Here is a 56111-nt window from a genome sequence, read left to right as displayed (position 1 = left end):
CGTCACTACCCACGTCAGGTCAGCCTGAACGGGCTGAGCGCGTCTTCGAGCGGTTGGCCTTGCGGATCGCGTCGAGCAGCTCGGACTTCGACATCCGTGACCGTCCGTCGATACCCAGCCGCTGAGCGACACCGTAGAGATGCTCTTTCGAGGCACTTTCGTCGACGCCCTCACCGCTGCGGCCGCCCCGCTGCCTGGGCTGCGCCGACTGCGGGTCCGAAGGCCCTTTGCGACCTCCCTCCTTGCGCTCCCAGTGATCACCGACCTTCTCGTACGTGTGCTTCAGCGCGCCGTACGCCACCCGGTGCGCCCGCTCACCTTCGCCGTACTGCTCGACGGCCGAGTCGTGCGCCTTGATCCACGTGCGCTGGGCGTCCTTCGAGGATCGCTCCAAGGTCGACGGCATTTCCTGGCGTCCGGGCATGTCACTCGCCTCCTCGGGTGTGGCCACCCGAGCGACCGGGTTCCCGTCGCAGAGCCGTGGTAACGGCGGCGACATCCGAGGCTTCCGCCATGACACGCCCGCCAGTCACCCGTGGACGGGATGCTGCGGGCACTCGACGGCCTGCTCATCGTCGGCGGCCAGGATCACCAGGTACTCAAGCCCTGCGCGTCGTGCCGGGAGCGACGAACCTGTTCGAAGAGCCGGGTGCTCCTGGAACAGGTCGTTGAGACGGCCCGGCAGTGGTGCGATGACCGCCTGCGGTCCGTTCCGGTGGCGGCGCGGGAGGAAGAGTGATCGCCGCGGCTGGGTCCGGACCAGACCGGGGCAAGCCCGCTCGGGACGGGCGGGCTCGCCGTACGTGCACGACGTGCTCTTCGTCGGTGTCCTGCGGCAGCGTCACCCGGTAGTCGAACCGGCCGGTACGCCGGGTGCGGCATCAGCCGACCGCGATCCATACTCCAGGCGTGGTGGGAGGTGTTCAGCCCGGCGAGGTCCGGCTTGCCGAACTGAGTGGCGAACCCGGAGGGGAGCTGGGTAAGGAGCTGGTTGAGTTCTCCGCCGGAGACGGTCTCGGCGAGGGTGGACAGCACCGCGCCGGCGTCCCACTCGGCGGTGCGGGGGCGGGCCCCGGTGCGCTCGGCGACGCGGGTGAGGAACTCTTCGACGCCATTCAGCCGCGCCGCCCGGCGATCGGCGTCTTCTCCAACGCCGTCACCGAGTGTCACACGCCGACGGGCCAGGTCTGCTCCTCCGCGCTCTCGGCCGCCATCGGGTGCAGTAGGGTGAGGGCGCGCGTGCGGTCGAGGTAGCAAAAGGCGTCGTACCGCTCGGCCAGGACGGTCGGAACGTAATTGCCCACCCGCTCATACTCCGGCCGGTAGACCACGCCGATGGCGCGGTGACCGCGCTCTTGGTGGAACCACTCGCGTCGGCCGGATGAGGGGGGCCGCTGGAACTGGACGTGGGGGAAGACGAACAGGGCCCGCTCGTCGGGCAACGCCCGGTGCAGCAGGTCCTCCATGCTGCCGGTGCGGGCGGGCGGCACGTCCATGATCCTCGGTACGTCGCCCCAGGCGTCCGCAGCGACCACGGTGCCGGAGTACGAACCGAAGCCGACCAGCACCACGCCCTTGCCCACGTGCCGTTCGCGCACCAGCTGGCCGATGTTGACCTCGCCGACGTCGGCCATGTCCGTGGCGCGGGCGTCGCCGACGTGAGTGTTGTGCGCCCACACCACCGCCTTGGCGTCCGGACCGTAGTGCTCCATGAGACGGTCCAGCGTGTCGGCCATGTGACGGTCACGGATGTTCCACGACTCCGGTCCGCTGTTCAGCATGGCCCGGTAGTAGCGATCGGCTCCGGCCAGTACCTCGGCGTTCTGCCGCGCGGCGAAGTCCGCGAGCGAGCCGTCCAGGGCGGCCGCCTCCGCCGCCCGCCGGCGCAGCTCGGTGAGCAGGCTGATCACCTGCGGCTCACAGCCCTCGGGCAGGTAGCGGGTGGCCAGCGCGTACGCCTGCGGATCCTCCGCGTACGGCTCGAAGCAGCGGTACGTCTCCAGGGCGTGCTCGACCCGGTCGGGGTCGTGCTCGCGCAGATGGTCGAGCACCGCGTGCAGGGACTCCCACAGGCTGTAGACATCGAGGCCGAAGAAGCCGACGCGCCGCTCGGGCGGCAGCTGCTCGTTGTGACGGCGCAGCCACCGGGTGAAGGCGGCCACGTCGGTGTTGGCCCACATCCATGTCGGCCAGCGACGGAAGCCCGCCAGTACTCCCTGGGGGTCCTCGGGCGCGTCCGGCGCTGCGACAGCCGAGCAGTGCACGGCCTGGCAGTCCGGCCAGTCGCCCTCCACCGCGACGAAGCAGAAGCCCTTCTCCTCGATGAGCCGACGTGTCAGCACGTCACGGACCTGGTAGTAGTCGGCAGTGCCGTGGGACGCCTCGCCCAGCAGCACATAGCGGGCGTCGCCGATACGGTCCATCAGCGGATCCAGTGACGTCTGGTCCGTCAGGGGCAGCGCAGCCGTCCGGATACGGTCCTGATCGGTGTCGGGCACGGCATGCTTCCCTTCCTCATCATGTGCCGCATCGGGTTTCCCGCCGTGCGACACCGGAAAACTGTGGGCGAAGGGCTGGGCAGCGGCACCCGTCGGCCCGGAGCTGACTTGCGTGGCCGTGCCGCGAAGCCGCGTTATGAAACGGTCATGCGCCTGCCCCGGCCAGCTCCTGCATCTCCTGGTAGCCCTCCTTGTCGTGCCGGATCTGGACCAGCGCGTCGATCAGTCGTACGAACTCCCGGTCGTCGCGCACGAGTCGGCGCAAGGACTTCGCGTCGTGGCCCAGGGCAAGCCGATCGGCCGCGTCCAGTGCCTTCTTGTCCGCGAAGGGGAGCAGTTCCTGCCAAATCAGCTGGGCCTCCCGGCAGAAGGCGTCGACGACGTCGTCGTCCACGTTGGCGAAACGGCGGAGGAATTCGCGCTCCCGGTCCGGGTCGCGCTCGGCGTCCTCTCGCAGTTCTGACAGGTCGCCGCCGTGGTCCTCCTGCAGGTGGAGCGCGGCATCGGTCATCGCGGTACTGATCCGCTTCCTGTCGCCCTCCGGATACCCGGCGTCGGCGAGGACCTGCTCGATCTGCTCACGGCCCGCCTGCAGCACCTGCCCGGCCGTCGACCACCTGCGTCCGCGCAGGGTCGTGAACGTGTCGACGGCCACCTCGGGATCGACTCCGGCGTCCGTCAGCGCCGCCAGCTGGAAGAGCTGATACAGCGCGTGCGGGTAGTTCTTCATGTGGATCTCGGCCTGTTCAGCGAGGCTACTGCGTCCGTACCGCTCCAGCAGCGCCTCGACGACCCTTTCCTTCTCCGCCCGGGCCATGGTCCTCACCTCCCGACGGTGACCGTGCCTTTGCCGGGTTCCCCGTTTGGGACTCGCACAATGGTGCCCGCAGGGTGCGGAGCACAACTCGGGCATGCACAGGACTGCGCACCGGCCTGACCGTCTCACTCCCCCGGTTGCCAGACGACCTCGTCTCGGGAGGAAAGCACCGTTGCCGCGCGGGTCGCGTCCAGTGGCAGTGGCAGCGGATAGCGGGTGCGGATCTTGCTCAGTTCCCGGTGCGAGCGGACGAAGCCGGCGAAGTCTCGGGGGTAGGCGGACGCGTCCACGCCGGTGAGAACGCCGATTTTGCGGGCGCGGGCGGCGGTGCGCCGCCAGTCGTGCGCGCCGGCCAGGCCGATGGAGTCGGTGCCGTGATTGAACAGCAGGATGCGGATCTCGTCGTAGGGATCGCAGGTGTCCAGGTATGACTCCAGGGCTGCGCGGGAGGCTTGCGTGCCGAAGACGGACCAGTACGGCACCGAGCCGGTGCGCAGCGTCCACCAGGGTTCAAGGAGAAGGAACGACTCGACCAGGAGCCGGTCGGTGGGCAGGTCACGGTCGGCGTACCAGGAGCGGCAGAGATCGGCGACGGCGGGGCTGAGGCGCTCTGGGGTGTCGAAGCGCAGCAGGCGGGTTGGGATCCGGTGCCGGTCGGCGAAGGCGTGGATGTCGTCGAGCAGCGCGGGGTCCAGGCCCCATTCCGCCTCTGGGCTGTCCCCGTCGGCGGGGGGCGGGTCCCAGCGGCGGGTGGGGGCGCGGTAGCGGGCGAGCAGGTCGGCCACGCGGGGACCACCGTGGTGGTACTCCTCGGGTGTGGCGTCGCCGAGGGCGCCGAACTGGAAGACGTACCGGTCGTCGATCCGGGTGGTGGGCCAGCGGAGTGTGCAGTCGGCGCCGACGAGCAGGCCGCCGGGGGCCAGGTGGTCACGGATGAACTGGCGGTAGGCGAGCGGGAGCCTTCGCCATTTGATCCGGAAGTACGTCATCCCGGCGATCATGAGGCGGTCCTGGTTGGGATCGTGCATGTGATGCAGGACGAGGTCCGGGTTGGCGGCGAGCAGTGCCCTGCCGGACGCGCGTACGGCCGCCAGGTCGCCGCGTGGATCGTCCGGGGCGACGCCCCGGCGGCGGACGGGCAGCAGCAGTGTCTGCGGCAGCCAGGCCGCATCGAGGGCGGCGGCCAGATGGACCAGGGCCCCGTTGGCAGATCCAACGAAGATCACGGGATAGCGGCGGCGCGGATAGTGCCCGGTCACCCAGGTGGCCAGTGCTTCCGAACGCACCTCACCGAGGCGGTGCTGGGCGATGGCCTCCGCCCAGCCGCTTGCCGCGTAGACCCGTTCCCGGGCCGCGATCGGCAACCGGTTCACCGCGCCCAGCAGGCCGGACAACGGCACCTCGAAGGCGGCCGGGACCTGACCGATGGCGGGGACGTCCCGGCCCGCCAGAAACCGCGACAGGGCGCGCAGCATGCCGGTGGCCGAGTCGAAGGAAGCAACCGCCTTGGACGCCTTCACCGCGCTGATCCCCCCTCATCCAGCAGGCCGGTCCTGGCGCCAGGGCCTTCTGGAACGAGAAAGTCGCTCACGAGCCCGGCCAGCGCGTGCGCCTGCCGATAGGGAACCATGTGCCCGGACTGCTCCATCACGGCCAGCCGCCCCGCGGGCAACAGCCTCGTCACCTCCTCCGCCCACTGCTGAGAAACCATCCGATCCTGCGCCCCTCGGACCACCAGCGCCGGCACGGCCACATGCGGCAGCTTGTCCTCGATACGGTCGCGCAGTGACTCGGCGAACGCGCTGACAACGCGGCGTCCGCCCGCGTCACGGTAATCGGCGAGGTTCAGAGCGGCCATGGAAAGCCGTTCATGGGGCGCATTGCGCAACCAGCGCAGCAACTGCCGGAAGAAGCCACGGGCTGCCGGGTCGACAACCGGTCCCACCAGCACCAGGCCGGTAATCCGGCAGGGGTGCCGTACGACGGCATCGACGACCACCTGACAGCCGAACGACCCGCCGAGAAGCACCACCTCCTGATTCAGGCCGACGGCGGCCAGCCACTCCACGAGCGCGTCGGCCAGCGCCCGCAACCCGAGATCCCCGGGCCCCTCGCTCGCCCCGAAACCGGGAAGGTCGACGGCCCACGCCTCATGACGAGGGCCGAGAGCTTCCAGGAACGGCAGGAACTCCCGGCTGGAGACTCCCGCACCATGAACGCACACCACCGGCGGCCTTGGTCCGGATACCCGCCAGGCCACCATCGGCCGGCCACTCACCGTCACCGTGATCCGCTGCATGATCCAGCTCTACCCCGCAACCGGCAGCCACCATCACCACCGCGCCGTCGCCGAGCACGCACCCCAGCAGCATCCCAAAGCCCAATGACTCCGGCCCTCGAAGTCGACACGGGAGCAGAAAAGCAGCCTCTTCTCGCCCGTTTGTTATGCGGGGGCGTTCTGCGTGTTTCATAGCAGTGCCGTCTCCGGTGCGCGACCATACGGACGCCGACACATCACAATCATCGGCACTGTGCGTGGAAACACCGAGACGGAAAGAAGGACGGACGTGTCCGGCAGCGAAAGCGAGAACCCAGTAATCCCCTCCCCGACCCCCACGCCGACTCGGCCCAAGACAAACCGGGACTGGTGGCCGAATCAGCTGGACCTTCAGATTCTCCACCAGCACTCGTCCCGCTCCAATCCGATGGACGAGGACTTCAACTACGCGAGAGAGTTCGCGACCCTCGACCTCGACGCGCTGAAGCGGGACGTCTTCGAGGTGATGACGACGTCACAGGACTGGTGGCCTGCCGACTACGGCCACTACGGGCCTCTCTTCATCCGGATGAGTTGGCACGCCGCGGGTACGTACCGTGTCGCCGATGGACGAGGCGGTGGCGGCGCCGGCGCTCAGCGCTTTGCCCCCCTCAACAGTTGGCCGGACAACGCGAGCCTCGACAAGGCGCGCCGTTTGCTCTGGCCGGTCAAGCAGAAGTACGGGCAGAAAATCTCCTGGGCCGACCTTCTGGTCTTCGCCGGCAACTGTGCCATGGAATCGATGGGGTTCAAGACGTTCGGGTTCGGCTTCGGTCGAGAGGACATCTGGGAACCCGAGGAAATCTTCTGGGGGCCCGAGGACACCTGGCTCGGAGATGAGCGCTACAGCGGTGACAGGGAACTCGCCACTCCCTTCGGTGCCGTGCAGATGGGACTGATCTACGTCAATCCGGAGGGGCCCAACGGCAATCCGGATCCGCTGGCCGCCGCCCGGGACATTCGCGAGACGTTCGGGCGCATGGCGATGAACGACGAGGAGACGGTCGCGCTCATCGTGGGCGGCCACACGTTCGGCAAGTGTCACGGCGCGGTCGATCCCTCGTACATCGGCCCGGAACCAGAGGCCGCCCCCATCGAGCAGCAAGGCCTCGGTTGGCGGAACACGTACGGCACCGGCAAGGGCGCCGACGCGCTCACCAGTGGGCTCGAGGGCGCATGGACCCCCGAGCCGACCAGGTGGGACAACGGGTACCTGGACACCCTGTTCCGGTACGACTGGGAGCTGACGACGAGCCCCGCCGGTGCCAAGCAGTGGACTCCCACGGACCCCTCGGCCAAGGACACCGTGCCCGACGCTCATGATCCGTCGAAGAGGCACGCCCCCATGATGCTGACGACGGACCTCGCGCTGAAGCTGGATCCGGTCTACGGCCCGATTGCGAAGAGCTTCCACGAGAACCCGGACAGGCTCGCAGACGCGTTCGCCAAGGCGTGGTACAAGCTGTTGCACCGCGACATGGGGCCCGTCACGCGCTACCTCGGCCCGTGGGTGCCCGAGCCGCAGCTGTGGCAAGATCCCGTCCCCGGCGTCGATCACGAACTGGTCGCGGATGAGGACATCGCTGCCCTCAAGAGCCGGATCGTCGCCTCCGGACTGACCATCTCCCAGCTGGTCACCACCGCCTGGGCGGCGGCGGCGAGCTTCCGCGGCACCGACAAGCGCGGCGGGGCCAACGGGGCACGGATCCGGCTCGCCCCGCAGAGGGACTGGGAGGTCAACCGCCTGCCCGAGGTGGCCGAGGCGCTGCAGAAGCTGGAGCAGATCCAGCAGGACTTCAACCTCTCACATGCCGGCGGAACGCAGGTCTCGCTCGCCGACCTGATCGTCCTGGGCGGGTGCGCGGCCGTCGAGCAAGCCGCGAAGAACGCCGGGCACGACATCACGGTCCCGTTCGCACCGGGTCGCACGGACGCCACGCAGGAACAGACCGACGTGGAGTCGTTCGCCGTGCTGGAACCCAGGGCCGACGGGTTCCGCAACTACCTCCGGGCGGGAGAGAAGTTGTCGCCGGAGACCCTCCTGCTGGACCGCGCCAACCTGTTGACGCTGACCGCTCCCGAGATGACGGTGCTGATCGGCGGCATGCGGGTCCTGAACGCCGGCTTCAAGCGATCCCCGCATGGCGTCTTCACGCACCGGCCCGAGACATTGACCAACGACTTCTTCGTCAACCTGCTCGACATGGGCACGGAGTGGAAGGCATCGGCTTCGGAGGAGAACGTATACGAAGGCCGGGATCGCACCACGGGCGAGCCCAAGTGGACCGCCACCGCGGTCGACCTCATCTTCGGTTCGCACTCCCAGCTCCGAGCCGTCTCGGAGGTCTACGCGTCCCAGGACGCGGGAGGAAAGTTCGTGCGTGACTTCGTGGCCGCGTGGGACAAGGTGATGAACCTCGATCGGTTCGACCTCTCCTGAACCCGATGTCCCGGTCGGGGCGGTGACACGGATCGCTCAGAGCTCCCGCAGCGCGGGCCCGACGTCGATCTGTGCCGGGGGGGGGCCGCATCCGCATCGACCCCGAAACGTGATCCACCGCCTACTTACAGACATGCCGACCAGTCGGTACGGTGCGCCGCTGAGCCATTTCTCCCCGTTCACCTCCACGGATCCGAGCCGTAGTGAAAGGCCAGGCGATGACGTACCCCGACGAGAACCGATATCCGCCATCAGCGTCACCGGGATGGCCCCTGCCGCCGCACACCGATCGCCCGTCGTACGGGTACGACGTCCCCCGGTACGACCCGTACGGGCGAGCCCCTTGGGACGAGCCGTATACGCAGGAGACTCATCGGCACAGCACCGACCTCTCCGCCCTCCGCTCGGCCTACCGCCTGCTCCGCCGAACCTCCACGCTCACGGCGCTCGGTTCCTTCCTGGTGTATGTCGTTCTGTCCTGCGGCGCCCCGGGCCTGATGGGGTCCAAGATCGCCGGAGAGCTGAGCCTGGGCATGGCCCTGGGGATCCTCCAACTCGTCGTCACCTTCGCGGCGGTCTTCTGGTACGGACGCAGCGCACAACGGTTGGTGGATCCGTTGGCCCTCGCCGTCAGGGAGCAGGCGGTCACCGCCGGCAGAAACACCGGGGTGGCGAGATGAACGACTTCACCTCCGGGACGCAGGCCACCGTCCTTCTCCTGTTCACCGTGCTGGTCACCCTCACGCTGCTCATGTGCGTGATGGCGGGACCGGACCGAGACGACCTGACGGAGTTCTACACCGGCTACCGCTCGCTCACCCCGTTCAAGAACGGCCTGGCCATCGCGGGCGACTACATCTCCGCGGCCACGGTGCTGAGCACCACCGGCATCATCGCGCTCACCGGATACGACGGCTATGTCCTCGCGGTCAGCACCGCCTTGTCCCTGGTGCTGCTGATGTTCCTGCTGGCCGAACCCTTGCGCAACGCCGGCCAGTTCACCATGGGTGACGTCCTGGCCCGCAACATGCCCGGGCGGGCCGTGCGTGTCGCCGCCTGCGTGGTGACGCTTTCGGCGACCGTGCCCTTCCTGATCGTCCAGCTCTCCGGGGCCGGGTCGCTGCTCACCTTCATCCTGGATCTCCCGCACGTGGCGGGCGCCAGGACGGGCAGCATCGTCATGGTCGGCAGCCTGATGATCATTTACGCGGCGCTCGGCGGTATCAGGGGCACGGCGCTCGTCCAGATGGTCAAGATCGTATTCCTGCTCGCCACCAGCGCTGTCGTCGCCGCCCTGGTGCTGAACCGTTTCGACTGGAGCCTGGGCGACGTGCTCAGGGCCGCCCAGCAGGGCAGCGGCGCGGGCCCCGCCTTCCTCCAGCAGGGCCTTCTGCTGGGCACCTCGGCCGGTGAGCGGCTGGACTTCATCGGGTTCCAGATCACCGTGGTTCTCGGCGTGGCCTGCCTGCCCCACATCACGATGCGTCTGTACTCCGCGCAGGACGTGCCGGCCGTGCGTCGCTCCATGTCGTGGGCGGTCGGCACGGTCACCACGTTCTGCCTGCTCGTGATCATCATGGGTACGGGCGCGGCGGCGCTCGTGGGATCGCAGTCCATCACCGCGGCCGACCCGCACGGCAGGACGTCGGTGCTCATGCTGTCGCAGATACTCGGCGGAGCACCCGGCTCCACCAGCACGACGATTCTCTACTCGGCCGTGGCAGGCATGGTGTTCCTCACCCTGCTGTCGTCGGTCGCGGGGATGACCCTGGCCGCGGCCTCGTCGCTCGCCCACGACCTGTTCGCCCATGTGGCACGGCGGGGGCAGGCGGAGCCGCGTACGGAGATGACGGTGGCGGTGTGGACGAGTGTGGCTGTGGGAACCGTCGCCATCGGGCTCGCCACCCTGGTCCAGGGCTGGGACGTCGGCGTGCTGACCACTCTGGCCATCTGCATCGGGGCATCGGCGGTGGCACCCGCGCTCACCTACTCCCTGTTCTGGCGGGGATTCACGCGCACCGGCCTGCTCGCCACCCTCTACGGCGGCGCGGCCTGCGCGCTGGTGCTGCTGGTCTTCTCCAAGGCCGTTTCGGGGACGCCGTCCGCCGTCTTCCCGGACGCCGACTTCGCCCTGTTCCCGATGCAGTCCACCGGACTGGTCTCCGTCCCGTTCGGTTACCTGGCGGGCTGGCTGGGCAGCCGTCTGGACCACCGGCGCCGCGCCGCCGAGAGCCTCGAGAACCGGCGGCTGTACGAGGAGAGCGAGGCACGGCTGCTCGCCGCAGCCGAATGACCACGGCGGCGCGGGCGGGCTACGCAAGCGGCATCGGGGCCGCCGCCGTAGCCCGCCCAGCGGCCCGAGTCCCGACGATCCAGGCAGCTCGTCAGGTCAGGCTCGACGGGACGATCCCGTAACGGCGCATCTTGCGGTACATCGTGGCGCGGGAGATACCGAGGGCCTGCGCGGTGCGTTGGACGTTGGAGTTGTGGTCCATCAACCCGCGCAGGATGGCGTCGCGTTCCAGCGCCTCGATGGTGGTCAGGACCTTGTGCGAGGACACCCGGCATTCCGGCGGGAGGTCCTCCGCATGGATCATCGGGCCGGAAGGCCGCCGCGCCAGCCCGCGCATCACCGACTCGAGCTGCCGGACGTTCTCCGGCCAGGGGCATCGCTGCAGCATGGTCAGGGCATCCGGGGAGAGCCTGCTCTCCCCGCTCGGCCGGTACTTGCGCAGGAAGAACAGCGCCAGGTACTCGATGTCCCCGGGGCGACGGCGCAGGGGCGGCACCTCCACCAAGGCACCGCAGAGCTGGTCGAGCTGGTCATCGGTGCCGACCATCGACGGCTGGCTGGTCAGGACCAGTTGCCCGGTGGCGGTGCCGTCCAGGTGCGTCAGCAGGTTCCTCAGCCGCTGCCGCAGCTGGTCGCCCAACAGGTGGACGTCGCGCAGGACAAGCACGTTGGACGGCACGGCGAGGAGCTCTCCGATGTCATGCAGCCAGCCCTCGGTGACCGCAGGCGAATCGGACAGCGGCGGCTGGGTCATCTCCAGTCGGCGTCCGGCGCCGTGGGCCCGATGCAGGGCCTCGACCAGCGTCCTCTTGCCGACACCGGCTTCGCCCAGGAGATGCAGCGAGGTCCCGGCGACGAACGCCGCCCGGCTGTCGGCGACGGCGCGCAGCCAGTGCGGGGACGAGCCCACCAGTCCCAGGCCGGACCGGGCAGGCGCAGCGGAAACCGCGGGTCCCGGCTGCGGGCGTCCGATCAGCCGGACTCTGAAGACGGCACCCGCGTCGCTGTCCTCGCGTCGGCAGCGACTGACCCTGAGTTCGGCGACCCGTCCGGAGGGCAGGGCGAGGCTGCGCGTCCCCTGCGTCCGGGGGCTGTCGGCGATCTCGCGGGCGTGGTCGAGCAGCGCATAGTGATCGGGCCCGGTCACCGCAGTGCTGAGCTGCTCGTTCATCATGACGACATCGCGGTTCAGGGCCAGCACAGGTCCCGGGCGCACCGCGGAGCACGCCTCCATGTAGTCATGGAACAGGGCCCGCTCGCGCCGCGAGGTGATCGCCGCGATCTCACCCTCGATCTGGGCCGCGACCGAGCGGGCGAAGGCCATCAGCATGCCGTCGGAGCCCTGACGGATGGTGGTGAGGTTGAAGGCTCCCAGCAGCGTGCGCCGGGTGGGATGCAGGATCGGCACGGCGGCGCAGTGGAAGTCCCGCAACGCCTCGACGTAGTGCTCGATCCCGGCGATCATGACCGGGCGGCCGCTGGCCAGCGCGGTCCCGATGCCGTTGGTGCCCACGTAGCGCTCGGCGAACACATGGCCCGGCGCCAGCCGCACGCGGTTGAGGTTCGTCGTCAGCCCCTCGTGGGACACCTTCCGGGAGAGCACCACGCCGTTCCGGTCCGTGATCATCATGGACACCGGATCGTCGGCGAGCTGCTCGTGCAGCCTGTCCAGGATCGGCAGCGCCGCCCTGGCGAGGGGGCTCTCGAGGTTGGGGTTGTCCAGGTACGGAGCGTCGAGGCTGCCCGACTTCACCCTGTGCTCCATCGAGCGCTGCCACGAGGCCACCACAAGCGGCCGGGCGCTCGGGTCCCTGGTGACTTCCAGGTAGAGCTCTCTGGCTGCTCTCAGCGAGCTTCCTGGCTGGTGGCGGGGCATTAACACTCCCGTACTGCGCGCGTCACGTTCTCTCAATGCAGTGATTGGACCAGCTCGACGGCGTGGCGCCTACGGCGTGTATCACATTGAGACATCCGCGGACGGCTTCTGAGACATCGGCCTGCGAGCGGCGGCCTGTGTAATCGGCGCACCATCCACCCGCCGACTCGCAGGGAGCCGCCATGAAAGCCGTGCAGGTCATCGAGTACGACGAGCCGCCCGTGCTCGTGGACGTACCGGACCCGCAGATCACCGGTCCGCTGGATGTGATCGTGAAGATCGGGGGCGCCGGAGTGTGCCGGACCGATCTGCACATCCTCGAAGGGCAGTGGAAGGACAAGAGCGGGGTCACCCTGCCGTACACGATCGGCCACGAGAACGCCGGCTGGGTCGCGGAGACCGGCCCGTCCGTCACCCACGTCAAGGTCGGTGACCCGGTCATCCTGCACCCGCTGGTGACCTGCGGTCTGTGCCGCGCCTGCCGGGCCGGCGACGACGTGCACTGCATGAACTCGGCCTTCCCCGGTATCGACACCCACGGGGGCTACGCCGAGTACCTGAAGACCAGCGCCCGCTCGGTCGTGCCCCTCGCCCCGTCCCTGGAGCCGGCCTCGGTGGCGGCCCTGGCCGACGCCGGGCTCACGGCGTACCACGCCGTCGCCAAGGCGGCCCGGGTGCTGCGGCCCGGCGACAGGGCCGTGGTCATCGGCGCAGGCGGGCTCGGGCACATCGGCATTCAGGTGCTGCGGGCCCTGTCGCCGGTCGAGATGATCGTCGTCGACCGCAGCCCGGAGGCCCTGGCGCTGGCCAAGGAGCTGGGCGCCGACCACACGCTCGTCGCGGACGGAAGCGAAGCCGACCGCGTACGGGACCTCACCTCGGGGCACGGGGCGGAGGCCGTCCTGGACTTCGTCGGTGAGGGGGGTGCCGTCGAGACGGGCGTGGCCTGCCTGCGCCGCAACGGCAACTACTACGTCATCGGCTACGGCGGCCACCTCCACGTTCCGACGATCGACGTGATCTCCACGGAGATCAACTTCATCGGGAACCTCGTGGGCTCCTACAACGACCTCTCCGAGCTGATGGTCCTCGCGGCCCAGGACAAGGTCACCCTGCACACCCAGCGCTACCCCCTCGCCTCCTTCCAGCAGGCCCTCGACGACCTGGACGCCGGGGCCGTACGCGGCCGAGCGATCTTGATCCCCTGACACCGCAGGAGCAGCCCCATGCGCAGCAGACCGTACCGGGCCCTGGTCGCCGTCGCGGCCGTCGCGGCCCTGACCGCCACCGCGTGCACCGCCCAGAACCAGGCACAGCACAAGCCCAAGGAGAAGGCCGGGCTCTTCAAGCCCGGCTCGGAGATCAGCTACCAGAAGTACGGCAAGGACTACCCGGCCACGAAGGTCAACGACGTCCCCGGCCCGTGCAGCTACGACTCGATGAGCCGCAAGGACTACTCCGGCCAGACCCTCAAGATCATCAGCCACGCCGTTCCCGTCATCGGCGAGCCGACCCAGCTGCACGCCAAGCAGTTCGAGGACATCACCGGCGGGAAGGTCGAGGTCGTCAACGTCCCCTTCGGCGAACTGCACCAGAAGATCCTCACGCCCCTTCAGGCGGGTCAGCCGGCGTACGACGTCATGTTCTACCCGTCCCTGTGGATCGGCGACATGGCCCCCTATCTGGCACCCGTGCCGCAGGAGTACCTCGACACCCCCGGCATGAAGGACGTCACCGAGGCCTACATGGGCGTGGCGACCTGGAACGGGAAGGTCGTGCAGTACCCGGTGGACGGTGACCGGCATTACCTCAAGGTCCGCACCGATGTGCTCGAGGACCCGAAGTGGAAGGCGGCGTACAAGCAGGCCACGGGCAAGGATCTGCAGGTCCCCAAGACCTGGGCCGAGTACCAGCAGACAGCCCAGTTCTTCACCGGCAAGGACCTCGACGGTGACGGCAAGCGCAACTACGGCAGTGCCGAGGTGACCAAGCGCGACGACCTGACGTTCTCCGCGTTCATCAGCCGGGCGGCGCCGTACGTGAAGAACCCGGATGTCAAGGGCGGCGTCTTCTTCGACGTCGAGACCATGAAGCCGCTGATCAACACGCCCGGCTTCGTCCGCGCCCTTCAGGACATGGTGAAGGCCAAGTCCACCTGGGCACCCGGCGGCGCCAACTTCGGCCTGGGGGACGAGATCTTCTCCTTCGGAGGCGGGCAGACGCTGATGTCGTACTCGTGGGACGACGCGTTCATCCAGGCCCAGCAGCCGGACAGCAGGATCCGAAACGAGGTCCAGGCGGCGCCGCTGCCGGGTTCCTCGGAGGTCTACAACCGCACCACGAAGTCGTGGGACAAGAAGGCCAACCAGGCGCCCTACTTCACCTGGGGATGGACCTCGGCGGTGGCCAAGGCCTCGCGCCACCAGCAGATGGCCTTCGACTACCTGTGCTTCTTCAGCAACGAGGCCAACACCGCCCTCGACCTGACCATCGGCCGATTCGGTGTCAACCCGTACCGCTACGCCCACTTCGACCCGGCGTTCTGGCAGGAGCAGGGCTGGGAGAAGGATGTCGCCGAGTCGTACGTACTGACGCTCGCCGGCATGGAGAAGAGCCGCAACCGCGTCTTCGACCTACGCGTTCCCGGCGTCAACCAGTACATGTCCGCGCTGGCCAACGGCGTCGCATCGGCCGTGGCGGGCCAGGAGTCGCCGCAGCAGGCACTGGACGGCGTCGCCCGCGAGTGGTCCAAGATCACCGACCAGATCGGCAAGGACAAGGTCCGGAGCGCCTATCGCGATGTGGTCGCGCTCGAGGACGCCTCCTGATCCGACCGCAGGACGCCCCGGGTGGCCGGACCGGACCGGCCGGCCGCCCGGGGACGCCCGCCCCCTTCCGCAAGGAGAACCATGGACGGCCTGCGCCGGCACAAGAGCATGTTCCTGCTGCCGGGACTGCTCACGCTCTTTCTGATCATCATTTTCCCGCTTCTGTTCACCATCCGCGTCAGCTTCTCCGGCTGGAACGTCAGCAACCCCTACATGGACTTCATAGGAGGGGCCAACTACACCGCCGTGCTGCACGACAGCCGCTTCTGGGCGTCCATCACGCGTCTGATCCTGCTGGCGGGCGGCACGGTCCTGATCCAGTACGTCATCGGGTTCGGCATGGCCCTGCTGGTCTGGCGCGAGGTACGCGGCCGCAGATTCTGGCGCGTGCTGTTCCTCGTCCCCATGATGACCACGCCCGTGGTGATGGCCGCCATCTGGCAGACGATCTTCCATGAGTCGCTGGGACCGGCGAACGATCTGCTGCACATGCTGGGCCTGACCAGGATTCCCTGGCTCACCGAGTCCGGGCCGGCGCTGGTCGCGCTGATGACCGTCGAGGTGTGGCAGTGGACGCCCTTCATGTTCCTGCTGCTGCTCGCCGGCCTGCTGAGCCTGCCGAAGGAGCCGTTCATGGCCGCCGCGATCGACGGCGCGGGCACCTGGCGCACCTTCTGGAAGGTGACCTTCCCGCTGATGGCGCCGGTGTCGGTGGCGGCGGTCGTCATCCGGCTGATCGAGGCGTCCAAGCTCTCCGACAGCGTCTACGTACTGACCTCCGGCGGGCCCGGCTCCTCCACGGAGACCCCGGGTTACTACCTCTACATCCAGGGGCTCAGGGACCAGCAGACCGGGTACAGCGGCGCGATGTCCCTGATCTACCTGGTGCTGATGAGCGTCACGCTCACGGTCGTCGCCGCTCTGCTCACCAGGGCCTTCAAGCTGAAGGGGGACTCATGAGGTCACGCCTTTATCCCACGTTCAAATACACCGTGATCGCCCTGTGGGCTTGCTTCGTCGCGGGACCTTTCTTCTGGGCGATGACGACCAGCTTCAAGAACGCCAACGCGGTCCAGGGCGGTCCCACCTACATCCCCTGGGCGCAGTACGAACCCACCCTCACCGGCTGGCGCAACATCTTCGGCGGAGCCGGCGGTGTCGATGTGGTGCATCCCTTCGTCAACAGCGCGATCGTCACCGTCGCGGCGTCGGCCATCAGCCTGGCCCTGGGGTCCCTGGCCGCCTACGCACTGTCCCGCTACCGGTTCAGGCTGGGCTTCATCAAGAACGGCGACATCGTCTTCTTCTTCGTCTCCCAACGGATCATGCCGCCCGTCGTCCTGGTGATCCCCTTCTTCTACCTCCTGCAGTGGGGCGGCCTCCTGGACAGCATCCCCGGCCTGGTCATCGTGACGGTCGCGCTGCTGCTGCCGATCGCGGTCTGGGTGATGGTGGACTTCTTCAACGGCATCCCGCGGGAGATCGACGAGATGGCGATGCTGGACGGCTGCGGCCCGTTCCAGACCTTCGTACGGGCGATCCTGCCGAACTCCCTGCCCGGCCTGACCGTGGCGGCGATGTTCTGCGCCGTCTTCGGCTGGAACGACTTCTTCTTCGCCTTCCGGCTGACCTTCACCGAGGTCCAGACCCTGCCCCAGGCCGTCGTCGCCCTCAACTCCTCCATTCCGCCCTGGTGGACGCTGTCCGCGGCCGCGCTCTTCGGCGTGACACCGCTGGTCCTGCTCGCCATTTGGGTGGAGCGCTATCTGTCCAAGGGGAACCTGTCGGGAGCCGTCCGATGAACCTGAACGCCACTGATCTGTGCCTGACCGTCGACGGCGTCGACCACCTCAGGAACGTGACCGCGACCTTCCAGCCGGGACGGCTCCACACCGTCATCGGCCGGACGATGGCCGGAAAGACGACGCTGCTGCGGGTCCTGGCCGGCCTGCAGAAAGTGGATTCCGGCTCCCTGACCCGGGCGGGAGCGGACTTCCTGAGGACGCCGGTGTGGCGGCGCGACACCGCCATGGTCTACCAGCAGTTCATCAACTATCCGCATCTCGACGTGTTCCGCAACGTGGCCTTCCCGCTGAAGCGGGCCGGGCTGTCACGGGAGGAGATCGAGCAACGGGTCCGGCAGAGCCTGGCGCGCGTAGGGCTCGCGGACTTCGAAAAGCGCAAGCCGTCCCAGCTCTCCGGCGGCCAGCAGCAGCGCGTCGCCATGGCCCGGGCCCTGGCGCGCGGTACCGGCGTCCTCCTGCTCGACGAGCCGCTGGCGAACCTGGACTACAAGCTGCGCGAACAACTGCGCGACGAATTCAAGACCCTCTTCTCGGACCGGGGGGACACCATCGTCATCTACACGACCACCGAACCCGCCGAGGCGATGATGCTCGGTGACGTGGTGCTGGTCATGCACGAGGGGCGGATCCTCCAGACCGGCACCCCGCAGGAGGTCTACGAACGCCCGGCGACCACGACAGTGGCGTCCATCATCAACGACCCGCCCATGAACATCTTCGCGGGCAGGATCAAGGGTGGCCAGGTCACGGTGGCCGGCTTCCAGGCCACACACGTCTCCGCGCACCTGGCCGATCTGCCCGACGGTGCCTACCAGTTCGGACTGCGCGCCACGGACGTCGGCCTGGCCTCCAGCGGGGTCGAGGGCGAGGTCACCTTCGTGGAGATCTCCGGTTCCGAGACATTCGTCCACGTGGTCGCCGGCGAGAGCCCCTTCGTCGTACAGATCGAGGGCATCCACGACCTCACCCTCGGCGACCTGGTCAGACTGCGACTCCGCCCCGACCGGCTGTTCGCCTTCGACGAGCAGGGCACGCTCGTGCGGACACCTTCATACGATCTCGCTCCAGCGGAAGGGCGTTGACATGGCGCAGTTGGACATCGTCGACGTCGGGCACGCGTACGCGCCGGGTGTCGAAGAGGAGCGGTGGGCTCTCAAGCCGCTGAACCTGACTTTCGAGTCCGGCAGGACATACGCACTGGTCGGCCCGTCGGGCTGCGGCAAGACGACGCTGCTGAACATCCTGTCCGGTCTGGTCAGACCGTCTCAGGGGCGGGTGCTGTTCGACGGGGTCGACGTCACCGCCCTGCCCACGAAGGCCCGCAACATCGCTCAGGTCTTCCAGTTCCCCGTCATCTACAGGTCGATGACGGTCTACGAGAACCTCGCCTTCCCGCTCCGATGCCGACGCTGGGACAGGGCGAGGATCGACGCCAAGGTCCAGCAGGTCGCCGAGGCACTGGACCTGCACGGCCGGCTGAAGCAGCCCGCCCGCGGGCTCACCGCCGACGACAAACAGCTGATCTCACTCGGCCGCGGTCTGGTCCGGGACGACGTCGCGGCCGTACTGATGGACGAGCCGCTCACCGTCATCGACCCGCAGCTGAAGCACCTGCTGCGGCGCAAGATCCGGGAGATCACCGAGCAGTTCAGGCCTACCGTGATCTACGTGACGCACGACCAGTACGAGGCGATGAGCTTCGCGCAGGAAGTGCTGGTGATGAAGGACGGCCGCGCCGTGCAGCAGGGCACCCCGGAGCAGCTCTTCGAGGCGCCCTCCTCCACCTACGTCGGCTACTTCATCGGCTCACCGGCGATGAACTTTCTGACCGTGGACCAAGGCGACGGATCCCTCGCGCTGGGTGGCCGGACGCTGTCCGCCGCCTGGGCCATTCCGCACAGCACCACCGAGGTACAGGTGGGCGTCCGACCCGAGTATGTCAAGATCGTCACAGACCCCGGTCCCAACACCTTCCCCGGCAGACTGCGGGGCGTCACGGACCATGGCGCGCAACGCGTGCTGGAGGTCGAGGTCGACGGGCAGCTCCTGAGGACCAAGACGCCGCGGGAGGAGGGAGTTCCGCCGGACGAGGAGGTCCTGGTCCATCTTCCGCGCGCCAAGGTCCTGCCGTACGCGGACGGTCAGTTGGTACTCCGGTCGTCATGACGGGCGGACAGGAAGCGCCACCTGCCCGCCCGCCGGGGTCGTAAGAAGCGACGCACACACAGCGAAGGAATTCCATGATCTTCATCACCGCCAAGTTCCGAGTCCGTCCCGAGCACGCCGACCGCTGGCCCGAGATCACCGCTGACTTCACCCGGGCCACGCGCGCCGAACCCGGCTGCCTGTGGTTCGACTGGTCGCGCAGTGTGGAGGACCCGACGGAGTACGTCCTGGTCGAGGCCTTCCGCGACGACGAGGCCGGGGGCGCGCATGTGCAGTCCGCGCACTTCAAGGCCGCGCAGCAGACGTTGCCGCCCCATCTGGTCGAGACGCCGCGCATCGTCAACATGAATGTCCCGCAGCACGACTGGTCGCTGCTGGGGGAGATGGCTGTTCCCGGCCAGGAGTAGCAAGGTCTGGGACTGGCCATCTGGGCCACCAGGTCCAGGCCGCGCCCGCCCTCGTCGGTGGTACCGGCGCGGCGCAGGTGGGGTGAGTGGCTCCTCCACGCCGGCCGGACAGCGACTGCCGCCACCCAACACCCTGTGCGGTTCCCCGTGGCCCCGGCGCGGGCCGTTCCGCTTGGCGGAGACGTTGCGCCGGTGACAGAGCGGGGGCGATCCCGAGGGTCAGGGCATCGACCGGGACCGCCCCCGCCGGCTCACTTGGCGAGCGGGCCGAACTCCTTACGGGTGTCCACCGGCTCGCCGAACAGCTGCCACCGTTCGCCCTTGAACCGCATCAGCTGCATCGTCTCGATCGGGAAGGCATCGTCGGGCCCGGTGGAGAGGGTGACGCCGGGCAGCAGCATGTCCACCTTCACGTCCTTCAGGTCGCGCACCGCGTCCCGCAGCCCCTCCCTGGTCGGGCACTCCATGGCGTCCAGCGCCTTGTGCAGGCTGGAGGCGGCGGCCCAGCCGTAGGCGTTGAACTGGTTGGCCGGGTCCGAGTCGGACGCGTACTTGTGCAGCGCGTCCTTGTACGCCTTCATCTCCGCGTCGTCGGCCCACTGCGGGTCGGCGGGGTCCTTGAAGTACGTCGCCGAGACCACGCCCTGGACGTTCTTGAACCCGACCGGCTGGAGCACGGTGGCGGACGAGGACACGTTGTTGACGATGTGCAGCGGGTTCCACTTGGCGTTCTTGGCGTCGGCGGCGAGGGCCTGACTGCCGAACTTGGGCGTGGTGATGTTGAGCAGCACGTCGGCCTTGGACCGGGCGAGGCTCGTCATCTGCGCCGAGACGGAGGGGTCGGTGACCTCGTAGCTCTCCTCGGCGACCACCTTGATGCCGCTGCCGGCGACAGCCTCCTTGAACCCGCCGAGCAGGTCCTTGCCGAAGTCGTCGTTCTGGAAGAGGACCGCGACCGTGGCCTTCGGCCTCTCGTCCTTGAGGTACTTGGCGTACACCCGCGCCTCGGAGACGTAGTTGGGCTGCCAGCCGGTGGTCCAGGGGTGCTTGTCGTCCGTACCCCAGATGGAGGCGCCCGTGGCGACGAAGGGCTGCGGCACCTTCTGCTTGTTGAGGTAGTCCCAGACGGCTGCGGTGGACGGGGTGCCCAGGGTCTGGAACACGGCGAAGACCTTCTCCCGCTCGACCAGTCTGCGGGCCTCCTCGACCGCCTTGGGCGGCTGGTAGCCGTCGTCCCGGACGATGAACTCCACCTTGCGGCCGTCTATGCCGCCCTCGTCGTTGACATGGTCGAAGTAGGCGGCCACGCCCTTGCTGATCGTGCCGTAGGCGGAGGCGGGTCCCGACAGCGGGTAGATCCCGCCCAGCTTGATGGTCGTGTCGGTGATGCCGGTGGTCTGCTGGCCCTTGCAGGCACCGTCGGCGGCGGTGTCCTGGGCGTCCTGCCCTCGCTGGCTGCTGCAGGCGGTCGCGGTGAGCAGGGCGGCGGTCGCGGCGGCAGCCGCCCGCAGCGCGGTGGTCTTGCGCATGTGATTCATTCCTTTTCCGTGCGGGGCGGTGCGCCCACGGGTTCGGCATCGGCACCTGCGGGGTCCGCGGGGGTGTCCGTCGCGGTGGGTTCGGAGGAGGTCGGGGAGTCGGGCTCCGCATCCGGCGCGGGTTCGGCCTCGGGCGTCCGGTCGGGGGTGGCTGCGGGGTGGGGCAGGCGGCGGGCGACAGCGGCCCGGACGCGGCCCGGCAGACCGGCCAGTCCCGTCGGGGCCACGAACATCACCGTGATGATCAGCAGGCCGAAGACCACGCCCGGTGCCGCCTCGCTGACGTCCTGGGACACGCTCGGCACGTACATCACGAACGCCGCCCCCAGCAGGGGCCCGTACAGGGAGGCAAGTCCCCCGACGACCAGACCGGCCAGCAGCGTGATGGACAGCACGAAGCTGAAGGAGTCGGGCGAGACGAAGCCGATCACCCAGGTGTACAGGCACCCGGCGACACCCGCGAACATCGCGCTCCAGGCGAAGGCGAGGGTCTTGTGCAGCGACAGCCGTACGCCCATGACCTCGGCGGCGCTCTCGTTGTCCCGTACGGCGAGCAGTGCCCGGCCGACCCGGGACCGCAGCAGGTTGCGGGCGAGCAGCAGGGCCACCGCGGCGACGGCGAGGACGACGAGGTACATCCACTGGTCCTCGGCCAGACCGCTCCACGCGGGCGGCTGCAGCTTGTCCACCGTCAGGCCCATGGAGCCGCCCGTCACCGGTTCGAGCCGCTTGAGCAGGGGCGGCAGGAACACCGCGAACGCGAGGGTGACCAGGGCCAGGTACAGGCCGCGCAGCCGCAGCGCGGGCACTCCGAACCCGAGGCCCAGCAGGAAGCATCCGGCTGCCGCGACCGGCAGTGTGGCCAGGTGGCCGGTGTCGTACCGGTCGAGCATGACGGCCGCCGTGTAGGCGCCCGCCGCGAAGAACGCGCCGTGCCCGAGCGAGATCTGCCCGCCGAAGCCGACCAGCAGGTTCAGCCCGGCCAGTGCCACGGCGTACAGGAGCACCATGGTCAGCTGGAAGACCTGGAAGGGGGCGAAGTAGAACGGTGCGCCGACGGCGACCGCCGCCGCGAGCAGGACGGTGAGCGCGGCCCGCAGGCGCCGTGCGCGGTCCGTGCCGAGTGTGGCGATGATCGTGCTCATGCGCGTTCCACCGCCGCTCGTCCGAACAGGCCCTGGGGCCGCACCAGCAGCACCGCCAGGATGATCACCAGGGGGACGCCCACCTTGAGATCGGCGCCGACCACATCGACGTACGCCCCGGTCAGCGTCTCGGCGAGGCCCACGAACAGGCCGCCTACGACCGCACCGACCGGGCTGTCGAAGCCGCCGAGGGTGGCCGCGGCGAACGCGTAGATCAGCACCCCGCCCATCATGTTGGGCTCCAGGAACAACAGCGGGGCGACGAGTACGCCCGACACGGCGCCGACCGTCGCGGCCAGCCCCCAGCCGAGCATCAGGACCCGGCTCACCCGGATGCCCGACAGCCGGGCGGACGCCGGGTTGCAGGCGACCGCCCGCATCACCAGCCCGGCCGAGGTGTGCTGGAACAGCAGGTACAGCAGGCCCATCACGACAGCCACCACGCCGATGATCCCGAGCGTCGACCAGTCCACGCGCACCCCGGCCAGGTCGAGCCCGCCGTCGGGGAACTGCTGCGGGAAGTCCTTCACGGTGAACGACCAGATCAGGCCGGCCAGCGCGTTGACGAAGATGAACAGGCCGACCGTGACGATGACGACCGTCAGCTCGGGTGCGCCCTGCACGGGGCGGATGACGATCCGCTCGACCAGCATGCCGCCGGCGAAGGACACCGCGAGGGTGACGGGCAGCGCCAGCCAGAACGGCATCCCGGACGCCACGAGCTGCCAGGCGACGTACGTGGAGATCATGGCGAGCTCGCCCTGCGCGAAATTGACGATCCCGGTGAACCGGTGGATCAGCACCAGGGCCAGCGCCAGGCTGGCGTACACCGCGCCGGAGCCCAGCCCTTCCACCACTTGCTGGAGAAACTCGGTCACGGCGCTCACCCGGCCTTCCGGGCGCTGACGGAGACACCGAGGTACACCTCGGCGACCTGTCCGTCCTCCCGGATCTGCTCAGCCGGTCCGGACAGCACCAGGCGGCCGGCCTCCAGTACGTGCGCCCGGTGCGCGATGTCCAGCGCGAGCTGGGCGTTCTGCTCGACGACGACCACAGTGGTGCGTTCCTCCTCGTTGACGGCACGGACGATCTCGAACAGTTCACGGGTGACCAGCGGGGCGAGCCCCAGGGACGGCTCGTCCAGGAGCAGCAGCGAGGGCCGCAGCATCAGCGCCCTGCCGATGGCGAGCATCTGCTGCTCCCCGCCGCTGAGGCTGCCCGCGGCCTGACGCGAGCGCTGGCGCAGCTTGGGGAAGTAGCCGTAGATCCGCTCCAGGTCGGCCGCCACGGCCGCCCGCTCGGCGCGGCCCCGCCGCCCGAGACCGGTGCGCAGGTGGGCGCCGACGCGCAGGTTCTCCTCGACGGTCAGGTCGTTGAAGGTGCCCCGGCCCTCGGGCACATGCGCCACGCCGAGCCGGGCGGCCTGCTCGGGCGAGCGGCCCAGCAGCTCCGTGCCGTTCAAGGTGATCGAGCCACGGCCGCGGACCATGCCGCACAGGGCCCGCAGCGTGGTGGTCTTGCCCGCGCCGTTGGGGCCGAGGATCGCGCACACCTCGCCACGGGCGACGGAGAAGTCGAGGCCCTGGAGCACGCGGGCCTGGCCGTATCCGGCGTGCAGGCCGGTGACGTTCAGAAAGTCCGGCTGCTCCGCACCCTCCGCGGCCTCGGTGCGCTCTGTGGTGGGCTCGCTCATGCGGCCACCCCCAGGTACGCCTCGATGACCGCCGCGTCGCGCTGGATCTCCTCGGGCGTGCCCTCGGCGATCTTGCGGCCGAAGTCGAGGCAGACCACCTTGTCGCACAGGCCCATCACGAAGCCCATGTGGTGTTCGACCACCACGAGGGTGAGGTCGAAGTCCTGGCGGACCGACCGGACCAGATCCGCGAATTGGCCGACCTCGCCGTGGCTGAGCCCGTTGACGGGTTCGTCGAGCAGCAGCAGCCGCGGCCGTACCGCGAGCGCCCGGGCGAGTTCGACACGTTTGAGCGTGCCGAACGGCAGCCCGGAGGCGGGGTGGTCGGCGACGTCCGCCAGGCCGAGTCGCCGTAGCAGGTCGTCCGCCTGGTCACGTAGTTCCCTCTCCTCTCGCCGGACGCGGGGCAGCCGGAGCGCCGCGGCGAGGTGTCCGGTGCGCCCCCGGCTGTGGGCGCCGACCATGACGTTCTCCCGGACGGTGAGCCGCGGGAACAGGCCGAGGTTCTGGAAGGTGCGGGCGATGCCGCGCCCGGCCACGGCGTGCGGCGGAAGGGCGAGCAGGTCCACACCCTCGAACCGCACCGATCCCGCATCGGGGGTGCAGCGCCTGGTGAGGCAGTTGAACAAGGTGGTCTTGCCGGCTCCGTTCGGTCCGATGAGCCCTACGGCGGTGCCCGGCTCGACGGTGAACCCGACACCGTCCAGTGCCGTGATCCCGCCGAAGCGCACGCTGATACCGTCGACCGCGAGCATGAGTGACGCCCTTTCCGACGTGCTGGGGGGTGGGCGAGCGTCACAGTAGGTGGGGGTGTTCCGGGCGCACATTGGGTGTGAGCACCCAACTTCCGGGACGCCGGACTGTGCGCCGCGCACAGGTGCCCGCGGATGTCTCACCCCGACCCTGTTGACGGAGCACGACGCGGGGGCGACGATCGGCGCCATGCCTCGTGGTCCCGTTCTGGGCACCCCCCGACTCTCCGAACCGCTCCGCCGGGAGCGGCGGCGGATCCTGCACACCGTCCACGACCGGATCGAGGAGGTGGCGGAGACCGCCGTCGAGGTGATGCGCGCGGAGATCCCGTCGTACGCGCTGCAGGACGAGCGGTTCTTCGACGACGTACGGGGCCAGGTGCTCGAGCACTACCGGATGCAGCTGGCGGCGCTGGCCGGCGACCGGGACATCGCGCCCGAGGACCTGGTGTTCAGCCGCGCGGCAGCGATGCGCAGAGCACGGGCGGGGTTCGCCCTGGAGGACTGGATCAGTGCCTTCCGGGTCGGCCGGCAGGTGCTGTGGGATGCGCTGCTGGACTGCGCTGGTACCTCCGCGGAGGCCCAGCAGGCGGCGCTGTCCCTGGTCACCCCGCTGATGCGGTACGTCGACTACGCCAGCACCCATGCCGCGCAGGCCTATGTCGAGTACCAGCAGCACGTGGTGGCGGACGCGGACCGGGAGCGCCGGGATCTCCTGGACCAGCTCCTGGCCGGCGTGGCACCGACGCGCGGTCCGCTGTCCGCCGCGGCGCAGGCGTACGGCATCGGTCCGCGCTCGCCGATGATGGCGGTCGTGGCCGTGTGCGTCGACAACACCGGCACTGGGGACCTCGCCTCGGCGGAGCACGGGTACGCCTCAAGCGCGTCGATCAGCGTCGCCGGGCCCTGGGCGGGCAGAACCCTGGTCGTCGTACGCCACGGCGAGGTGGTGACCGTGCCCGTGGTGCGGGCCGGCATGGACGCGGAGGACATATGCGCCCACTTCGAGGCCGTGCAGCGGCGGCTCGCGCGGGAGGGGACCATGCTCTCCATGGGCATCAGCACCGTCGCGCAGGGCGCTGCCGAAATGCCGCGCGCCTACGCGGAGGCGCGGGCCGCCCTCGACCTGGTGCCCCGCGGGGGCGGGGTGGCGGCGCTGCCGCGGCTGTCCCCCTTCGACTACCTGGCGCTGCGCGCCGACGACCTCGCCCGCCAGCTGGTCGACTGCCGCGTGCGGGCGCTGCTGAAGGAGGACCGCAGACGGGGCGACACGCTGGCCGCCACCATTCGGGCCTTCGCGGAGGCGGACCTCAACCTACGGCTGGCCGCCGACCGACTGCGGATCCACCACAACACGGCGCACTACCGGTTGCGCCGCATCGAGGAACGCACCGGCCGCAATCCGCGCCGGATCGCCGACCTCCTGGAACTTCTGGTCGCCCTCGCCATCCGCGACGGGGCCGGGGAAGGTGAGGACGACCAGTGAGCGGCATCGCGGAGTCCGCCGGGACCGAGGCGGCGCGTCACCTGCCGGAGGAACAGGCGAGCATGGGCCCGTCGCAGGGCCACGCCGGTCAGGACAGCTCGATCCGGCGCGCGCTGCTGAACGCCGCGCTGGACGTGTTCACCGAGCGCGGTTACACCGACGCCGGCCTCACCGAGATCGCGGCGCGCTCCGGCATCCCGGTGGGCAGCCTCTTCCAGCACTACGGCGGAAAGCGAGGGCTCTACCTCGCCCTCTGGGAGGAGTTCCGGGCGGAGCAGGAGCGCCGGACCGCGGCCACGGTGACCGCCGAGCGCGGCCGCGGGGTGGACGACCCCATCGCCCTCTTCGTGGCGGGAGCCAGGGCGTACCTGGAGGGTGCCTGGGACAACCGGCGGCTCGGCAGACTCCTCGTGGGGGACGACGGCCCAGCGGGCTTCGACGCGCTGCGCCGCCAGTGGGACCGGGCGTGGGTACGGCGCAACGCCCGGCTCCTGGAGGTGGACGAGAAGCGACGTGCCGGGCGGGTCCGGGTGAGGGTGCTGACCACCGTCATCGGAGGGGCGGCGCGTGAACTGGGCGACTGCGGGGACGAGACGGAGGCCCGGGAGATCGTGGACGAGGTGTGCGGGATCCTGATCCATCTGTCGGCACCGCCCGGTTGACCCGGAAGCGTGGCTCGACGGGGCGCCTCCCGAGGAAGCGTCCGGCGGTTCTGCACACCGGACGCCCGGTCCCCCACCTCAGACCCCGATGGTGGCTCCTTGCCTGAACGGGAGCGCGTCACCGAGCAGTTGCCCGCCGTCGATCACCATGGTCTCGCCGGTGATCCAGCTCGCGGCGTCGGAGACGAGGAAGGCGACCGCCGAGGCGATGTCCGCCGGCTCCCCGATGCGCCCCAGTGCCGTCGAGGCGGACACTGTCTCCTCGTGCTCCTTCCACAGCGCCTCGGCCAGCTTGGTGCGCACCACACCCGGTGCCACCGCGTTGACGCGGACCTTCGGCGAGAGTTCCAGGGCCAGTTGCTTCGTGAGGTGGATCAGTGCTGCCTTGGACGCGTTGTACAGCCCGATGTTCGCCTCGAAGGCCATGCCGCCGACCGACGCCGTGTTGACCACCGCACCGCCGTGCTCGCCCATCCAGGCCCGGGTGGCCAGTCCCGTCCACAGGACGGGAGCCCACAGGTTGACGTCGAAGGTCTTGGCGAACCGGCCGTGGTCCTGGTCGATGACCGGCCCGAAGGCCGGGTTGGTTCCCGCGTTGTTGACGAGGATGTCCAGGCTTCCGAAACGCTCCAGGGTCAGATCCACACAGCGCTGTGCCGCCTCTTCGTCGACCGCGTGCGCGCCGACGCCGATCGCGGTGCCCCCGACCCGGGCCGCGGCGGCATCCGCCGCCTCCTGGGACCGGGAGGTGAGGACGACGTTGCCGCCGGCAGCGGCGATGGCCTGGGCGATCGCCAGCCCGATGCCGCGTGAGGCGCCGGTGACGACGGCGGTGCGGCCGGTGAGATCGAGTCCTGCCATCTCAGTTCACCGCCGCCGTCGCCGCGTCGCGGTACTGCCGCAGTTCCTGCTTGGCGATGGCCCGCTTGTGGACCTCGTCGGGACCGTCCGCCAGCCGCAGCGTCCGCAGATGCGCGTACATCATGGCCAGCGGGAAGTCGTCGGTCACCCCCGCTCCCCCGTGCACCTGAATCGCGCGGTCGATGATCTTCAACGCGATGTTAGGGGCGGCCACCTTGATGGCCGCGATCTCGGTGCGGGCTTCCTTGTTCCCGACCGTGTCCATCAGGTACGCGGCCTTGAGCGTGAGCAGGCGGATCATCTCGATGTCGATCCGCGCTTCCGCGATCCAGTCCTGGATGTTGGACCGTTCGGCGACCGGACTGCCGAAGGTCACCCGTGACTGTGCGCGCCGGCACATCAGTTCCAGTGCCCGCTCGGCCGCGCCGATCGCCCGCATGCAGTGGTGGATACGGCCGGGCCCGAGCCGGGCCTGGCTGATCGCGAAGCCCTCGCCCTCGCCCTTGAGGAGGTCCTTGGCCGGCACCCGGACGTTCTCGAAGATGATCTCCGCATGGCCTTCGCGGTCCGCGTACCCGAACACCGGGAGGTTGCGGACCACGGTGACGCCGGGGGCGTCGATCGGGACGACCATCATCGACTGCTGGCGATGCGGGGCCGCCGTGGGGTCGGTCTTGCCCATCACGATGAGCACCTTGCAGTTCTTGTGCATCGCGTTCGAGGCGAACCACTTGCGGCCGTTGAGCACGTACTCGTCGCCGTCGCGCTCCATCCGCAGCTCGATGTTGGTGGCGTCGGAGCTGGCGACCCGCGGCTCGGTCATCGCGAAGGCCGAGGCCATCGTCCCGTCGAGCAAGGGCTTGAGGTACTTCTCCTTGTGCTCGTCGCTGCCGAACAGCGTGAGCACCTCCATGTTGCCGGTGTCGGGAGCGTTGCAGTTGCACGCTTCCGGGGCGATGTGGCTGCGCCCCATGATCTCCGCCAGCGGCGCGTACTCGAGGTTCGTCAGACCGGGGCCCCACTCGGGGTGCGGGTGGAAGAGGTTCCACAGTCCGCGCCTGCGCGCCTCCGCCTTGAGTTCCTCGAGGATCGGCGGGTGGAAGTGCGGGTCGCCCGACGCGCGCATCTGCTCGTCGTAGACCGCCTCGGCGGGGTAGATGTGCTCATCCATGAACTCGAGCAGATCCGCCCGGTACTTCTTGGCGCGGTCCGACATCTCAAACAGGGACATCCGAACTCCTGACGGGTAGGGAGAGAAAGTTGGGCGGGCGCTTGTCCAGGTGACTGGCCACGCCTTCGACGACGTCGGACCCGCGGAAGGCCTGGAGCATGAGGCCTTCCGCCCGGGTCACGGAATCGGCGTAGGTGCCGTCCGCGTCGTTGCTCAGTTGGCTCTTGATGGTGGCCATGGATGCCGGGGAGCAGCGCCTCGCCAGGTCGGCGGCGTACGCGACAGCGGCATCCACCACGCTGCCGGTGGGGGCCAGGTGGTCGAGGAGTCCGATACTGAAGGCCTCCTCGGCGTCCACCATGCGACTCGACAGCAACAGGTCCGCTGCCCGGCTGTGACCCACCAGCCGGGGCAACAGCCAGGAGATCCCGTACTCGGCGATCAGCCCGCGTTGCGCGAATGCCGTGGTGAACCGGGCCGAGGGCGAGCCGAAGCGGATGTCGCAGTAGAGCGCCTCGACCATGCCCAGGCCGGCGGCCACTCCGTTGATCGCTCCGATCAGCGGTTTGCGCAGGGTCCGCGGAATGTCCCGCGGACGGCGCGGTGCCCGGTCCGCCTCGGAGACCTCGCCGACCGCCTGCAGCCGTTGCAGGTCGGCTCCGGCGCAGAATCCGCGTCCCGCGCCGGTGACCACGACGGCGCGTACGTCCGGGTCGTCCTCGGCGGCGTCGAGCAGCGCGAAATAGCGGTCCTCGAGTTCGTCGGTCCAGGCGTTCAGCTTCGCGGGCCGGTTGAACGAGAGCACCAGCACCGGCCCTCGGTGTTCGGCGAGGACGAGCTCGCCCGGCGCGCCGGTCATGCCTGCGCCAGCAGGGAGCGCTGGTACCGACGCATTCCGCGCAGCCACCGGTCGTAGTCCGAGCCCTTCTGCCGGTACATCTCAAGCACGTCTTCGTGCGGGAGGATCAGGAAGCGCTCGTCCTCGATCGCGGCCAGGACGGAGTCGGCGACTTCGGCCGGCTCCAGGACGTCACCGGCGGAGGTGACAGCCCGCGTCGCGGCTCTTCCCAGCGCGTCCCCCGAGTCCTCCCCGGAGAACAGCAGCCTGGTGTTCACGCCCATCGGGCACAGACAGCTGACCCGGACCCCGCGGTCGCCGTAGGTGACACTCAGCCACTCGGCGAAGGCGACGGCCGCGTGCTTGGTGACGGCGTACGTGGCGGAGCCGACCTGGGTGAGCAGTCCGGCCGCCGAAGCCGTGCTGACGAAGTAGCCCTCACCGCGCTCGAGCCACCGCGGTACCAGCAGCCTTGCCGCACGGATGTGGGCTCGCAGGTTGACGTCGATCGAGCGGACCCAGTCCTGCTCGCTCGCGTCGAGGCCGAGCGCCCCGGCGATGCCCGCGTTCGCGAAGTAGAAATCGACCGGACCGAAGGCGCTCTCCGCCAGGTCGACCAACTGCTGGATCTGCTCGGTGTCCGACACGTCCGCGCCGGCGCTGACGGTGCTTCCCGGATGGTCGGCGTTGACGCTCTCCGAGACCGCCCGCGCGGTGTCCGCGTCGAGGTCCGCGACGACGACCCGGGCGCCCTCGCGAGCGAGCCGTGCGACCAGCGCGCTGCCGATGCCGCCACCCCCACCGGTGACGACGGCGACTCTTTCTGCAACGTTCACGGCAACCCTCTCCGTTGACGGGGCCTGCGATGCGTCCAATCTATAGTTGAATCCGACGTCAAGTTCAATAGTTGCCCGCACGGAACCACATGGAGAAAGCCGCCCAACCCCAAGGGGTATGAGCGGCTACGAGGCAGGCGGATCAGTGGTGGCCGGGGAACCGCAGGGCGTTCGCCCAGAGGCGGGTGACCGTGGACACGAGTTCCTCGAAGTCCACCGGCGTATCTTCTTCTTGTCCTTCACTGCGCACGAAGGCGTTGTAAGCCATGACGCTGACCATGCCGGACAGCGCACGGGACGCCATCATCGGATCGACCTCACGGTCTGCGACACCCCGCGTCTGCAGGTCGGCGATGCCGCGGGCATTGCGGCGGATGAACGCGTCGGCGCGCCGCCTTCGGAACTCACGGAACTCCGGCTCCACTTGGGCGACCTGCTCCAGCAGTGCCATCAGCTTCGCGTTCCGCTTGTATGCCGCGAGGTAGGCGCGGTTGCTCGCCTCGAGTACCGCATAGGGATCGTCGGTACCCTGCACCCGGCCCATGCCCGGGTGCATCATGTCCTCCTGCGCCTCCAGGAGGACGGCGGCAAGCACTTCTTCCTTGTTGGCGAAGTAGGTGTAGAAGGATCCCGCCGCGCATTGAGCCTCTTTGGTGATGTCGGTCAGGCGGGTGTCGAGGTAGCCGTCCCGTTCGAACACCTTCCGCGCGGCTTTCACCAAAGCGGCCCGTGTCCGCGCTCCACGCTTCGTCGTGGGTGGCTCACGGAGGTGCGAGAGGGGCGCCATGGGCGGTGCCTTCTCGCCGTCGATCTCCTCGGGCGCAGTAGTGTCCATCCAGGGAACTGTACTTGAATCCGACACCACAATCATTAAACCCGCGAGGCGGGGCGACGAGCGCCTCGCCGTCACCGGGGTAGACATTGCAACCGCCGCGGCGAAGTCCGCCGGATTCCTATCACCCGCCGCGTGCAGCAGCGCGTTCCACATGGCCGGTACGCCGACCATGATGGTGGTCCACTGATCCGTCTGCGCCGCGCAGTGCGATGTTGTCGGGAGTGGCGGGCGCGGGGCGGCACACACGATCGGTATCGGTCAGGCGGTGATCCCGAAACGTTCGGCGAGTTGGCGGCGGGTATCGGCGGCGCTGGTGTGCAGTACGCCCCCGATTCCGATCCGTGCCGCTCCGTCGAGGTTCTGCTGCAGGTCGTCGATCATGACTGCCTCCTCGTGGTCGATGCCGAGGCGTTCACATGCGATCGCGTAGATCCGCCGGGAGGGCTTGCGGATCCCGACCTCGGAAGAGATGACGATCACGTCGGCGACAGCGGCGAGGTCGACGCCGTCGTAGGTTCCAGTGCCGAACGAATTCGACACGAGCGCAACGGGGTGGCCGGCGGCTCGGAGATCACCGAGCAGCGCGAGCATGTCCTGGTCGATCGACATTCCCGCTTGCATCCGGGCCGTGAGCCCCTCGGCCGACACCTCCGCGCCGTGGGCACGGAGACGTTCGGCGAATCCTCGCTCGAAGGCTTCGGCGTCGATACGGCCGCACTCGTGGTCCGCCAGGAGGGTACGTGATGGCTGGTCCCGGCCGAGGAGTTCCAGCGGCAGGCGCGGGTCGCCGCCGAGCGAGGCGCCGAAGTCGGTGAAGGCCCGCAGCACACTGGAGGTGATGACACCGCCGAAGTCCACCAGGACCGCGCTTCGCGCCTTGTCCGTCACGCCCGCCACTTCAGGCGACCTCGAACAGTCCGGCTGCGCCCATTCCGCCGCCGATGCACATCGAGATCACCACATACCGAACGCCCCGGCGCTTGCCCTCGATGAGGGCATGCCCCACCAGCCGGGCACCGGTCATTCCGTAGGGATGACCGACCGAGATGGCGCCGCCATTGACGTTGAACCGCTCCGGGTCGATGTGCAGTTCGTCCCGACAGTACAGCGCCTGGGAAGCGAACGCCTCGTTGAGTTCCCACAGGCCGATGTCGTCGATGGTGAGGTCGTGCTGCTTGAGCAGCTTCGGAATGGCGAACACCGGCCCGATGCCCATCTCGTCCGGCCCGCAACCGGCAACGGCCATACCCCGGTAGACACCCAGCGGTTCCAGTCCGCGGCGCTCGGCCTCCTTCGACTCCATCAGCACCGACGCCGAAGCCCCGTCCGACAGCTGCGAGGAGTTGCCCGCCGTGACGCTGGAATGCGCGCTCACCTGACCGTCGGGCAACACGGGCGCCAACCCGGCCAGGCCCTCGAGCGTGGTCGACGCGCGGTTGCCCTCGTCCCGGGTCAGGGTCACGGCCTCGTCCCGCACCTCCCCGGACTGCTTGTCCAGGACCTTCTTGACGCTGGGGAGCGCGACGATCTCCTGGTCGAACCGGCCGGCCTCCTGCGCCGCCGCGGTGCGCTGCTGCGACACCAGCGCGAACTCGTCCTGGCGTTCACGGCTCACGCCGTAGCGTTCGGCGACGATCTCCGCCGTGTGCAGCATCGGCAGGTAGATGCTCGGCCTGTGCTCGACCAGCCAGGGATCCGCCATGCGGTGGGTGTTCATGTGGTCGTTCTGCACCAAGGAGATCGACTCGACACCGCCGCCGACAGCGACCTGCATGCCGTCCGTGACAATCTGCTTGGCGGCCGCCGCAATGGCCATCAGGCCCGACGAGCACTGCCGGTCGATCGACATGCCCGACACGGTGTCCGGAAGTCCGGCACGCAGAACGGCCTGACGCGCGACATTGACACCGGAGGATCCCTGCTGCACGGCGCAGCCGAAGATCACATCCTCGACCTCGCCTCCTTCGAGCCCGGCGCGCTGCACGGCGTGCGACAGGGCATGGGCGGCAAGTTCCTGCGCCTGGGTGTCGTTGAACGCGCCGCGGTAGGCCTTTCCGATCGGCGTCCGTGCCGTCGAAACGATGACTGCTTCCCTCATGTCGCCTCACTGCTTCCTTTTGGTTCGGTTCGTCCGTGAGCTGCGGGGCCGGAAATCCGCGCTCCGTGGGCCGGGATCGATGTCGGCGGGACTTGCCTTACGCCACCGGCGGTGCGCCGAGGGGACGGTCAACGAGCACGGGAGTCGTCCTCCCGACCGGTTATAGTTGAATTCGGCGTCAAGTTCAACAGTCGACCTTGACAGTCCACTCTCCCTGGGGGAAGTCTACCGACCAGTCAGTATGGGGAGGTGGATCGTGACCAAGCTGAGCATCCGCACGGATGCGGGCGTGTTCGACGCGATCGCGGCGGGTCCGCCCGAGGGTCGCCCGGTGCTGTTGCTGCACGGCTTCCCGCAGATGGGGCTGGTATGGCAACGGCAGATCGAGGCGCTGGCGGCGCGCGGCTACCGCGTCGTGGCACCCGACCAGCGCGGGTACTCCCCCGGCGCCCGCCCCCAGCGACCCGAGGACTACCGCATCGGCCTTCTCGTCGACGACGTGGTCGCGATCAGCGAGGAGCTCGGCTGGGCGGCGTTCGACCTGGTCGGCCATGACTGGGGAGGCGCCGTGGCCTGGTGGACCGCGCACGCCCACCCCGGCCGCGTACGCACCCTGACGGTTGTCTCGACCCCGCACCCCGGCGCACTGGCCACCACCCTGCGCACCGACCAGGATCAGCGCACACGCTCCCGCTACATGATCGACTGGCGCGAAACACCCGCGACCGAGGAGCGCATGCTCGCCGACGACGCCAAGGAGCTTCGCGCCGCTTACGCCGGAAAGGTCCCGCAAGACAGTGCGGACGCCTACGTGCGCCACCTGTCCCAGCCGGGCGCTCTCACCGCGGCGCTGAACTGGTACCGGGCCGGCCGCCCCGACGGCGCGATCGGCGTCATCGACGTGCCCACGCTGTACGTCTGGAGCACGGAGGACAGCGCGTTCGGCCCGGCAGCCGCACAGGAGACGGAGCGGTGGGTCAAGGGGCCGTACCGCTTCGAGACCCTCCAGGGCGTCAGCCACTGGATCCCCGAGGATGCGCCCGAAACGCTGAGCCGCCTGCTGCTCGAACACCTGCGAGCGCACGGCGAGTACTGAACCGGCAGCGAATGCCCCGTTCAGCGAATACCCGGTTCACCGCATGCCCCGTTCACCGCATACCCCGCTCGTCGACTCTCCGAAGAGGTGACCCGATGAAGGCAGCACGCGCGTCCTGGCGCCGTCTCGAGCCCGTACACGCCATGATCTACTTCGTCCCCGAGGGAAGGCGACGGTACGCGGACCTAGGCCTGAGCGGACGCGCCGGGTACTTCACGTCCCGGAGCGCCGCGTTCGGCCGAGCATCCGCCGAGCTGGTCATCTCGACCTTCTACAACTTCAACCCCGCTTTCGTACGGCGGGCGGTCGACGGAGCCTGGGACGCAACGACGCCGCAGCAGGTGTTGGACGCGCGGTACGCCGCGGCGGACGAAGCCCTGCGGCGGGCGGGAATCCACGAGTTGCCCGACTTGCACGAAGTCCTGGCGCTGACCCGCCGGGCCGCCGAGGCGGCTTGCGAACATGCGCAGGGCCGCCCGCTGTTCGCCGCTCATGCCGCGCTGCCTTGGCCGGAGGAGCCGGTACTGCAGCTGTGGCACGCCCAGACACTGCTCCGGGAGTTCCGCGGAGACGGCCATGTCGCGTGTCTGCTGAGCGAGGGCGTCGGGGGCTTGGAGGCCCTGATCCTGCACGCCGCGACCGGTGAGGTTCCCGTCGACTTCCTCAAGGCGAGCCGTGCATGGCCCGAGGAGGAGTGGGCCGGCACCCAGGAGCGCCTGCGCGAGCGAGGTCTCCTCGACGGCGACTCCCTCAGCCCAGAAGGCGTACTCCTGCGCCGGCACATCGAGGACCGCACCGACCGTCTGGCCCTTCCCGCCTACGCCACCCTCGGTGACGCCGGCTGTGAGCGTCTCGCCGAACTCGCGAGGCCCTTCGGCCGCGCGGTCGTCGACGCCGGCCTTCTCAATCTGGGCTGACCGGGCCCTTGTCCCCTCCGCCTCGTGCTTCATCCGCTGGAACTGGTGGCCATGCCCTGAGTCATCGAGGTCGGCGCGGAACCAGCCTGGTTGCTGGGCCTGCTTCGCGGGGCGCCCCCTGCGCCGCGAGGCCAGTGCCGCCGATCGGCGGCACGAATCAGCCCACTGCCGCGCGACTCTGAGGTCGCCTGCCGAAGGTCGGTTTTCCCGGCCGTATCCGGAGCAGCCGGGGCTCGGCCAGACGGCCCGGCTGCCCCGGACCCGTGCGACTCGGCTCGGCCGCCGTTGCCGCGGCCACCGCCGAGCAGTGACACCGGCAGCCCGTGGCGGACACGGACTGCCGTGCGCCTTCTCAGATGCCGACGGGCTTACCCGGACCAGGCACGTGACGGAAACGGAACGGCTCCGGGTCGCGTCCGGCCTGGACGAACCAGCACTCCCCCGTGCCGTCGCCGGTGACGATCCGCAGTACCGTGTCCGCCACGACCTCGGCCGGGATGATCGGCAGTTCCTGCTCGGCGAGCATGTCGCGCAGGTGGTCGATGATCCGCGACTCGGCGAACCCCGGGCAGACGGCGTTGAAGCGCACGTTGTGAGGCGCGAGAGCCGGTCCCAGGGAGCGTGCGAGTCCCACGACAGCATGCTTGTTGGCCCCGTACAGCGGATCCAGCGGTACCGCCGCCAGGCCCGCCAGGGACGCGGTCGCCACGATCGCTCCGCCGCCGCGGGCCCGCATCGCGGGCAGCACCGCGTGGGTGCCGAAGACCACGCCGTCGAGGTTGGCCCCCATCGCACGGCGGTAGCGCGCCAGGTCGAAGTCCTCGCCGACGCCGCATCCGGTCACCACCCCCGCGTTGAGGAACGCGATGTCGACACCGCCGCACTGCTGCTCGGCGAAGTCCACCAGCGCACGGTTGGCCTCGAGGTCGGACACGTCGCAGGCACGGAAATGGCCGTCGATCATCTCGGCCACCTCGCGGCCGCCCCGCGCGTCGAGGTCCGCGGCCACGACGCGCGCCCCCGCCTTGGCCAGCGCCAGCGCCGTGGCCCGGCCCAGTCCGCTCGCTGCGCCGGTGACGATCGCCACCTTGCCCTGGAGCGCGGCCCCGCTCTCGGCGGCCGTCATGCCAGCTCCAGGACGAGCTTGCCGACGTTCTCGCCGCGGAAGAGCATCTGCAACGTCTCGGGGAAGTCGTCAACGGTCCCCCTGACCACGTGTTCCTTGACCTTGATGCGGCCGGCGCCGATCCAGGCGGAGATCTCCTGGGCGGCCTCGGCGTAGCGCTTGGCGTAGTCGAAGACGACGAAGCCCTCCATGCGGGCGCGGCGCACCAGCAGCGAGAGGTAGTTCGAGGGGCCCTTGACCGGGGTGGCGTTGTTGTACTGACTGATCGCACCGCACACCACGACGCGCGCGTGCATCGCCAGCCGGGTCAGGGCGGCGTCGAGTATGTCACCCCCCACGTTGTCGAAGTAGACGTCGATGCCGTCGAGGGCGTGGCCGCGCAGCGCCTTCCTGACGTCCTCGGCGCGGTAGTCGATCGCCGCGTCGAATCCCAGTTCGTCGGTGAGCAACGCGCACTTCTCCGGCCCTCCGGCGATGCCCACGACCCGGCAGCCCTTGGCCTTCGCGATCTGACCCGCGATGGTGCCGACCGCGCCGGCCGCCCCCGACACCACGACGGTCTCGCCGTCCTTGAGCGCCCCGACGTCCAGCAGGCCGAAGTAGGCGGTCATGCCGGGCATGCCCAGCGCACCCAGATACGTCGAGGGCGGGGCGAGCGAGGTGTCGATCTTCATGGCGCCCTTGCCGTCGGAGACCACGTACTCCTGGACGCCGAAGGTTCCGACCACGTGATCACCCGGCTGGAAGTCGGGGTGGTTCGATGCGGTGACCTCGATGACCGATCCGGCGCGCATCACCTCACCGATGCCCACCGGCGGCAGGTAGGAGGGACGGTCGTCCAGCCAGCCCCGCATCGCCGGGTCCAGGGAGATCACGCGCGTCCGGCCCGCGAACCGGCCCGGGCCCGGCTCGTCGACGGACCCCGCACAGTGCTCCCAGTCATGGGGTTTGACCTCGCCCACGGGGCGGGCTGCCAGACGGATCTGGCGGTTGGTCGCAGACATCGCGCCTCCTGTCGTCGCGGCTCTCCGCGAGCATACCGACCAGTAGGTACGTCGACTGTCGTGATATTGACCACAAGCCACTCCCCCGTCAGATGCCTAGGGTTCCCGGGCTCGTCGAGCCATCGGTCGACACTGCCTTCCGGATGCGACCTTGAGCTCGGTCAGCACCGCCCTGTCGCTGCGCGGGCGGGCGGGCCGCCCATCGCGATCGGCGGAGGCACGCCCCGTTCCACCATCCCGCAACGGCGGGCTGAGCCCACAGCTCGGCTCGACGCCCCGTCCTCCCACTCGCCCGTCCCCCCGGAACTCGTCCGCGCACCCACGCAGCGAAGTCCGCCAGGCCGTGGCCCGATTCAGAGACGGTACGGCATCCACGGGGACGAGAGCGGCGTCTACGGGGACGCCACCCGCCACGCCCTCATGTTGCGCACGAAGTAGTGGCCGACAGCCGCGCGGCGGACAGCGGCCTCTTCCGGGAGACGCGGCGTCCGCCTCGGGCCATGGACGAGTTGCCGCTCGATTCCGGTGAAAGAGTTCCGCCGATTCGGAGTTGCGATCACGGCCGAGCGACGGCACGACACCCCGCGGATCCCACCCCGGCCGGGCTCAGGATCGGCCGGGGTGGGTGTCAGGGGCGGGGGACTTCTCGCGGAGGAGGGCCGTGCGGAGGGCGGAGTGCAGGCGGGGCGTGTTCGTCCACTCGTGGCCGCGCGACGGAGGGACCTGCCAGCACAGACCGGGGCATGTGACGTGATGGATCGGAGGGATCACCACGTGGCAGCCCCGGCCCAGGACACGCACCCGCGGGAGGTCCCAGTCGGCGGCGGAACCAGGCGGAATCAGCCAGTACAGGCGTTCACCGAAGCCGTCCCTGATCACGGCTCCCGTCTCGTCTCCGAGGTGCCGGAGTGCGTCGATCCCGAGGCCGAGCGGTACGCGTACGGCGTCCCACCAGCCACCCGCGGCCACGGTCCGCACCTCGACACTGCCCGGTTGCATCCACCACGGGGTCCTGCCGACTGTCATCACACTCACCGGCTCTCCGATCCGACATCCCGAACCGTAGGGCGGAGGCGAACCGCCGACTTGCGTCCGCGCGCAAGGAAGTTGTCCCCGTGCGCAGCGCCCGCCGACGGCTCTCGCCCGGACACGCTACGTTCAAGTAGCTTCACGCGTCGTATTGATGTGCGAGCAACTGGGAGGCTTCCATGCGACACCCCCGCCCCTTAGTGATCGACCCGACCGGCCGCGACATCCACGGCGAGGCCGCCCGGATCCGCGAGCGCGGATCGGTGACCCTCGTCGAACTGCCCGACGGTGTGCGGGCCTGGGCCGTCAGCAGTCCCGACCTCCTCAAGCGCCTCCTCACCGACCCACGCGTCTCCAAGGACCCGCGCCGGCACTGGCCCCGGTGGATCAACGGCGAAATCTCCCCGGAGTGGCCGCTTTTCACCTGGGTCGCGGTGCAGAACATGTTCACCGCCTACGGAGGCGAGCACAAACGGCTGCGCGCCCTGGTCTCCAAGGCGTTCACCGCCCGCCGCACCACGGCGCTCCGGCCCCGTATCGAGGAGATCGCCGCGGCCCTGCTGGACCGGGTCGAGGTGGCCGGACGGCACGGCCAAGTCGTCGATCTGCGCGAGGAGTTCTGCTATCCGCTGCCGATCCAGGTGATCAGTGAACTTCTCGGCCTGCCCGAGGAACAGGGTGCGGAGCTACGGGCCGTCGTGGACGGCGTCTTCCACACTTCCGCCACCCCGGAGGAAGTCACCGACAACTACGCACGGTTCTACGCGGCGCTGGGCGAACTCGTCGCCCTCAAGCGGCGGTCGCCGGGCGACGACCTCACCTCGGCGCTCATCGCGGCACGCGCCGACGGCGACACCCGGCTGAGCGAGCAGGAACTGCTCGACACCCTGGTGCTCATGGTCAGCGCCGGCCACGAGACCACGGTCAACCTGATCGACAGCGCAGTCCACCTCCTGCTGACCCATCCGGACCAGCTCGCCCACGTCCGCTCCGGCCGCGTCTCCTGGGAGGACGTCGTCGAGGAGGCGCTGCGCATGGAGGCGCCCGTCGCCAGCCTGCCGCTGCGGTACGCCGTCGAGGACCTCGTCATGAGCGAGTTCGGCGGTCCGGACGGGGTGGTGATCGGCAAGGGCGAGGCCATCCTCGCCGCGTACGCGGCCGCCGGACGTCACCCCGGCAAGTACGGCGAGGACGCCGACCGCTTCGACGTCACCCGCGTCGACAAGGAGCACCTCGCCTTCGGTCACGGCGTGCACTTCTGCCTGGGCGCACCACTGGGGCGGCTCGAGGCCCGCATCGCACTCCGGGCACTTTTCGACCGCTTCCCCGGACTCCGACTCGCCGTTTCTCAGGACGAGTTGGAGCCGGTCGACTCCTTCATCTCCAACGGCCACCGCTCCCTTCCGGCACGCCTGTCCTGATCACTCGCCGCGCCACCACGCCAGCAGCCGGGCGGCCCGTCCGCGCCGCTCGCGGCGGGCCTCGGGCGCCGCGGACGGGCGCGGCGTCGGCGCGGTGCGCTCCACGGGCTGCTCGTCGTCGGCGGCGCGCTTGGTGACGGTGGTCGGCGGAAACGTCACCGGCAACGCGGCCAGCGCTCGGTGGAAGGGGCCCGGCCGCCATGTCAATTCCTCGACGGGTACGGCGAGTTCGACTTCGGGAAGTCGGTCGAGCAGCTTCTCCACCGCGACTGCGGCGATCAGCCGGGCCGGACTCTGCGCCGGGCAGTTGTGTGGGCCCGCGCTCCACGCCAAGTGGGCGCGGTTGCCCGCACGCTGATCCACTGTCAGGGACGGGTCGGTGTTCGCCCCGGCGAGACTGACCACGAGCGGATGCCCCGCCCGCAGCAGCACCCCTTCGTAGACGACGTCGTGGATCGGGTAGTGCACGGCGTAGTTGGCCATGGGCGGGTCGGTCCACAGCACCTCGTCGAGGGCGTCGTCCACCGGCATGCTGCCGCCCGAGAGGCTGCCGGCGAACCGGTCGTCGGACAGCAGCAGCCGCAGGCTGTTGGCGATCAGGTTCTGCTGGGGCTCGGTGCCCGCGCCCATGAGCAGGACGAGGGTGTGCACCATCTCCTCGTCGGTGAGCCCGGCGGGATGGTCCATGAGCCAGGACGTCACATCCGGCCCGGGCCGCCGGCGCTTCAGCGCGACGAGGTCCAGCAGAGTCGTCGCGAGCAGTTCGTTCGCCTTCTCGGCGTCCACTCCGTCGAAGATCCCGGACATGCCCCGCACCAGCCGCTCTCCGTAGTCGGCCGGGCAGCCGAACAGGCGGTTGAACACCAGCAGGGGAAGCACCTGGGCGTACTCGCCGAGCAGATCGGCCTGCCCGGCCGGGGCGATGCGGTCGATGAGCGTGTCCGCGCTCGCCTCGACGTAGCCACGCAGGGTGGCGGGGACGACCCGGGCCAGGCTGTCCGTGATCGCGCCGCGCAGCCTGCGGTGTTCCGCGCCGTCCGTCCACAGCGCGTTCGGCCGGTACATCATCATCGGCACGACCGGGCTGTCCATCGGGACGGTGCCGTCCGCCAGGTCGTTCCAGCGGCGGGGGTCCTTGGAGAACGTCTCGGTGCTGCGCAGCACGTGCAGGGCGGCGTCGTACCCGACGACGAGCGATGCCTGCACGCCGGGCGCCAGCTCGACCGGCGCGATCGGGCCGGCGTCGCGCAGCCGCCGGTAGACGGCGGCCGGATCGGCGGCGAACTCGGGCCCGTACAGGGACTCGTGCGCGGGACAGCCGGGTGGCGGAGAGGGCGGTACGGGGGATGCGGAGGTCACGCGTGCTCCAGATGGCCGTCGGGGGTCCCCTCGCTCGGGCCGGGCCGAGAGTGGGAAAGGGTCAGGAGGTACTCGACGAGTCGGATGAGTGCCCGCGTGGACGAGACCCGGTCGCGGGCGTCGCAGCGGACGAGGGGGGTCTCGGGCAGCAGGTCGAGGGCCTCGCGCACCTCGTCGAGCTCGTACGCGGGGGCGTCGTGGAACTGGTTCAGGGCGACCGCGTACGGCAGCCCGTGCTCCTCCAGCACGCCCATGACCTCGAACGACTGACTCAGGCGGCGGGTGTCGGCGAGGACGAGCGCGCCGAGCGCGCCCCGCGTCATGTCCTGCCACAGCCGGGTGAAGCGCTGCTGGCCCGGGGTGCCGAAGAGGTAGAGCACCAGGCGGTCGTCGAGGGTGAGCCGGCCGAAGTCGAGGGCGACCGTGGTGGTCGTCTTGTCCCGCATGCCCGCCAAGTCGTCGACGAGGGCGCCGGCCTCGGTCATGACCTCCTCGGTGCGCAGGGGACGGATCTCGGAGAGCGTGCCGACGAACGTGGTCTTGCCGACCGCGAAGTGGCCCACGATCAGCAGCTTGACCGCCGTCTGCACACTGGGCCGCAGGTAGACGTCGTCAGAGGCGGGCGCGGAGTCCATCGAGCACCTCCTGGAGGATTCGGGCGTCGGCCGGCCGGGCGGCGGGAATCGGCGCGCGGGTGACGATGTGGCCGCTGTCCATGAGGTCGGCGATCAGCACTTTGGCCACGCCCACCGGCAGCGACAGATGGCCGGCCACCTCGGCCACGGACAGGGCTCCTGGGCGGCACAGCTCCATGAGCCTGCGCTTTTCCGGGTTGAGGCCGGTCAGCGGCAGATCGTCGCTCGCGATCAGCAGCGTGACCAGGTCCAGGGTGTTACGGGTGGGGTGGGCGCGGCCGTCCGTGACGACGTACGACCGCACCAGCCTGTCTGCGGGGCGGCGCCGGGGAGTCATGCCGGGCTGCCGGTGTCCTGCCGGGCGGGGCTGGTCAGCTCCTTGCCGAGCCGGTCGACGAGTTTGTGCATGCGGTAGGTGACCGCTTCCATGTCGACGTCCTCGCCGGTGGAGACCGCGAGGTAGGCGCCCTCTCCGGCGGCGACCAGGAAGACGTAGCCGTGCGCGAACTCGATCAGGGTCTGCCGCCACGGGGTGTGCGGGGTGCCGCAGAACTCGGCCGTGCTGCGGCTGATCGACTGGACGCCGGACAGGCCCGCGGCCAGCCGTTCGGCGTCGTCCCGGTCGATCTCCTTGGAGAAGGCGCGGAGCATGCCGTCCGCGGAGAGCAGGATCGCGTGCCGCGCCTGCGGGACCTTCAGCACCTCGTCCAGCATCCAGCCCAACGTATTGTTGGTGGGCCCGGTCATTCGTGGCTGTTCCCTTCGTCGTCGTGGAGCGTGTGCCGGGCGGCCCTGCCGGAGCGGGTGCCGCGTGCGAAGGCGCCCAAGCGCCGGGCGTTCTCCTCGGCCGAGCGGCCGCCGACCTCGTCGGCCGGTACGGGCTCCGCGGCCGGTCGCCGTGCGGAGCGGCGACGGCGCCTGGGCAGGCCTCCCGGCGTGGTCGCCTCTGCAAGTTCGGGTTCGGTTTCGGTTTCGGGATCGGGGGCGAGGACGGCCGGATCGGCGGTGGGGGTCGTGCCGGGCGAGGGCGTCTGCGCAGGAGAATGCGGGGGCGCGGCGGCGGACGTGGGCGCCGGCGGTTCGGCGGACGGCGCAGCCGCCTGGACGGCGTCCAGGTGCGTGAGCAGGGCGGTCGGCAGGAACACCACGGCGCGTACACCGCCGTACGGGGAGAGCGTGCCCACGGAGACGCTGAACCCATAGCGCTGGGTGAGCGCGCCGACGACGGAGAATCCGAAGCGGGGCGGGTCACCGAGCCGGGTGATGTCCACCGCATGTGTGCCGGCGAGCAGTTCGGCAGCGTGCTCGGCCGCCCGGCCGTCCATGCCGACCCCGGCGTCGTCGATCACCACGCAGGCACCGTTGTGCACCGTCTGGACGGTGACCTCGACGGTCGTGCCCGGCTGCGAGTGACGTGCCGCGTTGTCGAGGAGTTCGGCGACCGCGAGCACCACCGGTTCGACCGCCCGGCTCCGCACGGCGATGTCGACCTCGCCGTTGATGCGGATGCGCCGGTAGTCGCGGATGCGGGAGGTGGCACCGCGTACGACCTCGATGAGCGCGGAGGTGGCGCGCTGGCGGCCCGGCCACGAGCCGCACAGCACGGCGATGGCCTGGGCACGGCGGCCGAACTGGGCGTTGGCGTGGTCGATTTCGAGCAGGTCGCGCAGCACGCCGGGGTTGTCGTGCCGGTCCTGCATCTCGGCGATGGACACCTGCTGTTCGTTGGCCAGGGCTTGGATGGAGCGCATCGACGCCTTCAGGGCGGCCTTCGCCGACTGGTCGGCGCGAGACCGGGCGTGCTCGACCGCGCCGGCGAACCGTTCCAGGACACCGTCGAGACCTTTCGCGAACTCCGTGTCGGCCAGCCGGTCGTCGAGCAGACCGACGGCCCGGACCTGCTGGTGGGCCGCGTCCTGCAGCGCCGGTAGGCGGGCCGAGACGAGGTGGCGCAGTTCCTCGTCCCGGGCCCGCAGGCCGTCCCTCAGTTCCGCGTTCCGTCTGCGCTGCCGTGCGGTGATGCCGCGTTCGCGCACCAGCAGCACGGCGACGGCGAACAGGCCCACGGCCAGGCACCAGAACACCGCCTCCGGTATCCGTTCCGTCATCAAGTCCTCACAGCAGGTGGCGGGTCGACGGGCGCACGACGGTAGTGGCGCGTTGGCGTGCGCACTTGTCCGTGCGCGCAAGGAAGTTGCCGTGGGACGCAGACGCGTTCGTGGGGACCGGCCGATCGCGGCGGCTTGTCCCCGGCGTAGGCCAATGAGGCTGGGACGATTCCGGAAACCGATTGCTGATCTCTAGTCTGCGCCGAGTGACAGCCCTGGGACGCAGGGGAGTTCGGGGCTGCTCTCAATGCCGTCGGGACACTCCGCAGCGGAGGGGATACGTTGCCCACGGGAAGCTACGTCGTGGAGACGACGAGGACCGCCGAGGTCGAGGCACGCGAGCAGACCGATCTGTGGAGTGACCGCGTCGGGGCGTACCAGACCCGGCTGGACTACAGGTACGGACGCGCCGAGGTCTTCCGCGGCGAGATGATCCGCCAGCGCAGCGACACCTACCAGGTCGTCACGTGGCACAGCGACGAGATCGAGTACGCGCGCACACCGGGCCTGATCCGCCAGATGCCCGACCCCGACTACCGGCTCCTCTTCCCGCTCTCCGGCGAACTGCGGCTGCGGCAGGACGACCAGGAGGTGCGGCTGACGCCGGGCACGGGCAGCCTGATCACGCTCGGTGCGCCCTTCGAGCTCCTGCACGGCGCGTCCCTGCGCGGTGTCATCATGTCGATCCCGGCCCAGGAGATCGACGGCCCGCTGAACCGGAAGGCACCGCTGGCCACCGGGCTCGATCTGACCAAGGGGCTGGGCCGTGTGGTGCACTCCGTGGTGCGCAGCCTGAACGAGGAGCGCCACCGCCTCACCGCCCCGCAGTTCGACGCCGTCTGCGACCGCGTCGTCGAGCTGCTGTGCATGCTCGCCTGCGGCGACGACCGCCCCGACGCCCCAGGCAATCTGACCGAGGTCGAGGCGATGGTCCGCCGCTACGTGCGCGATCACGCGGCCGACCCCGACCTGTCCGGCGCCTCCATGGCCCGCGCCCTCGGCTGGTCCCTCCGCCAGATCCAGCTCGCGCTCCAGCACGTGGGCACCACGCCCCGTGACCTGATCCGCGAGGAGCGCCTGCGTCTGGTCCGCGAGCGTCTCCTGCGCGCCGACTGCGAGCACATGACGATCACGGACTTGGCGCACGCCTCGGGCTTCTCCTCGGCGAGTGCCATGAGCACGGTCTTCCGCCGGCGCTTCGGGGTGAGCCCCCGGGAGATGCGTTCCAAGTCCCGCTGAGGCCGCGCCCACGGGTCGGCCCAGCGGCTCGCCCGTGCCCCCCGGGGGCCCGCCAGTCCCCCAGCAGGCGCAGCCGTACCTGACTCTCGCGCTGCACCGCTCGCTCCACTCGGGCATCGGACACCGGACGGGCTGTTCGCCGCGCCGTTCAGCTGCTACGTCCCGGGCGTCGACGCCGCCGCTCCCCGCTCGACATCATCCAAGCCGGCTGCCGGCCGGCCGCCCAGGGCACCCCGGAAGCGGCCCGCGTCGGCCCCATGTGCGCAGGGAACTCCGGAGTACGACGCCTGGCTCGACGGCGAGACCGAACTGCGCGCCGTCGGCCGTGGCACTGAGGTGCGTATCGAGTCGTGATCAAACTGCCTGCTCCATAAGCCGGTGGCGCCCGCCTGCGGCGACTCGCGTGAGATCATCCGTCCATGAGTAGCGACCTGGAAGTGAGTGCTCTGGCGATCAATGTCACGATCCCGCAGGCGCTCCGCTGGACGGACACGCGACGCGGTGAAGCGTTCACGCTGACCACACTCAACGTCCGACTTCTTCCAGACGGCCACCTCGCCGTAAAGGCCTATGGCCGCCCAGTCGGTGGTGGTCGGGGCGCGTACGTCTCGTTCCCCGTCCCCGACAAACCTGAACTGGCGGCCTTGGTCACCGAAGCTGCCAGCCGTGCCGGGGAGTTGTGGGCCGCGCATCGTGGTCTGGGCTGAAGCCAGCTCGACTTGATGGCGGATGGTGGCAGTCCCGGATTTCGCCCTCGTGGCGCGGTCGAGGAGGATAGATCCTTGAGGCCTCGCAGCGTCTCCACAGCCGGGGCCGGATCGACGCTGACGGTGACACCCTGGATGTCCACCCTGGTGTGCAGCTCGGCCAACTGCCGTCGGGTCGCCGGGTTGGTGCTGCCGACCACGATCAGCGGACGTCGGGCCAAGACGAGCCGGCTCGAAAGCGATTCCGAACCGGTGTGACCACTGGACAATCGCACCTTCGCCTGCTGGACGATGGTGGCGGCCTCGGGGAGTTCCGCGCGGTTGCTGTAGGCGGCCAGACACAGGACCTTGCCCTTTGTCTGGGACTCGACTTGCGCGGCGGTCGCCGCCTCGGCGCAGCCGGAAACGTCGACGCGCTTGTCGGCCGCCCAGGGCACGGCGGGCCCGAACAGGCCCTGCGCGGGGTCGGCGTACCCGCCGGAGACCGAGTCGACGAGCCCGGAGCCGTCCACGGACTCACGGGCCGCCGCGCGCAGCGCCGGTCGGTGAACAGGCCGCTGCCGGTGTTGAGGACGAGGCTGTTGGTCCGTTCGGACGGCAGGACCGCCGTGCGGTCGCCCAGAACGCTGACGCCCTCGCGGCCGAGCGCCGCACCCTTGCCGGGGCAAGCGGCTCGTATCCCAGCCGTGAATGACACCGGACCTCCGCAGCACAGTCCTACTCACATCAAGCCACACCTGCCGGCCCGAGAACTCCTGTCGATCAGGATGGGCGGGTTTGATGTACGGATGCGGGGCGTGTCCTGCAGCCACGGAGGTGGAGGCCGTGGCGGGTGTGGATCTGGAGATCGCGGCGGGCGAGCGGGGTGCGCTGACGGGGACGAGCGGTTCCGGGAAGACGACGCTGCGGCGCGCGGTCTGGAGCTGCTCCGGTACACGACCGGTGCGGTCCTAGTCGGTGGCCGGGTCACGCTGGTGGTGACCCACGACCGGGCGCTGGCCGAACGGTGCGACCGGGTGCTGGAGATGGCCGCCGGGCGGCTTCGGAGGTCCGGTGACTCTGGTCGGCGCCGACGTCGGCGCCCTTCTCCAGCTGGTGCCCATCCCCCAGTCGGTCCACCACGCCCCGGACCACGACCCGAAGCCGTCCGACCTCACCGCCGTGGCCCGGGCCGACTTCGGGTCGTACGCGCCCTTCGAGTCGTACAGCCCCAAGATCAAGGAGGCAGCCGGGTCGAAGGCCGAGCTGATCGAGGTGAACCTCGACGACGACGCCGACAAGGTCAAGGCCGAGGTCTCACGGCTCGCCAAGTTGTTCGGGACCGAGGACGCCGCCGGAACCTGGAAGACCGCCTTCGACGTCGAGTACGCCAAGCTGCCCGCGGACTCAAGGCCGCGTGGCCGGGGGCGAGAGCGTCGTCAGCCAGGTCTTCACCCATGGGCGGCGAAGCTTGCGGGCGCCACGACGGTCGGCACGTACGGCCCTGAGCCGGTGCCCCGGCGCAGCTGGCCGAGCTGTGGAAGAGGAAGCCCGCCCGCGTCCTGGACAACGCCCACATGTCGACCGGCACGGTCCTGCCCGACTCCCGGCCATGGGCGCCCTCTGACGCGGACGCCTGTTGCGGCTGTGCGCCCATGTCAGCGCTTCGCCTCCCGCGCCGCCCGCGCGAACGAGATCATGTCCGGGAACTCAAGAGCGTAGGAGTACTCCGCCGTGGGCTCGGGAGTGGCGCCCCAGCCCGGACGGTCGTGCCGACGATTGATCCACACCGACGGCAGACCATGACGCTTGGCAGGCACGTGATCGTGGAAGAGGCTCTGCGCGACATGCAGCACCCGCTCGCGCGGGACGCCCATCTCCTCCAGCGCCTCGTCAAGGGCCTCGAAGTGGTTCGGAGCCGGCTTGTACGCCTTGACGTCCTCGGCCGTAATGATCCGGTCGAACTCAACGCCCAGACGCTTGTTCGACCCCGCGAAGCCCGCCCGGTGAACGTTGGACAGGATGATGAGCTTGTAGTCCTCGGCCAGGAGGGCGAGCGCTTCGGCCGAGTCGTCGAAGGCCGGCCAGTCCGGAACAGAGTTGCCCAGCCGCTGCGCCCACTCCTCGCTCACGGGCCGTCCGAGCTTGTCCCCGGTGCGTCGGAACGCCTCGGCGAGAACCGCCGAGTAGAGGGCATCGGGCATGTCCACTGCGGCCCGGGCCTCGTTGTCCGCGTAGGCGAGCAGCAGTTCCTCGTCGGAGAGGTCGAGAGCAGCTTCCTTCGCCCACGGGGCCAGCACGGCGGCGATGCCGGCCTCCCAGTCGATAAGCGTGCCGTAACAATCGAAGCTCAGCGCGTCGTAGTCGGCGAGATGCATGGATCCTCCTTGGAGTGTGGTTACCGTGCGCGGACGGTGTCGAGGGCGGCGGTGCCTGCAGCGTGTCGGGCCCACCGCGGCCAGCTGGTCTTTTTCTGAGGGCAACTGCACATGTTCGGGACTGGCTTTTCAGGAATGCCCGTGACGGGCTTCCCTGAGGTGCGCGACGACGACGTCCAGACTCACGGTCAAGGAACGCTCGATATTGATCCAGTCGTCCTTGGCGTGACCGAGGAGGTACTCGCGCCGTTCTGGTGCACGCTCCGCGCGCCAGTTCGTGATCAGCGCACGCAGTGTGAGTCGTGCCAACGCGGCAACCGGGAGCAGCGGGAGTTCCGAGGCCTGGATCGGCCGCTTGCGTTGGTAGCCGGCGGCGAAGGCGCAGGCGTCCCGCCAGGGTTGATCCGGCGTCCTGCCGAGCAGGTTCGCCATGGGAACGGCTGGGTCGAAGATCACCGCGCTGCGCACCGTGTCGCCGAAGTCGATGACACCGGTGACGAAGTGATCGCTCTGTGGATCCACCACGATGTTGTAAGGGCTGAAGTCGCCGTGGATCACTTGGGTTTCGAGATCACTCAGCCTCGGGACGATGTTTTCACGGAAGAGCCGGAAGACCGACTGGGCCAGCTGGCGGTGCTCGGGGCTCGGCGTGTGCTCGACCAGTTCGGTCAGCTGGTGGAAATGCCTGATGTCCCATGCCAGACCTCGTCGGTCCGCCGGGTGCATGAATGGCCTGAGCGCCACGTCGATCAGCCCCAGCATCTCGCCCGCCTCGGCGAGCCGCTCCGCGTCCGGGTTCGCATCGGCCAGGACCTGGCCTTCGACGAAGTCGAACACCCGCAGGATGCGAGTCCTGCCCTCGTTCAGCCTGATCGTGACATGGTCGTCTCCGTCGGCGGTCAGCTTCACCCGCTGGACGGGCAAGTGCGGAGCGGTGGTCTCGAGGTGGCGCATCACGGCGGTCTGGAGGGCGACAACCGCCTCCGCCTCGTCAGGTGGTGAGACCTTCACGAGGTAGTTGCTCGAGTCGGTGCTGAGTCTGAACGTGTCGTCCTTCTCGGTCGCCAGTCGCCCCAAGCGCCCGCAGAGGCGGTAGCGCTCCTCAAGGACAATGCTCACCAGCATCACGTCGATGGGTTCGTGGGACGACGTCAGGCCGCTCTCCTGGAGGAGCCGCTGAGCATAGTTCGTAGCTGGTGAGGTGTTCACGGTCCGCCCCTTGGGTCAGCCTGTCACAGACGGTTTTTGGCGACCTCGGCGAAGGTCTCCAGGAATCGCGTCACATCGGCGGAGTCGAAGGCCAGCGGAGGGCGGATCTTCAGCGTGTTCGCCGACGTACCCGTGCCGCTGATCAGGACGCGGCGATCGCGCATGTCGTTGATGACGTCTTCGGCACGTGCCCGATCCGGCTCGAGGGTCTGGCGGTCCTTGACGATCTCCACGCCGACGTAGAGGCCCGCGCCGCGGACTTCGGCGACGTAGGGGGAATCCTTGGTGATCTCCCGCAGCCCCGCGCGCAGAGCGTTGCCGCTCTCCAGGACGCGCTGCTGCACGTTCTCCTTCTCGAAGACGTCCAGCACCGCGGCGCCGGCGGCCACGGGGATGGAGCTGCCGCCGAAGGTGTTGAAGTAGCGGACGTTGCGTCCGAACTCCTCGCAGACCTCGGGGCGGAAGACCACACCCGAGATCGGCAGGCCGTTGCCCATCGGCTTGCCCATGGTGACGATGTCCGGCAGCACGCCCTGGCGGCTGAAGCCCCACATCGAGTCCCCGAGCCGGGCGAATCCCGACTGGACCTCGTCCGCGATATAGACACCGCCGGCCGCGTGCACCTCCTCCACCACGGCCTGCATGTAGCCGGGGGGGTCGGTGAAGATGCCATCGCTGCTGTGGGCGCAGTCGGTGATCAGGGCCGCGAGCCGGTAGCCGTGGCGCTCAAGGTCGTCGATCGCGCCGCGCACCTGCTGCCGCATGTGCTCGGCGAGCGTGGATCCCGGCGCGACGAGGCGCGGGTCAGGAGCGTCGATGAGCCGGACGTTCGGGCCCAGCGGCGACCCCGCGCCGAGGGTCGGTGAGAAGCTCGCCACCTCACGGGTGAGGCCGTGGTAGGCCCAGCGGGTGACGATGATGCCCTCGCCGCCCGTGTGGAACCGCGCCACCCGCACCGCCAGGTCGTTCGCCTCCGACCCGCTGCACGCGAGGCTCAGCTTCGACAACTCCTCGGGGAACGTCGCAAGAAGCCGCTCCGCGTAGTCGACCAGTGCTTCCTGGACGTAGCGCGTGTTGGTGTTGACCACCGCCATCTGGCGGGCGACGGCCTCGGCCACGTAGGGGTGGGCGTGCCCGACGCAGGGGACGTTGTTGTACGCGTCCAGGTAGTCGTTGCCGTCACGGTCGATCAGGTGGGCGCCGTGACCGGAAACGAACTCGACCGGCTCCCTGTAGATCAGCGTGTAGCCAGGGCCCAGGACCTTGTTCCGGCGCTGGATGGCCTCTTGGAGGTGCTCGGGGAGCTCGCTCAGTACCCCGGGGTCGAACCGGTTGGGGTAGTGGGCTATCGCCCGACTCAGCGTCGAAGTCATCGGCAGGCACACCTTCAGTCTCGTTCCGGAGTTGCTCGCTGCGTTGGCCGGAACCATACCATCATTAATTCCAGTTCCAACCTGAAACTAGAAACTTCTGCGTCCTGGCCGACGATGCCCTGCCCCAGCAGCACACCGTCCTTGTACGGCAGCTGCCCATGGCGGGCCCCGTGTCCTCACCTGTGACCCGAAGCGTCTCGCCAGGCGGCGGTCGGCTCAGAAGGCCGGTGCGGACTTCTCCGAGAGCCGGTTCTGTTGCCGTGCTCCGAGCACGGCTTCGCGCAGCCGTTTCTGAGCGATCGTCAGGCATGCGTAGACCGCGCCTTGTGCCGTCGACAGACCGATCTGATGCGGACCCGTCCTGATCTCCGGCACCGCCGGAAGGCTCTGGTCGAGCCGCGCGCGCACCTGGGGAAGGACGACGTCGACGAGCGGGCGCAGCCGGCCCACGAAGTAGACCGACTCCGGGTCGAGCGTCACGGCGACGACGCTGACAGCGGTCACGAGCGCGGTGGTGAACGCCTGCAGCACTTCGGCGTGCGGCGCCACGGTGTGCGGTTGCAGCCAGAGATCCTCGATGCGCTCCAGGTCGAGCCCCCGCTTGCGAGCGAACCGGAGGAGACCTCGGGTGCTCAGCAACTCGTCGAGGTTCTCGTCGCCGACTCCTGAGGCGAGCACACCGATGTCGCCGAAAGCAGGTGTACGGCCGCGGGCGAGCTCGCGATCCGTGCAGCTGGCGAAGTTCAGGATGGTGCTGACGCTGAAGAGCGCGGCGTTCCTGATGGTGGCGTCGTCGGTGAGGATCCCGAGCAGGGACGCGTTGGCATCACTGTCGAGGAGCACCGGAGCCTCGACCAGGTTTTCGACGGCTTGCTGGAGGCCTGAGCCCGCGAAGATTTTCATCGACTCCGCGGGGCCGAAGATCTCCGTGCCGCCCCGGACCCGGCCGGGCACGGCGGCGACGATCTGACGCAGAGGACCCTGCGCAGATCGGGTGGCCTGCGCGATGAGGTCGACCAGCCATCGCGCGGCGTCCTCGACCTCCTGGTGATCGGCGGTGGGAACCGTCACGTGCTGGATCTCACGACCCCTCAGGTCGGTCACCAGCACACCCGTGGTCTGGGCACCGAAGCTGACACCGGCGACGTGCCCGGTCGTGCCGGGCAGGTCCAGATAGGTGGAGCGGCGGCCGCGGCCGGTGATCTCGTCGACCCCGCCGTCGACGACGAAGCCGTCGGCACGGAGCTCCTCCACCGCTCTGGACACCGTGGCCTTGCTCAGGCCCGTCAGCTCGATGAGCTGGTTCCGCGTCAAGGGTGCGTGGGAGAGGACCACGTCGAGGACTGATGCCTTGTTGTAGTCGCGTGAGGTCGGGTTGGTCACGTGATGACCATAGCGAGCCCGGTACGCCGATCGGGCAGGGACCGGTTTGGGCGGTCCGACCAGGGGTTTCGACGCGGTGAGCAGCGGGTGTTTCGGCGGATCCGTCGCTCCCGCCCAGGCGCGCTCGAAGGGGTCCGTATCGGCGTCTCCCGCCTTGCCGGACGGTTCTCGGCTCATCTGTCATGAACTCCGTAAGTCCCCCAAGCACTCCAGGAGCGCATCGCCGCGTTGCGGCGAAGGGCAGGAAGCCCGGGGGTCGACGACCAACTGACTGACGGCAGCGAGCATTCGCGGACCAGTGCAATCCCTGTGCGGCCAGCCGCTGGTCAACGGCCTAAACGATCTCGACGTCGCCGGGCTGGCGCCCTGCCTTAGAGCTCCGAGCAGAAGCGGGGCCCCCATCGATGGCGCTCCGGCACCTTGCGATCGCACGCACCGGACGCCCGCGAGCTGATCGGACTCCCATTCTGTTCGGAGCTCTTGGGGCGGCTTGACCCCATGCACGAGCATAACAGCTTTTGTTTCAGACTGGAACTGCAACAAATGGTGTTGGCTGCCCGGCGTGGGACGGCCTCACCGAGGTCGGAGGATCAGTGGCCCGCGACGACGCCGGAGAGTTCGTTCGTGCTCTTCGGCAGGGTCACAGAGGCGACCTTCTCGCCCGATTCGATGTCGATGGCGTGCAGCTTGCGCTTGCCCGGCTCGGAGACGTACGCCGTGTTGTCGCGGACGAAGAGGGTGGGCCGGGGCTGCTGCCAGTCCAGCGGCTCCTGCCACTGCCACGACGGGGATCTTCTTGTCCACCTTGCCCGTCTCCGGGTCGATGACATGGAGGGCGCCGTTGGTGCCGAGGAGGAGTGCCTCGCCGTCGGGTCCACGGCCGAGCGAGCGGAAGGAGTAGCTGGTGCCCAGGTCGACCAGGCGCAGTTTCGCGGTCTCGGTGTTGATGAGGGAGATGCGGGTCGGCCGCTCCAGTTCGGCCTCCGGGTCGGTCTTGTAGTCGCCCAGGAGGATGGGCGAGGTGTCGCTGCCGCGCTGGTTGCCGATGCGGCCGTAGTCGTCGGGGGCGTCGACCTTGGTGAACTTGCCGTCCTTGTAGATCAGGAGGCCGTCCTCGCAGCCGATGCCGATGGCCTCGCCCTTGGCGGCGGCCTCGCCGTGGACGCCGGGGCAGTTCTCGTTGCGGTTGATCTCCTTGTTGTTCTTGTCGAGGACGAGGGCGCCGGTGCGCTTCTCCTCGGTGCCGAGGGTGGTGAGGAGTTCGCCGTTGCTCAGTTCGATGGCGACGCCGTGGTGCGGTTCGGCGGAGGTGTAGGTGCGGCCTTGCGGTTTCTTGCCGTCCTTGAGGTCGGCGGGGTCGAAGACGTTGACTTCGCCAGTGCCGTCGGTGAACAGGACCGTCTTGCCGGCGTGCTGGACGACGTGGCCGGGCTTGGCGCCCTTGTACTCGATGCCGGTGAGGGTCTGCTCGGCGGCGTTCAGGACGCGGAAACCGGCGTCGGTGGAGACGATGACGTGGGAGTCGTCGCCGGCGGGGTTGAGACGGTTGAAGCCGGGCAGCTCGATCGTGTTGGCGAGCTTCAGGCTCTCGCCGTCCAGGATGTACAGGCCGCCGTCGAACGTGGCGACCAGCGGGTCCTTGACCGCCACGGCCTTTGTGCTCGGCGCCGCCTTGGCCTCAGCGTCGGACGAGGAGCTGTCCTCCCCTCCGCAGGCAGTCAGAACCGCGGAAGCCGCCAGGGCGAGGGCCGTGCCCGTGAAAGCTCGGTTGCGTATCGGCTTGTTCACCGGTGTGTTCCTTTCTTTGCCGCGCGAGCGCGGCGTCGGGTGGGGAGTGTGTGGTGGCGGCCGTGGTCGGCCGGTGTCCACGTCAGGGGCGCTGGTTCAGGCGCCGGTCAGGCCCTCGGTCATGGCGGTGGTGTTGGCGCGCATCATCTGCAGGTAGGTGCCGGCGCCCTTGCCCTGCTCGGTCAGCGATTCGGAGTAGAGCTCGACGACCCGCACCTGGCCGCCCAGTTCGGTACGCAACACCTCGGCCAGCCGCTTGGGCTGCGAGGAGTCCGCGAACACGGTTTGTACGCCTGCCTTCCGCATCGCCTGGGTGAGCGAGCGCAGGTCGGAGGAGCTGGGCGAGGCCAGCGTCGTACCGCTCGGGATCACCGCGCCGATCACCCGGAAACCGAAACGCTCGGCGAGGTAGCCGAAGACGTGGTGGTTGGTCACCAACGCGCGTCGTTGTTCGGGTATGCGGTCGAAGGACTTCTCCATCCAGGTGGTGAGGTCGGCGAGTTGGTCGTCGTAGCGGTCGGCGTTGGCGCGGATCGCCTTCTCGTCCACGCCGTCCACGTGCTCGACAACCTGGTCGGCGATCAGGCCCACGGCCTTGCGGACGCGGTCGGGGTCGGTCCAGAAGTGCGGGTCGGGTTGCCCGGCCTCCCCCTCCGGGCCGCCGTCGTCATGCGCCTGGAAGGTGAGGGGGTCCACCGCCTTGCCGGCCTCGAAGACGGCCACTCCTGCCTCGCCGGCGGCTTCCACGTGCCGCAGTACGTTCTCCTCCAGACCCAGCCCGTTGAAGACCACCAGGTCGGCACGCTCCAACTCGGCGGCCTGCACGGCCGACAGACCGAAGGAGTGCGGGTCGGCGTTCGGCTTCATCAGCACGGTGACGTCGGCTTCGTCGCCGACGATCTCCTGCGTGATGTCGCCCAGGATGTTGGTCGTCACGACCACCCGGGGCCGGTCGTCGCCGCTCGTACAGCCGGTGCCGGCACCGGCCAGGGCGAGGGTGAGCAGGACCAGCAGGAGGGTGCGCAGCCGCCGCGACCCTCGCGTCCATCTGGTCATCGTCCGGTCTCCACCATCAGGGCCGGCTCGATGTCCAGGTCGAAGGTGCGCGCGATGCGCAGGTTGTCGTTGTAGTCGATCTCGTACACGCGTTTGCCCTTGGGGTCGTTGAGGTATGCACGGCTGCGGTCGACTTCGATGACTGGTTCCGCGTTCCCGTCGGTACCGGTCTCGGGGGCGCCCGTCAGAAGCGGCTTCGTCCTGGAGACCTGCTTGCCGGTGGTGATGTCGTAGCCGTGCAGTGCTCCGTCGGTCTCAAGGACGATCAGGACGGAGCCCTCGCCGGCGGTGTTGGCGGAGACGACGGGGCCGGTCCTCACCCGTGTCCACGTGCGCTCGCTGACGTGCAGGACCCACACGGCCCGATCCCCGGCCGGTGCCGTGAGCGTGTCGCTGCCGGGCCGGTGCCGGAAGGTCGTGGCCCGTTCCGCTTCGGGTGCGTCGCTGCCGTACGGGATCTTCTCGGCGGTGAAGGTGCCGTCGGCCTCACGGACGAGCAGGGCGCCGTCGGCGCAGCCGAGGACGACGCCGCGCCGGGTGACGGCGTCGGCCCGCACCTCCTCGCAGCGGGCGTCCGGCGACGCGGCACGCTTGCCCTCACGGTCGTACACCGCGACCTTCCCGTCGTCCGTGACGCCGAGCAGGTGCTCCGCGTACGGCACGACAGCTCCCGCGTGCGTCCCGGGAAGCGTGCGGGCGGAGCCGACCTTGCCCTTCTCCAGACCGGCCCGGCGGTAGATCCTGGCGCGGCCGTCCTCGTCGGTCACCGCTGTGACGGCGGCATCGCTGCGGACGTGGGTGCCCGGGCCTGCGGGCAGCCGGCCCACGTCACGTATCGCCGCGCGGTAGTAGTGGACGTGGTCGCCGTGGTCCACCATCCAGGCGCCGCTGTCCAGGACGCGCGTGCTGCCCGCGGTGTGGAAGTAGCCGAAGCGGCCGTCG

52 protein-coding genes and 2 pseudogenes (1 of these 54 running past the window's edge) are annotated in these 56111 nt (G+C 69.4%); 20 read left to right on the top strand and 34 right to left on the bottom strand.

Annotation, left to right across the window (positions count from 1 at the left end; genetic code table 11):
* Positions 1-19: 19 nt before the first annotated feature.
* A complete protein-coding gene (locus HJD23_RS39680; protein ID WP_171109250.1) occupies positions 20-424 on the bottom strand; it encodes a ChaB family protein in 405 nt (134 codons plus the stop codon).
* A 111-nt stretch (positions 425-535) separates the two neighbouring features.
* Here HJD23_RS39680 and HJD23_RS44475 point away from each other — a divergent pair, with 111 nt between their 5' ends.
* Positions 536-739 (top strand): hypothetical protein, encoded by a 204-nt coding sequence (locus HJD23_RS44475; RefSeq protein ID WP_232108369.1) that lies wholly within the window; start codon positions 536-538, stop codon positions 737-739.
* Between the two features lie 191 nt (positions 740-930).
* On the opposite strand, the pseudogene HJD23_RS44470 reads toward HJD23_RS44475, so the two are convergent.
* From HJD23_RS44470 to HJD23_RS39655, 5 genes and pseudogenes are all read right to left on the bottom strand, one after another.
* A pseudogene (locus HJD23_RS44470) lies at positions 931-1152 on the bottom strand (DUF2267 domain-containing protein); the annotation flags it as partial.
* Positions 1153-1166: 14 nt separating this feature from the next.
* Positions 1167-2498: an erythromycin esterase family protein gene (locus HJD23_RS39670; RefSeq protein WP_240980924.1), complete on the bottom strand. Its 1332-nt coding sequence runs from the start codon at positions 2496-2498 to the stop codon at positions 1167-1169.
* A gap of 145 nt (positions 2499-2643) precedes the next feature.
* Positions 2644-3315, bottom strand: coding sequence for a hypothetical protein (locus HJD23_RS39665; RefSeq protein WP_171109252.1), 672 nt, complete (start codon positions 3313-3315; stop codon positions 2644-2646).
* Positions 3316-3440: 125 nt separating this feature from the next.
* Complete coding sequence (locus tag HJD23_RS39660) at positions 3441-4835, bottom strand: hypothetical protein (RefSeq protein ID WP_180687635.1); 1395 nt, start codon at positions 4833-4835, stop codon at positions 3441-3443.
* On the bottom strand, positions 4832-5614 hold the full coding sequence (locus tag HJD23_RS39655; protein ID WP_171109253.1) for an alpha/beta hydrolase: 783 nt from the start codon (positions 5612-5614) through the stop codon (positions 4832-4834). Before HJD23_RS39655 ends, HJD23_RS39660 begins: the two co-directional genes overlap by 4 nt.
* 268 nt (positions 5615-5882) lie before the next feature.
* Here HJD23_RS39655 and katG point away from each other — a divergent pair, with 268 nt between their 5' ends.
* The 3 genes from katG to HJD23_RS39640 all read left to right on the top strand — a co-directional run bounded on the left by katG (position 5883) and on the right by HJD23_RS39640 (position 10365).
* Positions 5883-8072, top strand: a complete 2190-nt coding sequence (katG, locus tag HJD23_RS39650; protein WP_171109254.1) for a catalase/peroxidase HPI — start codon at positions 5883-5885, stop codon at positions 8070-8072.
* Positions 8073-8290: 218 nt separating this feature from the next.
* Positions 8291-8752: a DUF485 domain-containing protein gene (locus HJD23_RS39645; RefSeq protein WP_171109255.1), complete on the top strand. Its 462-nt coding sequence runs from the start codon at positions 8291-8293 to the stop codon at positions 8750-8752.
* On the top strand, positions 8749-10365 hold the full coding sequence (locus HJD23_RS39640; protein WP_171109256.1) for a cation acetate symporter: 1617 nt from the start codon (positions 8749-8751) through the stop codon (positions 10363-10365). Before HJD23_RS39645 ends, HJD23_RS39640 begins: the two co-directional genes overlap by 4 nt.
* A gap of 91 nt (positions 10366-10456) precedes the next feature.
* Here the strand turns inward: HJD23_RS39640 and HJD23_RS39635 are convergent, their stop codons facing one another.
* Positions 10457-12118 carry a GAF domain-containing protein gene (locus tag HJD23_RS39635; RefSeq protein ID WP_240980923.1) on the bottom strand — a complete coding sequence of 554 codons (1662 nt, stop codon included), beginning with the start codon at positions 12116-12118 and terminating at the stop codon, positions 10457-10459.
* Between the two features lie 305 nt (positions 12119-12423).
* Between HJD23_RS39635 and HJD23_RS39630 the strand changes: the two genes are divergently transcribed.
* From HJD23_RS39630 to HJD23_RS39600, 7 genes are all read left to right on the top strand, one after another.
* Complete coding sequence (locus HJD23_RS39630; RefSeq protein ID WP_171109258.1) at positions 12424-13449, top strand: NAD(P)-dependent alcohol dehydrogenase; 1026 nt, start codon at positions 12424-12426, stop codon at positions 13447-13449.
* A gap of 18 nt (positions 13450-13467) precedes the next feature.
* Complete coding sequence (locus HJD23_RS39625) at positions 13468-15069, top strand: extracellular solute-binding protein (protein WP_171109259.1); 1602 nt, start codon at positions 13468-13470, stop codon at positions 15067-15069.
* Between the two features lie 81 nt (positions 15070-15150).
* Positions 15151-16029 (top strand): sugar ABC transporter permease, encoded by an 879-nt coding sequence (locus tag HJD23_RS39620; protein WP_171109260.1) that lies wholly within the window; start codon positions 15151-15153, stop codon positions 16027-16029.
* 80 nt (positions 16030-16109) lie between these two features.
* Positions 16110-16871, top strand: a complete 762-nt coding sequence (locus HJD23_RS39615; RefSeq protein WP_240980922.1) for a carbohydrate ABC transporter permease — start codon at positions 16110-16112, stop codon at positions 16869-16871.
* Positions 16868-17956 (top strand): ABC transporter ATP-binding protein, encoded by a 1089-nt coding sequence (locus HJD23_RS39610; protein WP_171109262.1) that lies wholly within the window; start codon positions 16868-16870, stop codon positions 17954-17956. Before HJD23_RS39615 ends, HJD23_RS39610 begins: the two co-directional genes overlap by 4 nt.
* Position 17957: 1 nt before the next feature.
* Positions 17958-19040: an ABC transporter ATP-binding protein gene (locus tag HJD23_RS39605; RefSeq protein ID WP_171109263.1), complete on the top strand. Its 1083-nt coding sequence runs from the start codon at positions 17958-17960 to the stop codon at positions 19038-19040.
* A 74-nt stretch (positions 19041-19114) separates the two neighbouring features.
* Positions 19115-19447 (top strand): putative quinol monooxygenase, encoded by a 333-nt coding sequence (locus HJD23_RS39600; protein WP_171109264.1) that lies wholly within the window; start codon positions 19115-19117, stop codon positions 19445-19447.
* 251 nt (positions 19448-19698) lie between these two features.
* Here HJD23_RS39600 and HJD23_RS39595 read toward each other — a convergent pair whose 3' ends face one another.
* The 5 genes from HJD23_RS39595 to HJD23_RS39575 are packed head-to-tail and all read right to left on the bottom strand — an operon-like array spanning position 19699 to position 24578.
* A complete protein-coding gene (locus HJD23_RS39595) occupies positions 19699-20976 on the bottom strand; it encodes an ABC transporter substrate-binding protein (protein WP_171109265.1) in 1278 nt (425 codons plus the stop codon).
* Positions 20977-20981: 5 nt separating this feature from the next.
* Complete coding sequence (locus HJD23_RS39590) at positions 20982-22130, bottom strand: branched-chain amino acid ABC transporter permease (RefSeq protein ID WP_171109266.1); 1149 nt, start codon at positions 22128-22130, stop codon at positions 20982-20984.
* Entirely contained in the window at positions 22127-23008 is an 882-nt protein-coding gene (locus HJD23_RS39585; protein ID WP_171109267.1) for a branched-chain amino acid ABC transporter permease, read from the bottom strand. The genes HJD23_RS39590 and HJD23_RS39585 overlap by 4 nt, the downstream gene beginning before the upstream one ends.
* Before the next feature lie 5 nt (positions 23009-23013).
* Positions 23014-23823, bottom strand: coding sequence for an ABC transporter ATP-binding protein (locus HJD23_RS39580; RefSeq protein WP_171109268.1), 810 nt, complete (start codon positions 23821-23823; stop codon positions 23014-23016).
* Complete coding sequence (locus HJD23_RS39575) at positions 23820-24578, bottom strand: ABC transporter ATP-binding protein (RefSeq protein WP_171109269.1); 759 nt, start codon at positions 24576-24578, stop codon at positions 23820-23822. The genes HJD23_RS39580 and HJD23_RS39575 overlap by 4 nt, the downstream gene beginning before the upstream one ends.
* A gap of 187 nt (positions 24579-24765) precedes the next feature.
* Here HJD23_RS39575 and HJD23_RS39570 point away from each other — a divergent pair, with 187 nt between their 5' ends.
* Positions 24766-26061: a helix-turn-helix domain-containing protein gene (locus HJD23_RS39570; protein WP_171109270.1), complete on the top strand. Its 1296-nt coding sequence runs from the start codon at positions 24766-24768 to the stop codon at positions 26059-26061.
* The gene (locus HJD23_RS39565) at positions 26058-26723 is read left to right on the top strand and encodes a TetR/AcrR family transcriptional regulator (RefSeq protein ID WP_197973798.1); all 666 of its coding nucleotides are present in this window, start codon (positions 26058-26060) and stop codon (positions 26721-26723) included. Before HJD23_RS39570 ends, HJD23_RS39565 begins: the two co-directional genes overlap by 4 nt.
* Before the next feature lie 78 nt (positions 26724-26801).
* On the opposite strand, the gene HJD23_RS39560 is transcribed toward HJD23_RS39565, so the two are convergent.
* From HJD23_RS39560 to HJD23_RS39530, 7 genes are all read right to left on the bottom strand, one after another.
* Complete coding sequence (locus tag HJD23_RS39560) at positions 26802-27584, bottom strand: SDR family oxidoreductase (protein ID WP_171109271.1); 783 nt, start codon at positions 27582-27584, stop codon at positions 26802-26804.
* 1 nt (position 27585) lies between these two features.
* Positions 27586-28815 (bottom strand): acyl-CoA dehydrogenase family protein, encoded by a 1230-nt coding sequence (locus tag HJD23_RS39555; protein WP_171109272.1) that lies wholly within the window; start codon positions 28813-28815, stop codon positions 27586-27588.
* Positions 28802-29614 (bottom strand): enoyl-CoA hydratase-related protein, encoded by an 813-nt coding sequence (locus HJD23_RS39550; protein WP_171109273.1) that lies wholly within the window; start codon positions 29612-29614, stop codon positions 28802-28804. The genes HJD23_RS39555 and HJD23_RS39550 overlap by 14 nt, the downstream gene beginning before the upstream one ends.
* Positions 29611-30429: an SDR family oxidoreductase gene (locus tag HJD23_RS39545; protein ID WP_171109274.1), complete on the bottom strand. Its 819-nt coding sequence runs from the start codon at positions 30427-30429 to the stop codon at positions 29611-29613. The genes HJD23_RS39550 and HJD23_RS39545 overlap by 4 nt, the downstream gene beginning before the upstream one ends.
* A 142-nt stretch (positions 30430-30571) precedes the next feature.
* Complete coding sequence (locus HJD23_RS39540; RefSeq protein ID WP_171109275.1) at positions 30572-31264, bottom strand: TetR/AcrR family transcriptional regulator; 693 nt, start codon at positions 31262-31264, stop codon at positions 30572-30574.
* Between the two features lie 258 nt (positions 31265-31522).
* Entirely contained in the window at positions 31523-32152 is a 630-nt protein-coding gene (locus HJD23_RS39535) for an HAD family phosphatase (RefSeq protein ID WP_240980921.1), read from the bottom strand.
* A 10-nt stretch (positions 32153-32162) separates the two neighbouring features.
* Entirely contained in the window at positions 32163-33362 is a 1200-nt protein-coding gene (locus HJD23_RS39530) for an acetyl-CoA C-acyltransferase (protein WP_171109277.1), read from the bottom strand.
* A 256-nt stretch (positions 33363-33618) separates the two neighbouring features.
* Here HJD23_RS39530 and HJD23_RS39525 point away from each other — a divergent pair, with 256 nt between their 5' ends.
* Both HJD23_RS39525 and HJD23_RS39520 read left to right on the top strand, forming a co-directional pair.
* Positions 33619-34458, top strand: a complete 840-nt coding sequence (locus HJD23_RS39525) for an alpha/beta hydrolase (RefSeq protein WP_346770328.1) — start codon at positions 33619-33621, stop codon at positions 34456-34458.
* Positions 34459-34553: 95 nt separating this feature from the next.
* Positions 34554-35375 carry a hypothetical protein gene (locus tag HJD23_RS39520; protein ID WP_171109278.1) on the top strand — a complete coding sequence of 274 codons (822 nt, stop codon included), beginning with the start codon at positions 34554-34556 and terminating at the stop codon, positions 35373-35375.
* A gap of 352 nt (positions 35376-35727) precedes the next feature.
* Here HJD23_RS39520 and HJD23_RS39515 read toward each other — a convergent pair whose 3' ends face one another.
* From HJD23_RS39515 to HJD23_RS39505, 3 genes are all read right to left on the bottom strand, one after another.
* Positions 35728-36501, bottom strand: coding sequence for an SDR family NAD(P)-dependent oxidoreductase (locus HJD23_RS39515; RefSeq protein WP_171109279.1), 774 nt, complete (start codon positions 36499-36501; stop codon positions 35728-35730).
* Positions 36498-37505: an NADP-dependent oxidoreductase gene (locus tag HJD23_RS39510; protein WP_171109280.1), complete on the bottom strand. Its 1008-nt coding sequence runs from the start codon at positions 37503-37505 to the stop codon at positions 36498-36500. Before HJD23_RS39510 ends, HJD23_RS39515 begins: the two co-directional genes overlap by 4 nt.
* A gap of 606 nt (positions 37506-38111) precedes the next feature.
* A complete protein-coding gene (locus HJD23_RS39505; protein ID WP_240980920.1) occupies positions 38112-38504 on the bottom strand; it encodes a hypothetical protein in 393 nt (130 codons plus the stop codon).
* Between the two features lie 209 nt (positions 38505-38713).
* On the opposite strand from HJD23_RS39505, the gene HJD23_RS39500 reads away from it, so the two are divergent.
* Positions 38714-39955: a cytochrome P450 gene (locus HJD23_RS39500; protein WP_171109282.1), complete on the top strand. Its 1242-nt coding sequence runs from the start codon at positions 38714-38716 to the stop codon at positions 39953-39955.
* Here the strand turns inward: HJD23_RS39500 and HJD23_RS39495 are convergent, their stop codons facing one another.
* The 5 genes from HJD23_RS39495 to HJD23_RS39475 are packed head-to-tail and all read right to left on the bottom strand — an operon-like array spanning position 39956 to position 44057.
* Entirely contained in the window at positions 39956-41314 is a 1359-nt protein-coding gene (locus tag HJD23_RS39495; protein ID WP_171109283.1) for a cytochrome P450, read from the bottom strand.
* Positions 41311-41949: an ATP/GTP-binding protein gene (locus HJD23_RS39490; RefSeq protein ID WP_171109284.1), complete on the bottom strand. Its 639-nt coding sequence runs from the start codon at positions 41947-41949 to the stop codon at positions 41311-41313. The genes HJD23_RS39495 and HJD23_RS39490 overlap by 4 nt, the downstream gene beginning before the upstream one ends.
* Positions 41927-42286, bottom strand: a complete 360-nt coding sequence (locus tag HJD23_RS39485) for a DUF742 domain-containing protein (protein ID WP_171109285.1) — start codon at positions 42284-42286, stop codon at positions 41927-41929. The genes HJD23_RS39490 and HJD23_RS39485 overlap by 23 nt, the downstream gene beginning before the upstream one ends.
* Positions 42283-42696: a roadblock/LC7 domain-containing protein gene (locus HJD23_RS39480; protein ID WP_171109286.1), complete on the bottom strand. Its 414-nt coding sequence runs from the start codon at positions 42694-42696 to the stop codon at positions 42283-42285. Before HJD23_RS39480 ends, HJD23_RS39485 begins: the two co-directional genes overlap by 4 nt.
* Entirely contained in the window at positions 42693-44057 is a 1365-nt protein-coding gene (locus HJD23_RS39475; protein ID WP_171109287.1) for an ATP-binding protein, read from the bottom strand. The genes HJD23_RS39480 and HJD23_RS39475 overlap by 4 nt, the downstream gene beginning before the upstream one ends.
* A gap of 282 nt (positions 44058-44339) precedes the next feature.
* Here HJD23_RS39475 and HJD23_RS39470 point away from each other — a divergent pair, with 282 nt between their 5' ends.
* The 4 genes from HJD23_RS39470 to HJD23_RS39460 all read left to right on the top strand — a co-directional run bounded on the left by HJD23_RS39470 (position 44340) and on the right by HJD23_RS39460 (position 47704).
* Positions 44340-45296, top strand: a complete 957-nt coding sequence (locus tag HJD23_RS39470; protein WP_197973801.1) for a helix-turn-helix domain-containing protein — start codon at positions 44340-44342, stop codon at positions 45294-45296.
* Positions 45297-45715: 419 nt separating this feature from the next.
* On the top strand, positions 45716-46003 hold the full coding sequence (locus tag HJD23_RS44465) for a hypothetical protein (RefSeq protein ID WP_171109288.1): 288 nt from the start codon (positions 45716-45718) through the stop codon (positions 46001-46003).
* Positions 46004-46693: 690 nt separating this feature from the next.
* Positions 46694-46957, top strand: a complete 264-nt coding sequence (locus tag HJD23_RS45090) for an ATP-binding cassette domain-containing protein (RefSeq protein ID WP_346770327.1) — start codon at positions 46694-46696, stop codon at positions 46955-46957.
* Between the two features lie 99 nt (positions 46958-47056).
* The gene (locus HJD23_RS39460; protein ID WP_171109289.1) at positions 47057-47704 is read left to right on the top strand and encodes a hypothetical protein; all 648 of its coding nucleotides are present in this window, start codon (positions 47057-47059) and stop codon (positions 47702-47704) included.
* Here HJD23_RS39460 and HJD23_RS39455 read toward each other — a convergent pair.
* The 7 genes and pseudogenes from HJD23_RS39455 to HJD23_RS39425 all read right to left on the bottom strand — a co-directional run.
* Positions 47641-48360 carry a haloacid dehalogenase type II gene (locus HJD23_RS39455; protein WP_171109290.1) on the bottom strand — a complete coding sequence of 240 codons (720 nt, stop codon included), beginning with the start codon at positions 48358-48360 and terminating at the stop codon, positions 47641-47643. The genes HJD23_RS39460 and HJD23_RS39455 overlap by 64 nt on opposite strands.
* A 129-nt stretch (positions 48361-48489) precedes the next feature.
* Positions 48490-49485 carry a phosphotransferase gene (locus tag HJD23_RS39450; protein WP_171111495.1) on the bottom strand — a complete coding sequence of 332 codons (996 nt, stop codon included), beginning with the start codon at positions 49483-49485 and terminating at the stop codon, positions 48490-48492.
* A gap of 107 nt (positions 49486-49592) precedes the next feature.
* Positions 49593-50942: an aspartate aminotransferase family protein gene (locus HJD23_RS39445; protein ID WP_171109291.1), complete on the bottom strand. Its 1350-nt coding sequence runs from the start codon at positions 50940-50942 to the stop codon at positions 49593-49595.
* Between the two features lie 216 nt (positions 50943-51158).
* The gene (locus HJD23_RS39440; protein WP_171109292.1) at positions 51159-52325 is read right to left on the bottom strand and encodes an ROK family transcriptional regulator; all 1167 of its coding nucleotides are present in this window, start codon (positions 52323-52325) and stop codon (positions 51159-51161) included.
* A 590-nt stretch (positions 52326-52915) separates the two neighbouring features.
* Positions 52916-54113 (bottom strand): annotated as a pseudogene (aztD, locus tag HJD23_RS39435) (zinc metallochaperone AztD).
* A 96-nt stretch (positions 54114-54209) separates the two neighbouring features.
* Positions 54210-55169 (bottom strand): zinc ABC transporter substrate-binding protein AztC, encoded by a 960-nt coding sequence (aztC, locus tag HJD23_RS39430; RefSeq protein ID WP_171109293.1) that lies wholly within the window; start codon positions 55167-55169, stop codon positions 54210-54212.
* On the bottom strand, positions 55166-56111 hold the 3' portion of the coding sequence (locus HJD23_RS39425; RefSeq protein WP_171109294.1) for a PQQ-binding-like beta-propeller repeat protein. 284 nt of this gene lie beyond the right edge of the window; only the last 946 of its 1230 coding nucleotides appear in the window; the start codon falls outside the window, past its right edge — the gene reads right to left on this strand; its stop codon occupies positions 55166-55168. The genes aztC and HJD23_RS39425 overlap by 4 nt, the downstream gene beginning before the upstream one ends.

The organism is Streptomyces sp. Z423-1, from assembly GCF_013009255.1.
In the GTDB taxonomy this organism is placed as follows: domain Bacteria; phylum Actinomycetota; class Actinomycetes; order Streptomycetales; family Streptomycetaceae; genus Streptomyces; species Streptomyces gossypiisoli.
This window is presented reverse-complemented; position numbering and strand designations above follow the sequence as displayed.

What these genes read in the sequence shown, in the direction of transcription:
- HJD23_RS39445 (WP_171109291.1), bottom strand. Translation starts at nt 50,942, where the DNA reads ATGACTTCGACGCTGAGTCGGGCGATAGCCCACTACCCCAACCGGTTC.
- HJD23_RS39605 (WP_171109263.1), top strand. Translation starts at nt 17,958, where the DNA reads ATGGCGCAGTTGGACATCGTCGACGTCGGGCACGCGTACGCGCCGGGT.
- HJD23_RS39600 (WP_171109264.1), top strand. Translation starts at nt 19,115, where the DNA reads ATGATCTTCATCACCGCCAAGTTCCGAGTCCGTCCCGAGCACGCCGAC.
- HJD23_RS39575 (WP_171109269.1), bottom strand. Translation starts at nt 24,578, where the DNA reads ATGCTCGCGGTCGACGGTATCAGCGTGCGCTTCGGCGGGATCACGGCA.
- HJD23_RS39555 (WP_171109272.1), bottom strand. Translation starts at nt 28,815, where the DNA reads ATGTCCCTGTTTGAGATGTCGGACCGCGCCAAGAAGTACCGGGCGGAT.
- HJD23_RS39570 (WP_171109270.1), top strand. Translation starts at nt 24,766, where the DNA reads ATGCCTCGTGGTCCCGTTCTGGGCACCCCCCGACTCTCCGAACCGCTC.
- HJD23_RS44465 (WP_171109288.1), top strand. Translation starts at nt 45,716, where the DNA reads ATGAGTAGCGACCTGGAAGTGAGTGCTCTGGCGATCAATGTCACGATC.
- HJD23_RS39665 (WP_171109252.1), bottom strand. Translation starts at nt 3,315, where the DNA reads ATGGCCCGGGCGGAGAAGGAAAGGGTCGTCGAGGCGCTGCTGGAGCGG.
- HJD23_RS39450 (WP_171111495.1), bottom strand. Translation starts at nt 49,485, where the DNA reads ATGCTGGTGAGCATTGTCCTTGAGGAGCGCTACCGCCTCTGCGGGCGC.
- HJD23_RS39490 (WP_171109284.1), bottom strand. Translation starts at nt 41,949, where the DNA reads ATGGACTCCGCGCCCGCCTCTGACGACGTCTACCTGCGGCCCAGTGTG.
- HJD23_RS39630 (WP_171109258.1), top strand. Translation starts at nt 12,424, where the DNA reads ATGAAAGCCGTGCAGGTCATCGAGTACGACGAGCCGCCCGTGCTCGTG.
- aztC (WP_171109293.1), bottom strand. Translation starts at nt 55,169, where the DNA reads ATGACCAGATGGACGCGAGGGTCGCGGCGGCTGCGCACCCTCCTGCTG.
- HJD23_RS39645 (WP_171109255.1), top strand. Translation starts at nt 8,291, where the DNA reads ATGACGTACCCCGACGAGAACCGATATCCGCCATCAGCGTCACCGGGA.
- HJD23_RS45090 (WP_346770327.1), top strand. Translation starts at nt 46,694, where the DNA reads ATGACACCGGACCTCCGCAGCACAGTCCTACTCACATCAAGCCACACC.
- HJD23_RS39505 (WP_240980920.1), bottom strand. Translation starts at nt 38,504, where the DNA reads ATGCAACCGGGCAGTGTCGAGGTGCGGACCGTGGCCGCGGGTGGCTGG.
- HJD23_RS39655 (WP_171109253.1), bottom strand. Translation starts at nt 5,614, where the DNA reads ATGCAGCGGATCACGGTGACGGTGAGTGGCCGGCCGATGGTGGCCTGG.
- HJD23_RS39530 (WP_171109277.1), bottom strand. Translation starts at nt 33,362, where the DNA reads ATGAGGGAAGCAGTCATCGTTTCGACGGCACGGACGCCGATCGGAAAG.
- HJD23_RS39560 (WP_171109271.1), bottom strand. Translation starts at nt 27,584, where the DNA reads ATGGCAGGACTCGATCTCACCGGCCGCACCGCCGTCGTCACCGGCGCC.
- HJD23_RS39580 (WP_171109268.1), bottom strand. Translation starts at nt 23,823, where the DNA reads ATGAGCGAGCCCACCACAGAGCGCACCGAGGCCGCGGAGGGTGCGGAG.
- HJD23_RS39480 (WP_171109286.1), bottom strand. Translation starts at nt 42,696, where the DNA reads ATGACCGGGCCCACCAACAATACGTTGGGCTGGATGCTGGACGAGGTG.
- HJD23_RS39595 (WP_171109265.1), bottom strand. Translation starts at nt 20,976, where the DNA reads ATGCGCAAGACCACCGCGCTGCGGGCGGCTGCCGCCGCGACCGCCGCC.
- HJD23_RS39680 (WP_171109250.1), bottom strand. Translation starts at nt 424, where the DNA reads ATGCCCGGACGCCAGGAAATGCCGTCGACCTTGGAGCGATCCTCGAAG.
- HJD23_RS39500 (WP_171109282.1), top strand. Translation starts at nt 38,714, where the DNA reads ATGCGACACCCCCGCCCCTTAGTGATCGACCCGACCGGCCGCGACATC.
- HJD23_RS39540 (WP_171109275.1), bottom strand. Translation starts at nt 31,264, where the DNA reads ATGGACACTACTGCGCCCGAGGAGATCGACGGCGAGAAGGCACCGCCC.
- HJD23_RS39590 (WP_171109266.1), bottom strand. Translation starts at nt 22,130, where the DNA reads ATGAGCACGATCATCGCCACACTCGGCACGGACCGCGCACGGCGCCTG.
- HJD23_RS39625 (WP_171109259.1), top strand. Translation starts at nt 13,468, where the DNA reads ATGCGCAGCAGACCGTACCGGGCCCTGGTCGCCGTCGCGGCCGTCGCG.
- HJD23_RS39455 (WP_171109290.1), bottom strand. Translation starts at nt 48,360, where the DNA reads ATGCATCTCGCCGACTACGACGCGCTGAGCTTCGATTGTTACGGCACG.
- HJD23_RS39615 (WP_240980922.1), top strand. Translation starts at nt 16,110, where the DNA reads ATGACGACCAGCTTCAAGAACGCCAACGCGGTCCAGGGCGGTCCCACC.
- HJD23_RS39550 (WP_171109273.1), bottom strand. Translation starts at nt 29,614, where the DNA reads ATGACCGGCGCGCCGGGCGAGCTCGTCCTCGCCGAACACCGAGGGCCG.
- HJD23_RS39485 (WP_171109285.1), bottom strand. Translation starts at nt 42,286, where the DNA reads ATGACTCCCCGGCGCCGCCCCGCAGACAGGCTGGTGCGGTCGTACGTC.
- HJD23_RS39640 (WP_171109256.1), top strand. Translation starts at nt 8,749, where the DNA reads ATGAACGACTTCACCTCCGGGACGCAGGCCACCGTCCTTCTCCTGTTC.
- HJD23_RS39515 (WP_171109279.1), bottom strand. Translation starts at nt 36,501, where the DNA reads ATGACGGCCGCCGAGAGCGGGGCCGCGCTCCAGGGCAAGGTGGCGATC.
- HJD23_RS39610 (WP_171109262.1), top strand. Translation starts at nt 16,868, where the DNA reads ATGAACCTGAACGCCACTGATCTGTGCCTGACCGTCGACGGCGTCGAC.
- HJD23_RS39520 (WP_171109278.1), top strand. Translation starts at nt 34,554, where the DNA reads ATGAAGGCAGCACGCGCGTCCTGGCGCCGTCTCGAGCCCGTACACGCC.
- HJD23_RS39510 (WP_171109280.1), bottom strand. Translation starts at nt 37,505, where the DNA reads ATGTCTGCGACCAACCGCCAGATCCGTCTGGCAGCCCGCCCCGTGGGC.
- HJD23_RS39620 (WP_171109260.1), top strand. Translation starts at nt 15,151, where the DNA reads ATGGACGGCCTGCGCCGGCACAAGAGCATGTTCCTGCTGCCGGGACTG.
- HJD23_RS39475 (WP_171109287.1), bottom strand. Translation starts at nt 44,057, where the DNA reads ATGACGGAACGGATACCGGAGGCGGTGTTCTGGTGCCTGGCCGTGGGC.